This is a genomic window from Streptomyces sp. SAI-170 (assembly GCF_049739565.1).
Lineage (GTDB): Bacteria > Actinomycetota > Actinomycetes > Streptomycetales > Streptomycetaceae > Streptomyces.
The window spans coordinates 6,141,630-6,199,300 of the sequence record NZ_JBMGQD010000001.1; the positions used below are offsets into that span (position 1 = coordinate 6,141,630).

Genomic DNA, 57,671 nt, shown 5'->3' on the forward strand with positions numbered 1-57,671 from the left:
CGACGGCGACCGCGACGGGGTGCGCGAGGAGGCCCTCGCCGTCAACGCCGGCCTGGCGGCCGACCCGGCACAGCCCGCCGCCACGCGGATGTCCGCCGCGCTGCAACTGGCCACCGTCGCCGAGGACAACGGTGACGCGCGGCGCGCACTGGAGGCCGCCCGCCTGGCCGTCGAACTGCTCCCACTGCTCGCCTGGCGCGGCGTGGACCGCTCCGACCAGGAGGAACTCCTCGGCGACATGGCCCCGACCGGCTCCTTCGCAGCCCAGATCGCGCTGGCCGCGGGCGAGCCCGAGTCCGCCCTGGAACTGCTGGAGGCCGGCCGCGGGGTGCTCGCCGCCCAGGCCCTCGAACTGCGCGGTGAAACCCGCGAGCTGGCCGCCGCGCATCCCGTCCTCGCCGCCCGGCTCGACGCCCTGCGCCAGAACCTGGACGCGGCCGCCGCCGACGGTCTGTCCGGCGAACAGGCCGACCGCCGCCACCGGCTGGCCCGCGAATGGCAGGAGACCCTCGACGCGATCCGCGTCCGCGACGGCTTCCGCGACTTCCTGCGCCCGCCGCGGGCCGACCGTCTGCTGCGGGCCGGCGCCGAGGGCCCGGTCGTCGTCGTCACCGTCGGCCCCGAGCAGCAGGGCGGCCACGCCCTCCTGATCGACGGCCCCGGCCTCAAGGTCTGCCCGCTGCCCGGCCTCACCGACGCCGAGGCCCGCGAACGCAGCGAGACACTGTTCCAGGCAGCCGCGGCGGCCTCCCGCTCCGGCCTCGCCCGCGCCTTCGCCGAACGAGCCGTGACCGACGTCCTCGACTGGCTGTGGCAGACGGTGGCGGGCCCGGTCCTCGACGCCCTGGACCTCCCCCAGGACGGCGAGTGCCCGCCCCGGGTGTGGTGGTGCCCGACCCGCTCCCTGGCCTTCCTGCCGCTGCACGCGGCGGGCGAGGTGCCCGACCGGGTGGTCTCGTCGTACACCCCGAGCGTGGCGGCGCTGCTGCGGTCGCGGGAAGCCGCCTCGAGTCCCGCGGCGGACCCGCTGATCGTCGCCGTGCCCGAGCTGGCCGGCCAGACCCCGCTGCCGGGCGCCCTCCGGGAGGCCGGCCTCGCGCACACCGCGGTCGGCGGCACGCTGCTCAGCGGCGAGGAGGCCAAGGCGGACAGGGTTCGCGACGCACTCGCCCGGCACCCCTGGGTCCACTTCGCCTGCCACGGCGTCCAGGACCCGGCGCGGCCCTCGAACGGACGCCTGTTGCTGCCGGGCGGCGCGCTGACCGTCCTCGACGTGGCCCGGCTCGACCTGCCCGGCGCCGAGTTCGCCTACCTGTCGGCCTGCGAGACGGCCGTCGGCGGCACGACCCTGCCCGACGAGGCGCTGCACCTGGCCGGCTCCCTCCAACTCGCCGGGTTCTCCCAGGTGATCGGCACGCTGTGGCGGGCCGACGACGAGTCCTCGGCGGAGATCGCGCAGGGGGTGTACCGGACGCTGGGGGAGCCGCGGGAGGGCAGGCCCCCCGCCGCCCGAGCCCTGCACCAAGCAGTGAGGGCCCTGCGCGAACGCCACCCCGACCGCCCGCTGAGCTGGGCCGCACATGTCCATTCGGGCGCATGACAGCGGGGCCGGGATCTACGATCGTCCGCGTGGATTTACCAGAGGACGACGACCTTCACGCCCAGTTCTGCCGGGAGTTGGCCACGCTGCGGCTGATGAGCTTCGGCCCGCGCCGGGCCGCCCTGGAACAGGCGGTACGACGACTGCGCGAGGGCGCGGACATCGACGAGGTGCTGGCCGGGCTCGACGTCACGGTCACCGCCCCGCTGCGCGCCCGGCAGGGCGAGACCCCCACCGCGGTCGGCGCGCCCGGACCACCGGTCCGCGGCGCCTACCTCTGCCCGGTCGGCGCCTGCCGGCGCGTCGAGCGGCGCCGGGCCGGCGAGGGCCCGCCCGAGTGCCTGGTGCACGAACGGGTCCTGAGTTTCGTCCCGGACGCGTGAGCCGATGACGGGCTTCCTCGCCGAACTGGGCCGCAGACTGGCCGACCGCTGGTTCACCCTGCTGGTCCTGCCGGGGCTGGCCTACCTCCTGGTCGCCGCGGCGGCCCTCCGCCTCGGCCAGTCGGACTGGCACGACTGGCGAGACCTGTGGAACGGCTTCACGGCCCTCACCGAGGGCACCTCTGCGGCGGACCGGGACGCCCTGGCGGCCCGCACGGCCCTGCTGATCCTGGCAGCCGTCCCGGCCTCCGCCGCCCTGGGCGCCCTGGCCCAGTCCCTCGCAGCCCCGGTCGAACGCCTCCTCACCGGCGACTGGCCCTGGAAAGCCCTGGCCACCCGCCGGACGACCCGCAGGGCAGAGGCCTGGCACACGGCGAACGAGGCCTACGAACACGACGAGGACCCGGCACACGCCGCCCGCCGCAACGCGCTCTCCCTGATCCCTCCGCAACACCCCACCTGGCTGGGCGACCGCCTCCACACCCCCACCGTCCGCCTCTCCCAGGAGTACGGCATCGACCTGGCCGTCATCTGGCCCCGCCTCTGGCTCCTCCTCCCGACCCCGACGAGAGACACCCTCACGGCGGCCCGCTCCCGCCTGGACACGGCGTTCACCCTGGGCGGCTGGGCCCTGCTGTACGCCGTACTGGCGGTGGGGTGGTGGCCATCAGTCCTGATAGCAGCGGCGATGGCCATGGTGTCCCACCGCAGAGCGTCACTGGCCGCAGAGGCATACGCAGAGCTGGTCGAATCGGCCGTAGACCTACACCTGGACCGCCTTTTGACCCGCCTGGCGGAACCCCGCCCTTCACCACAACAGGGCCGAGCTCTCACAGAACGCTTAAGGAGAGGTAGTTAAGGGGCGCGGGGAACTGCGCGACAAGCCACAGACGGCCCGCACGCCATATATTCACAGAAACCACCCCAGAACGGCGGAGGTCCCGTTGGAGATCCTGGCATTCGGCGTGCAGACAGACGAAAAGCCCCTCCTCGAACACGCCTTCCACGGCCACCACGACCTCCGCTGTGTGGACGTCTTCCTGACGGAGGACACCGCTCCCATCGCCGCCGGCTACGAGGTCATCTCCACCAGCGTCAACGCCGACCTGGGCCCGCGCGTACTACAGACCCTCGCCGCAGGGGGCACGCGGATGATCGCCCAACGCTCCACCGGCTTCAACAACATCGACCTGGCCGTGGCCGAACGCCTGGGCCTGACCATCTCCAGGGTCTCCTACTACTCGCCCTACGCCGTGGCCGAGTTCGCCTGGACCCTCGCCATGGCCGTGAACCGGCGCGTCGTACGCGCCTCCACCCGCACCCGCGACTTCGACTTCCGCCTCGACGGCCTGATGGGCCGCGACATGCACGGCCGCACCGCCGGAGTCCTCGGCACCGGCAAGATCGGCGAGGCCTTCGCGAGGATCGCGCACGGCTTCGGCATGCGCCTGCTCGGCTGGGACGTCGCCGAGAACCCGGAGTGCATGCAGCTCGGCATGCGCTACGTCTCCAAGGACCAGCTTCTCGCCGAGTCCGACCTGGTCACCCTGCATGTGCCGCTGATGCCGGAGACCCGGCACCTGATCGACGAGACCGCGCTGAAGGCGATGAAGGACGACGCGATCCTGGTCAACTCCAGCCGCGGCGGCCTGATCGACACGGCCGCACTGGTCACCGAGCTGCGCGCGGGGCGGTTCACGGGGGTCGGCCTGGACGTGTACGAGGCCGAGGCGGGCCTGTTCTTCCTCGACAAGTCCCTCTCGGCCGTCGAGGACGACACCCTGGCCCGCCTCGTCACGTTCCCGAACGTGCTGGTCACGTCCCATCAGGCGTACTACACCGTGGACGCCGTCGGCCAGATCGTCGACGCCACGGTGAAGAACGTCCTCGACTACAAGGCCGGCCGCCGCTCGGAGAACGTGCTGGTGCCGCGCAGCTGACCGACCAGCTCCCGCACGATCACCGCGCCGTTCAGTGTGAGCACCGACTCGGGGTGGAACTGGACCCCGGCGAAGCCGGGACCGCGCAGCGCGTGCACCTCGCCGTTCGCCGCCCGGCCGACCTCGATGCCGTGCGCGGCCAGCTCCTCGGCCGCCGCGTCGTCGCAGCTCGCCACGAAGCTGTTGTAGAAGCCGACGGTCTCCGGCCGCCCGAACAGGTCGACCGTCGTCTGCGCGCCCTGGTAGGGCACGTCCTTCCGTACGATGTCCAGCCCCAGCTCGGCCGCGATCAGCTCGTGCCCGAGGCAGACGCCGAGGACGCCGTGCCGGTGCTCCCGGACGACCCGCGAGGTCAGCTCGCGCAGGAACCGCATCTTCGGGTCGGCCAGGTCCGACGGGTCACCCGGACCCGGCCCGAGCACGAGTGGCCCCTCGTGCGCGAGGACCGTCTCGGCGAGGCCGGGCTCGTCGTAGCGGCGCACGCTCACCTCCAGGCCGCTGGACCGGAGCACATGCGCGAGCATCGCCGTGAAGGTGTCCTCCCCGTCCACCACCAGGGCGTGCCCGGTCAGCGCCGCGGCCTTGTCCACGGGCCCCTGCATCCGCAGCCAGAACGGGGCGAGCCCCGCCCGGCGCCCGTCCAGCGCGGCCCGTACCCGCGGGTCGTCCGCCAGCCGGGGCCGTACGGATTCCGTGCGCGGCCTGCCCGGACGTACCCCCAGGGCCGCCAGCACACCGGCCGCCTTCGCATGCGTCTCGGCGACCTCGCTCGCCGGGTCCGAGCCGCGGACGAGCGTGGCGCCGACGGGGACGCGCAGCCGGCCGTCGGCCAGGACGTCGGCGGTGCGGATGAGGATGGGGGAGTCCAGCGTCTGCACCCCGTTGGCGTCCCGGCCGAGCAGCGCGAGCGCGCCCGCGTAGTAGCCACGCCCACCGACCTCGTGCCGCTCGATCACGCGGCAGGCGTTCTGCACGGGAGAGCCGGTGACGGTCGCGGCGAACATGGTCTCCTTCAGCACCTCCCGCGCGTCCAGCGTGGACTTGCCGCGCAGCTCGTACTCGGTGTGCGCGAGGTGGGCCATCTCCTTCAGCCGGGGACCGATCACCACCCCGCCCATGTCGCCGACCGTGCACATCATCTTGAGCTCCTCGTCGACGACCATCGACAGCTCCTCGATCTCCTTGCCGTCGGCGAGGAAGTCCAGCAGATGCTCGGGCGTCGGGCCCTCGGCCGGGTAGCGGTACGTGCCGCTGATCGGGTTCATCACGACCGTGCCGCCGGACATCCGCACATGCACCTCGGGGCTCGCGCCCACCAGCGTGCGCTCCCCGGTGTGCACGACGAACGTCCAGTAGGCGCCCCGCTCGCCCTCCAGCAGCCGCCGGAACAGGGCCAGCGCGTCGGCCCGGCCGAAGCCGGGGATGTGCCCCTCGTACGTCCGCCGGATCACGAAGTTCGCGCCCTCGCCGCTGCCGATCTCGTCGCGCAGCACGCGCCCGACGATCTCGGCGTACTCCTCGTCCGCCACGTCGAAGGCGCCGCCCTCGACCCGCACGTCGTGCGCGGGGAGCCCGTCCAGGGCCTGCGCCAGGGGCAGGGTGTGGGACTCCTCCGGGGTGAGGACCGTGAGCGGCGTGCCGTCGTCGCGGACGTCGAAGCCGCGCTCGCGGATCTGCCGGAAGGGAATCAGGGCCAGGCCCTCGTCGGGGAGGTCGGCGAGACGGTCGTACGACGTCACCGGGCCGATCAGCAGCTCGACCGTGTCGTGGTCATGGCCCGGAGTGCGGCGCCGGAGCAGGGCGAAGGGACGGGAGTCGTGCAGGAGCTGTGCGAGATCCATGAGTTCCTCTTCCGGGCTTGAGCGGTGAGGAGGAACGACCCCGGGAAACACGGAAGGCCGCCCCTCGGGCGGCCTTCGCGAAGTCTTGCGTACGCGCAGTCAGTGGGCCGCCGGACGAGCGGGCCACCACCAGTTCTGGGTCGAATGCGCGAACATGTCAGGCACCCTACCCCATGTCCGAGGGGTGTACCCCGTGTCTCAATTGCTGGGCATGGGGTAGGACGCCCGACACGACCCCGTAGTGTTGAGGGCGTGACCGTGAACGCTAAGACCAGCGCAAGCGCTGGCAACACCTGGCGAGACCTGCCCGCGGCGCAGCAGCCCGAGTACCCCGACACCGAGGCTCTGCGCGCAGTGATCGCGGACCTCGAGTCGTATCCGCCGCTCGTCTTCGCGGGCGAGTGCGACCAGCTGCGCGCCCGGATGGCGGCCGTCGCCAAGGGAGAGGCGTTCCTCCTCCAGGGTGGCGACTGCGCCGAGGCCTTCGACGCGGTGTCCGCCGACCAGATCCGCAACAAGCTGAAGACGCTGCTCCAGATGGGTGCCGTCCTCACCTACGCGGCCTCCGTGCCCGTGGTGAAGGTCGGCCGGATCGCCGGCCAGTACTCCAAGCCGCGCTCCAAGCCCACCGAGACCCGTGACGGCGTCACCCTCCCGGTGTACCGGGGCGACTCCGTCAACGGCTTCGACTTCACCGAGGCCTCCCGCATCCCGGACCCGGAGCGGCTGAAGCGGATGTACCACGCGTCCGCCTCCACGCTGAACCTGGTGCGCGCCTTCACCACCGGCGGTTACGCCGACCTGCGCCAGGTGCACGCCTGGAACCAGGACTTCGTGAAGTCGTCGCCGTCGGGCCAGCGCTACGAGCAGCTCGCCCGCGAGATCGACCAGGCGCTGAACTTCATGCACGCCTGCGGGGCCGACCCGGAGGAGTTCAAGACCGTCGAGTTCTATTCCTCGCACGAGGCGCTGCTGCTCGACTACGAGTCGGCCCTCACCCGAGTGGACTCGCGCACGGGGCACCTGTACGACGTCTCCGCGCACATGGTGTGGATCGGTGAGCGCACCCGGCAGCTGGACCACGCGCACATCGAGTTCGCCTCGAAGATCCGCAACCCGATCGGCATCAAGCTCGGCCCGACGACGACGGCCGAGGAGGCGCTGCAGTACATCGACCGCCTCGACCCCGACCGGGAGCCGGGCCGGCTGACCTTCATCGTCCGCATGGGCGCCGACAAGGTCCGCGACAAGCTCCCCGAGCTGATCGAGAAGGTCACTGCCTCCGGTGCCACGGTCGCCTGGGTGACCGACCCGATGCACGGCAACACCTTCGAGGCGGCCTCGGGCCACAAGACCCGCCGCTTCGACGACGTGCTCGACGAGGTCAAGGGCTTCTTCGAGGTCCACAAGGCGCTGGGCACCCACCCGGGCGGCATCCACGTGGAGCTCACCGGCGACGACGTCACCGAGTGCGTGGGCGGCGGCGACGAGATCTTCGTCGACGACCTGCACCAGCGCTACGAGACGGCCTGCGACCCGCGGCTGAACCGCAGCCAGTCGCTGGACCTGGCGTTCCTCGTGGCGGAGATGTACAGGGACCAGTGACGGGCCTGCCTGTTACCCCGGCATAAGTGGGGCGCGGATCACATACGATCCGCGCCCCACTGCTCTTTTGCGGTTCCTGTGGGATGGGTAAGGTTAGGTTAGCCTCACCGATCAAGGGGATGGCGCTACGGAACCCGGCGGGAGGTGAACCGCGTGTACGTCTGCTCTTGCTTCGGCGTCACCGAGCAGCAGGTCAAGCAGCACGCGGAGAACGGCGCCTGCACGCCGCGCCAGATAGCCTCGGCCTGCAAGGCCGGCACGGACTGCGGGTCGTGCGTCCGCCGTATTCAGGCCCTCCTGGGCCGGGGCGCGTGCCCTCGTCGTGAGCTCGCCGACCAGGGCAAGCCGGTCCTCGCCGGGCTGGAAGAAGCCGCTTAGGTCCGGGCCCGGATCAGCTGGGCCGCTCGGCCCCGGATCAGCTGGGCTGCTCGATCTGCTGGGCGATGTAGAGCGCCTCACCGATCTTGTCGATCAGCTCCAGCTGGGTGTCCAGGTAGTCGATGTGGTGCTCCTCGTCCTCGAGGATCGACTCGAAGAGGTTCGCGGACGTGATGTCGCCCTTGGAGCGCATCACCTCGATGCCCCGCTTGAGGCGGTCGATCGCCTCCACCTCGACCTGCCGGTCGGCCTGGAACATCTCGGTGACCGTCTGGCCGACCCGCACATGGAACAGGCGCTGGTAGTTGGGCAGGCCGTCCAGCATCAGGATGCGCTCGGTGATCTTGTCCGCGTGCTTCATCTCGTCGATGGATTCTTCACGCGTGTACTTGGCGAGCTTGGTCCAGCCCTTGTTGTCCTGGATCCGGTAGTGCAGCCAGTACTGGTTGATCGCCGTCAGCTCGCCGGTCAGCTGCTCGTTGAGGAATTCGAGGACCTCGGGGTCGCCCTGCATCGCAGAGGCTCCTTCCGCACGGGGGGAACTGGCAGATAGCGCCGCATGATTGCACCGCCCGAGGAAGATCGTCCAGTAAGTGCGTACTTAGTAAGTAAGTGCATGCTTAGCGCCAGTTGTCCGATTCCGAACCTGCGTGGTCATGTGCACCGTGCCGGGTCTGTCAGGATGGAGCCATGGGTCATCCGGTGGAGCGCGAATGGGGAGAAGCAGCACCGACCGAGCTCCCGCCGGGGCAGCGACTGCAGCGGGGCTGGCCGGTCACGCACTACGGTCCCGTGCCCAAGTTCCGGCCCGAGCGCTGGGAGTTCAGGGTCTTCGGGGCCACCGCCGACGGTGAGAAGCGCTGCTGGACCCACGAGGAGTTCACGGCCCTGCCGTACACCACCGTCGTCGCCGATCTGCACTGCGTGACGAAGTTCAGCATGCTCGGCGCGGAGTGGGGCGGTATCCCCGCCCGGACCGTCCTGGAGATCGCTCCGCCCGCCGACGACGTCACCCATGTGATGGTGTGGGCGGAGTACGGATTCAGCTCGAACCTGCGCCTGACCGACTTCGCCTCGGAGCGCACCCTCTTCGCCACCCACAAGGACGGCGAACTGCTCACGGCCGAACACGGCTTCCCGCTGCGCCTGATCGTCCCGCACCTGTACGCCTGGAAGGGGCCCAAGTGGGTCCGGGGCGTGGAGTACATGACCGCCGACCGTCGCGGCTTCTGGGAGGAGCGCGGCTATCACAACATCGGCGACCCCTGGAAGGAACAGCGCTACTCCTACCAGGAAGAGCCCGGGGACGGCCCCGAGCTCTGAGTCCTGATCGCCTTGTGGGTCAGTGGTGGTACTGGTGCACCACCGCGTGGCCCTTGCCGCGGCCGATCATCCACTTGTTGACCGGCGTGGTGATGAAGAACGCCGCCACGAGGGCGATGGCCAGCACCCACCAGAACTTCGCGTCGTCCAGGTGGGCGTCCATGGCGCCCGGCCACAGGGCGATCACGCCGTTGTCGATCAGCTCCATCACGGCGATCGAGAGGGTGTCGGCGGCCAGCGCGACCCGGATCGCGGCCTTGAGGTCGACGCCCGCCTTCAGGACGCCCCGCAGGGTGAGCGAGTAGCCGAAGAAGAAGGCCAGCACGATCGCCAGGACCATCGTCGGCATGTTGCCCCAGCCGAGCGCGGTGCCGATGATCATGCCGAGCACTTCGCCGATGGCGCAGCCGGTGAGGCAGTGCAGGGTCGCCTGCGCGGCCATCGCCCAGCTGGCGCCGCCGGTGTGGTGGTCGTGGTGGGCGTGCCCCTGATGACCGGCGTGGCTCGTGTGGTCGTGGCCCTGGTGGCCTTCGTGACCCTCGTGCTGCTCGTGGTGCTCGTGCGCGGTGTGTGCGTCGTGCTGCATGTCTGCCCCCATAGCCGGACTGCGGTTCCTGCGCGCTCAGTAGGAACCGTATACCCCCTAGGGGTATTCCCGCCAGGGTTTTAGGGGAGTGGATCTATCCGTCGCGGAGCTTCTTCAGCCGCTCCACGTCGTCGGCGTGCCCCTCCTTGCCGCCCGGAGTCTCGATGATCAGCGGTACGCCCTCGGTCGCCGGGTGCGTCATGAGGTCACGGAACGGGTCCTCACCGATGTGACCGGCGCCGATGTTCGCGTGCCGGTCCTTGTGCGCGCCCACCACGTCCTGGGAGTCATTGGCGTGGATCAGCTTCAGCCGGCCCTCCCCGACGGTGTCCACCAGCAGGTCCAGGGTCTGGTGCGTGCCGCTCGGCCCGGTCAGGTCGTGCCCGGCGGCGAAGATGTGGCAGGTGTCCAGGCACACGCCCAGCTTCGGGTGGGCGTCCAGCGCCTCGAAGTACGGCCCGAAGTCCCAGGTCCGCGCGCACAGCGAGGAGCCCTGGCCGGCGGTCGACTCCAGCAGCAGATACGGGTCGTCGTCGTGGGTCAGCTCGTCGAGCAGCGGCAGCAGATGCTCGCGGACCTGCTTCAGCGCCACCGCCCGGTCCCGGCCGCCGGTCGCGCTGCCCGTGTGCACGACCACCCCGAGCGCACCGATCTCCCGGCCCCTCCTGAGCGAGTGCCGCAGCGACACGACCGACTTCTCGACGGTCGCCTCCGTGTGGGACCCGAAGTTGATCAGGTACGGCGCGTGCACATACGCCGGGATCGACTCGGCCGCGCACGCCGCCCGGAACGCCTCGTCCTCCCGCGGGTTCCCGGCCGGAGTCGCCCACCCGCGCGGGTTGGCGACGAAGACCTGCACGGTCTCGGCCTTCAGATCACGGGCGTAGGTCAGCCCTACGCTGCTCAGACCTCCGGCGACGGGCACATGGCTGCCGACGGGATTGCGGGACGGGCCGGGGAGGGGGCGTTCAACACTCACCCGTTCAGGGTGTCATGCCGTACGGCCTGCCCTTGCCGGCCGGTGCCCGCCCCTCCCGTCCCTGCCTCGGCTCAGCGGATCTCGATGGTGATGGTCGAGCCCTTGGGGGCGGTGTCGCCGCCTTCCACGGACTGGCTCTTCACCGTGTCGCCGAACAGACCGAGGATGCCGCGGTCCTCGTCGACCTCGAAGCCGGCGCCCTCCAGCTTGTCGTGGGCGTCGTCCACGCTGTCGCCGACCACGTCCGGGACCTCGACCATGACCGGGCCCTTGGACAGGGTCAGCGTCACGGTGTCGCCCTCGGCGGCCTGACCGCCCGAGTCCGGGGACTGCAGGGCGACCTGCCCCTTGTCGTACTCGGAGTGGATCTGCGCCGAGGCGACCTTGACCTTCAGGCCCGCCTCCAGGAGCTGCGCGCGGGCGTCCTCGAGGTCGTCGCCGAGGACGTCGGGGATGTCCACCGGGCTGCCCTTGCTGACGACCAGGGCGATGGCGGAGCCCGCGTGGCGCTCGACGCCGCCCTCCGGGTCGGTGCGCAGCACCGCGCCCCTCGGCACCTCGTCGCTGAACTCGCGCGTGACCATGCCCGGCTCCAGGCCCTCACGCTTCAGGGCCCGTCTCGCCTCGTCCAGCGGCTCGCCGCGCAGCGCGGGCACCCGGACGACCTCCGGGCCCCGGGAGACGGTGAGGGTCACCGAGTCGTTGTCCCGGATACGGGCGCCCGGCGCCGGGTCGGTGCCGATCACCAGGCCGCGCTTGACGGTGTCGCTGTAGGCCCGCTTGACCTCGCCGACCTCCAGACCCGCGTCGGACAGCCGGTCGCGGGCCTGCTCCTCGGTCTTCTCCAGCACCAGCGGCACCTTGGTGAACTGGCCGGAGTTGATGTACCAGACGCCCGCGCCGAGGCCCAGCACCAGCAGCACCGCCGCGACGATCGACACCACCCCGCGCCGCGGCAGCGACCGGCGGCGCGGCGGCAGCGGAGCCGGGGAGGCCAGCCGGCTGGTGTGCCGGTCCTCGTCCTCGTTGACCGGCAGCGGCCGCGGCACGGTCAGCGAGGGCGGGATCACGCTCGTACGGTCCTCGGCGTTGTCGTGGTCCGCGGCGGTCGCCTGCGGCGGCACCGCGTCCAGCTGCGCGTCGGTCAGCCCGGCGCGCGCCTCGCGGACCTGCGCGAGCAGCGCCACCGCGTCGTACGGCCGGATCTCCGGGGTGCGCGCGGTCGCCGAGGCGACCAGCTCGTCCAGCGCGTACGCCATACCGGGCACCTCGGCCGACGGCGGCGGGACGTCCTCGTGGACGTGCTTGTAGAGGATCTGCGCGGGGGAGTCCCCGAAGTGCGGCTTGCCGCCGGTGAGCATCTCGAACAGCATCACCCCGCACGCGTACACGTCCACGCGCGGGTCTGCGGCGCCCCGCTCGATCTGCTCGGGCGCGAGATAGGCGGCCGTGCCGAGGACCGAGCCGGTGGTGCTCGTCACCGTGTCCACCGAGCGCACGAGCCCGAAGTCGGCGACCTTCACCCGGCCGTCGTCCCCTATCAGGACGTTCTCCGGCTTCATGTCGCGGTGCACGAACCCGGCCCGGTGCGCGGCGCCCAGCGCGGCCAGCACCGGCTCCAGGATGTCCAGTGCGGCCCGCGGCTGCAGCGCCCCGCGCTCGCGCACCACGTCCCGCAGGGTGCAGCCGGCGATGTACTCCATCGCCAGATACACGTACGACCCGTCCGTGCCCTGGTCGAAGACCTGCACCACATTCGGGTGCGCGAGGCGCGCCACGGACTTCGCCTCGCGGATGAACCGCTCGACGAACGCCCCGTCGGCTGCCAGCGCCTGGTGCATCACCTTCAGCGCGAGCACGCGGTCCAGGCGGGTGTCCACGGCCCGGTAGACCGTGGCCATCCCGCCGACCGCGATCCGCGCCTCGACGCGATAACGCCCGTCGAGCACCTGCCCGACCAGTGGGTCCTGAAGGGTCGTGTCCACGCAGGTGAGTCTACGAGCCACGACTGACACCCCGACCACGTCCGCCCGGATCGAGGACGGACTGCAGCCGACCTGTGACGCACGCGGCCGACAACGCCCCGCGCCGCTGGACAGACCTCAGAAGGCCGGCCGCTCGGGGTCCAGCCGCGCGACGCCCTCCACGGGGGACGAGGCCTCGGCGAAGTGCCGCTTGGGAATGCGCCCGGCCCGGTACGCCAACCGCCCCGCCTCCACGGCACTCCGCATGGCGGAAGCCATCAGCACCGGCTCCTGCGCCCGCGTCACCGCTGAGGCGAGCATCACACCGGCACACCCCAGCTCCATGGCGAGCGCCGCATCCGACGCCGTACCGGCACCCGCGTCCAGAATCACCGGCACACGCGCGTGCTCGCAGATCAGCTGGAAGTTGTGCGGGTTGCGGATGCCGAGCCCCGAGCCGATCGGCGACCCCAGCGGCATGATCGCCGCGCAGCCGGCGTCCTCCAGCTTCCGGGCGAGGACCGGGTCGTCATTGGTGTACGGCAGGACGGTGAAGCCGTCCTCCACCAGCGTCTCGGCCGCGTCCAGCAGCTCGATCGGGTCCGGCAGCAGGGTGCGCTCGTCGGCGATGACCTCCAGCTTGACCAGGTCGGTGCCGAGCGCCTCGCGGGCCAGCCGGGCCGTCAGCACGGCCTCCCCGGCGGTGAAACAGCCCGCGGTGTTGGGCAGCACCCGGATGCCGAGCTTGTCGAGCACCGACAGCACCGAGCCGTGCACCGAGGGGTCCACGCGCCGCATGGCGACCGTCGTCAGCTCCGTCCCGGACGCCACCAGCGCCCGCTCCAGCACCTCCAGGCTGGGCGCGCCCCCGGTCCCCATGATCAGCCGGGAGCTGAACGTCGTACCACCGAGGACGAACGGATCGTCGGCCATGGGTCAGCCTCCCTGTACGGCGGTGAGGACTTCGACGCGGTCGCCCTCGGCGAGCGCGGTGGAGGGCCACTGCGTGCGCGGCACGACGGTCTCGTTGAGCGCGGCCGCCACTCCGGAGGGCGCCGCGGTGAGGGACTTCACGAGCGTGTCGAGAGCCGTCCCCGGCTCGATCTGCCGACGCTCGCCGTTGACGGAGATGGTGACCGAGAGGTTCATACGGGCTGCTCCGTGAGTGCGGTGGTGAAGCGACGGGGCGTGAAGGGGCGGGCCTCGTCGGGGAGTTCACCGGTGGTCAGGACATGCGCCATGGCGTCGCCGGTGACCGGGGTCAGCAGTACGCCGTTGCGGTAGTGGCCGGTGGCCAGCAGCAGGCCGTCCAGCTCGGTCGGGCCGAGCAGCGGCGCGTTGTCGGGGGAGCCGGGGCGCAGACCCGCGCGGGTCTCCGTCAGCGGCAGTTCCGTGATGCCGGGGACCAGTTCATGGGCGTCGCGCAGCAGCTCGTACACGCCGCCCGCGGTGACCGTGGTGTCCCAGCCGAGTTCCTCGCTGGTGGCCCCGACGACCAGCTCGCCGTTCTCGCGCGGCACGAGATAGACATGGCTGCCGCGCACCACCGCGCGGACGGTGCGGTTGAGGAAGGGCGCGTACCGCTGCGGCACGGTCAGCCGCAGCACCTGCCCCTTCACCGGCCGCACCGGCGGCAGTACGTCGTCCGGGACGCCGGCCAGCCGCGCGCTGAGGCTGCCCGCCGCGAGGACGACCTGCCCGGCCTCCAGCAGGGCGCCCGCGCGCGTGACGACGCCCGCGGCCCGCTCCCGTACGACGGTGAGCCTCTCGGCCCAGTCGCGGTGGACGACCACGCCCGCCCGCTCGCAGGCCGTCACCAGGGCGGCCGCGAGGCGTCGCGGGTCGATCTGGTGGTCGCCGTCCACCCGCAGCCCGCCGCGCACGCCCGGCGCCAGCATCGGCTCCAGGCGCCGGCACTCCCGCCCGGACAGCCACTGCGAGTCCAGCCCCGACTGCTGCTGGAGCGCGTGCAGTTCGCGCAGGTGCGCGCGGTCGTCGGCGTCCAGCGCGACGGCCAGCGTGCCGCACTGCCGGTAGCCGAGGTCGTGCCCGGTGAGGTCGGTCAGCTCGGCGGCGAACTCCGGGTAGCGGCGCGCCGAGGCGAGGTTCAGGCCGAGCAGGGTCTGCTCGCCGAAGTGCAGTTCGGTGACGGCGGCCAGCATCCCGGCCGCCACCTGCGCGGCTCCGCCGCCCGGCTCGGGGTCCACGACAGCCGTGGCGAGACCGCGTTGCGCGGCCCGCCACGCCGTCACCAGACCGATGATGCCGCCCCCTACGACGAGGACGTCTGACGTACGCGACATGGGCGTCCAGCCCCTCCCTTCGCCGGCATGACCCGGATCAGGTTCGTACGGTCGGAGGCCGGCCAGCCTCCCTCTCAGCCCGGTGCGTCCGGGCTCCCGCGAGTGCTTTACGTTTGCCCCACCCTAACCGCAGCCGCCTCGCCCTCGTAAGGGAGCCTTCTGCCGTGCCCCGTTCGCTCGACGGTCTCGTCCTCGCCCCGGTCGCCGACCAAGCCCCAGGTCAGGTGGGCACCCGCACCCGGTTCACGTACCACGAGAAGGACGGCGAGATCTGGGCCGAGTACGCGGGCGGCGATGTCGTGCGCGGCTGTCTGGTGGGAACCCGGGACGCAGACCGGCTGGACTTTCGGTATGTCCAGCTGGGGCCCGACGGCACCACGTCCTCGGGGCATTGCGTGTCCCGGGTCGTGGAACTGCCCGACGGCCGGGTCCGCCTGGAGGAGACCTGGGAGTGGGAGTCGCGGCCGGGCAGCGGGACGAGCGTTGTGGAGGAGGTCACGGCACCGGGCCCCTGACTGACGAGTTGTCAGGTGTCTATGGTGATCAGGTGAGCGAGCAGACGCAGGAGCGGGAAGTGTCGGGAGTAGCCATGCCGCAGCGTGTCGTCGTCGTGGGCGCGGGCATGGCCGGCGTGCAGACCGCGGTCGCCCTGCGCGAACAGGGCTTCAAGGGCACCGTGACCCTGATCGGCGCCGAACCCCACCAGCCCTACGACCGGCCCCCGCTGTCCAAGGCCGTCCTCCTCGGCACCGCCGAGGGCTCCGCCTTCGACGTCGACTTCGAGGCGCTCGACATCGGGCTGCACCTCGGCCGCGAGGCCCTCGGCCTGCGCCCCGCCGACCACGAGCTGGACACGGAGCAGGGCCCGGTGCCGTACGACGCCCTGGTCCTGGCCACCGGCGCCGAACCGGTCCGGCTGCCCGGCGCCGAGGGCGTGCCCGGCGTGCATCTGCTGCGCACCCTGGACGACGCCGAGCGGCTGCGGCCGGTCCTTCGGCGCCAGCACGACATCGTGGTCGTCGGCGCGGGCTGGATCGGCGCCGAGTTCGCCACCGCCGCGCGCGAGGCGGGGTGCGCGGTGACCGTCGTGGAGGCCGCCGACCGGCCGCTCGCCGGGGCGCTGCCCGCCGAGGTCGCCGCCCCGATGACCTCCTGGTACGCCGAGGCCGGCGCCTCTTTGCGCACCCACGCGCGCGTGGCCCGCGTCGAGCCCGGCGAGGTCGTCCTGGACGACGGCACCCGGCTGCCCGCGGGCGCGGTCGTCGTCGGCATCGGCGCCCGCCCCGCCACCGCGTGGCTCGCCGGCTCCGGGGTCGAGCTGGGCGCGCACGGCGAGGTCGTCGCCGACGCCCACCTGCGCACCTCCGCGCCGGACGTCTACGCGGTCGGCGACTGCGCGTCCTTCCCCTCCGGCCGCTACGGCGAGCGGCTGCTGATCCACCACTGGGACAACGCCCTGCAGGGCCCGCGCACGGTCGCCGCGAACATCGTCGGCGCCTCGACCGGCGAGGCCCCGGTGGTCCACGACCCGGTGCCGTACTTCTGGTCCGAGCAGTTCGGCCGTTTCGTCCAGTACGCCGGCCACCACACCTCGGCCGACATCCTTCTGTGGCGCGGCGACCCGTCCGGTCCGGCGTGGTCGGTCTGCTGGCTGCGCGAGGGCCGCCTGGTCGCCCTTCTGGCGGTGGGCCGGCCGAGGGACCTGGCCCAGGGGAGGAAGCTGATCGAGTCGGGCGCACGAATGTCCCCCGAGCTGCTGGCGGACCCGGCGCGCCCTTTGAAGGCGGCTGCGCTGTGACGCCCTCAGGGGCGGGGGGAACTGCGCGATCAACCACGACGAAGGCCGCGGCCGCGGTACGGCGGATGCAGCCGCGGTCGATCGCGGCGCCCCCACCCGGGTGGCCTCGACTTCCGACTGTCAGTGCCGGATGGCAGGCTTGTCCTTGTGACCGAGATTGACGCAAAGATCGATGCTCTCGTCCCCGCCTGGCTCACCCTCCCCGACATCGCAGAAATGCTCGGTGTCGAGGTGACGCGTGTGCGGCAGCTGGTCAAGGAGGGCCAGCTCATCGCCGTACGCCGTGGTGAGAACCGCGCACTGCACGTCCCCGCCGCCTTCATCGACGGGGACAAGGTCGTCAAGGGCCTCACCGGCACCCTGACGCTCCTGCGGGACGACGGCTTCACCGACGAAGAGATGCTGGAGTGGCTCTTCACCCCCGACGACAGCCTGCCCGGCACACCCGCGCAGGCGCTCAGCGAGAATCGCGGCACGGAGGTGAAGCGCCGCGCCCAGGCGCTCGCCGTCTGACCTGATCAGCACTCCGGAGGTACGGGCCGGGGCCACGCCCCGGCCCGTACAGCCACCGACAACGGGGGGACATCCACCCATGCCCGCGACCGCACGCGCCCAGCTCGCCGACGCCCGGCTCTACCTCTGCACGGACGCCCGCAGGCGCCAGGGCGACCTGCCCGAGTTCCTGGACGCGGTCCTCTCGTCCGGCGTCGACATCGTGCAGCTGCGCGACAAGGGCATGGAGGCCGGTGAGGAGCTGGAGCACCTGAAGGTCTTCGCCGACGCCTGCGCCCGGCACGGCAAGCTCCTCGCGGTCAACGACCGCGCGGACGTCGCGCACGCCGCCGGGGCCGATGTCCTGCACCTGGGCCAGGGCGACCTGCCGGTGCCCGCGGCCCGCGCGATCCTCGGCGAGGACGTCCTGATCGGCCGCTCCACGCATGCCGAGGAAGAGGCCGCCGCGGCCGCCGTCCAGGAAGGCGTGGACTACTTCTGCACCGGCCCCTGCTGGCCCACCCCCACCAAGCCCGGCCGCTACGCCCCCGGCCTCGACCTGGTCCGTTACACGGCGGGCCTCGGCACCGACCGCCCGTGGTTCGCCATCGGCGGCATCGACCTCGGCAACCTCGACGAGGTGCTTGAGGCGGGCGCCCGCCGGGTGGTGGTCGTGCGGGCCGTCACCGAGGCCGACGACCCCGCGGCGGCGACGGCGGAACTGGCCAAGCGTCTGCGGTCCGCCTGAGGGCCGTGCGGAGCTGTGGGCCGCATGGCGAGACGCCAGGGGGTCCCGATCAGGTCATTTCGGGCGCCACGTGTCCACTCCGTGGACAGTAGACGGACAATTCGGGCAAATTTCCTTCATTCGGTTGGGGGACCGCCGACCCCTGGATAACCTGCGGGTATGGCCCTAGGAACCGCATCCACCAGGACTGATCGCGCACGCACCGTGCGCGACATCCTCGCCGGCGGCAAGACGACGTACTCCTTCGAGTTCTCGGCGCCGAAGACCCCCAAGGGCGAGAAGAACCTGTGGAGCGCGCTCCGCCGGGTCGAGGCGGTCTCCCCGGACTTCGTCTCCGTCACCTACGGTGCCGGCGGCTCCACCCGCGCGGGCACCGTCAAGGAGACCCAGCAGATCGTCGTCGACACGACGCTCACCCCGGTCGCCCACCTCACCGCCGTCAACCACTCCATCGCCGAACTGCGCAACATCATCGGCCAGTACGCCGACGCCGGTATCCGCAACATGCTCGCCGTGCGCGGCGACCCGCCCGGCGACCCGATGGGCGAGTGGGTGCCCCACCCCAAGGGCCTGACCTACGCCGCCGAACTCGTCCGGCTCATCAAGGAGTCGGGCGACTTCTGCGTCGGCGTCGCGGCCTTCCCGGAGATGCACCCGCGCTCCGCCGACTGGGACACCGACGTCGAGCACTTCGTCGACAAGTGCCGGGCCGGTGCCGACTACGCCATCACGCAGATGTTCTTCCAGCCGGAGTCCTATCTGCGGCTGCGCGACCGCGTGGCGGCGGCGGGCTGCGAGACCCCGGTGATCCCGGAGGTCATGCCCGTCACCAGCGTCCGGATGCTGGAACGGCTGCCCCAGCTCAGCAACGCCCACATCCCGTCCGAGCTGAAAGAGCGCATCCTCGCAGCCAAAGACAATCCCGCCGCTGTACGCTCCATCGGTATCGACTTCGCCACCGAGTTCTGTGCGCGGCTGCTGGCCGAGGGTGTCCCCGGACTGCACTTCATCACGCTCAACAACTCCACGGCGACCCTGGAAATCTACGAGAACCTGGGCCTGCACCACCCCCCGCAGGCCTAGACCTGCCGCACCGGTATACGACACACTGCGTAGCGGTCACTGGGAGAGGGGCGTACATGGGCTGGGCGGTCCTCTACATCGCGTTCGGCGTCGTCGCACTGTGGCTGCTGGGCGAGGTGCTGCTGCAGTACAAGGCACGGCTGCGCTGGCGGCTGCTCGCTTTCGCGGGATTCCTGGGCGTCGTCGCCGGTGTGCTGATCTCCTCGGTCGTCGTGATCGGCCTGGGCGCCATCGCGTTCGCGGTCGGCCAGGTCTACGTCACGATGTCCTTCCGCCGCGGCTTCGCGGCGGGCTGGGCGGTCAAGCGGCCGGACTCCGCCGGCGGCGGCTCCCGCCGCGGCCGCGGCGAACGCCGTGACCCGACCCTGGAGGTCTCCGGCCTGGAGGCCGCCGACGCGGACGGCCCTGTCACGGACGGCTACGACCGCCCCGGCTCGGCCTACGGCCAGGACGACGACTACGACCGCGACGACGTCTTCACCCCCGCCCGCGCCCACGACCCCGGCGCGGCCGAGAGCAGCGCCGTCTACGAGCCCCAGCCGCTCCCCGAGGACACCGGCTCCTACGGCGTGTACGGCGACACCGGCTACACCCCGGCCCCGCAGACGCAGGACCAGTACGCGGCCACCGCCCAGAGCGCCGACCAGACCTACGGCTACGACGCCTACTCCGGCTACGGCCAGCAGGGCTACGGCTACGACACCGGCGGCCAGCAGCAGTACGCCGCCTACTCCGACCCGTACATCGGCACGCAGACCTACGACGGCGCGTCCTACGACACCAGCTACGGCGGCCAGCAGCAGTTCGGCCAGCAGGCCTACGGCCAGGACCAGTACGGCACCGACGGTTACGGCCAGACCCCGCCCGGCGGCGTCTGGGTGCCGCAGCAGCGCACCGACGAGCAGTACGGGGAGCTGCCGCAGGAGCAGCCGTATCCGTACCAGGGCGACGGCCACGGCCAGGACCAGGGCACCGGGTACGACGAGCAGCACTACCGCTACTGAGCCCCGCTGCTCACTGCGAGCCGCGGAACTCCGGCCCCTCCACGATCAGCCCGGCCACCAGGGCGCCGGACATGCCCGCGTGGGGCAGGCCCCCACCGGGATGGGACCAGCCGCCGACGCGGTAGAGGCCGGGCAGCCGCGTGATGTTCGCCGGGCGCAGGAAACGGCCCTCCCCGGCGGCGAGCGCGGGTGCGGGAACCGAACCGCAGCCCGTCTCCGCCGCGGTGTGCGCGGGGGTGCGCGCCTCATGCCACAGCATCCGCTCCCGCAGCCCGGGTATCGCCGACCCGGCCCCGTCGAGCAGCAGGTCCGTGTAGCGCCGGACCGTGTCCTCCTGATCCCACCCGGCTTCGGCCGGCACCACCGCGGAGACCACCACGGCCTCGTGCCCGTCGTCCGGGACGAGAGCGGGGTCGTCGGGGCGCAGCACGGTCACGGTGGGACGTGGTGGCTCGTCCCCACCGGGAGAGGCGAGGAAGTCCAGCTCCGCCTCGCGGTCCGGCGCGTGGACGACGGTGCGGTGCGCCACCCCCGGCTCGCGCCCGCCGCGCAGCGCCAGCAGAAGGGTGAACCGGCCCGGGGCGGCGGAGGCGGAACCGGCATCAGGGCGCACATCGCCGTCCGTGTCCAGCGGATGCCCCGTCAGGGCGCTCAGCCGGACCGGGTCGACGTCCGCCACGACATGGTCCGCCTCGGCCACGGTGCCGTCGGCCAGCTCCACCCCGGCCGCCCGGCCGTCCTTCTCCACGATGCCCGTGACCTCGGCGCCGAAGACGAACTCGACCCTGCGCCGCACACACCGCTCGTACACCGCGCGGGCCAGCTCCCCGAGCCCGCCGCGCACGTACCAGGTGCCGAAGGCGTGCTCCATGTACGGCAGCACGGCCGCGCTCGCCGGAGCGGTCCGGGGGTCGAGGCCGTGGGCGAGGACCTGGGTCTCCAGGAGGTCGGCCAGGCGCTCGTCGCGCAGCTCCCAGGCGCCGATCTCACGCAGCGTGCCCGCCCGGCGTGTGCGCAGCAGCCGCTTGTGCGGGACGGACGGATACGGCTCGCGCTCCGCCAGCACCGACCAGTTCGGCCACAGCGGCTCCTCCAGCAGCGGCCGCCGCGTACGGTCCCAGGCCTCCCGGGCCCGGACCAGGAAGTCGCCCCAGCGGGCGCCCGCACCCGCGCCGAGGGCCTCGTCGAGCGCGGAGACCACGCCCGCGCGGGACGCGTTCGGCAACGGCACGGTGGTGCCGTCCGGGAAGACATGGCAGGACGACGGGTCGATCTGGACCAGCTCGACGCAGGACTCCAGGGGCTCCTTGCCCGTCTTGATGAACAGGTCGCGCCAGACCGCGGGCAGGGGCAGCAGCCCCGGCCCGGTGTCGAAGCGGAAGCCGTCCCGCTCGAAGCGGCGCACCGCTCCGCCGTACGTGTCCGTCCGCTCGTACACCGCCACCCGGTGGCCCGCGACGGCCAGCCGGGCGGCGGCCGCCATCGCGCCCATCCCGGCGCCGATCACCGCAATCCGTGCCATGCCTGCGACTTTATCGGCCACCACTGACAATCCGGCCTCGGGGCCGTCCGGCACCGGGGGCGGGCACCCAGGCGTGAGTACCCGTACCTAGGCGCCGAGATGAGTACGCGCGCGGATGGGGCGGGACCTGCCCGGACGAGAGAGTGGAGGCACGGAAAGGGGCAGGGCGCCGGCACCGCCGACACGGGGCGGCGGAACGGCGCCGCCCTGGACCGCTCCTTCCGCCGACCCGGTCGGCGGGAGCGAGGCACGGGGGAACCCGGGGGACGACCGAACGGGGGCCCGACGGGGGAAACACGGGGGAGCACAGGGAACGGGGGAGTACGGGGGGAGCGCCGGTTCGAGACTGGCCCGCGGGGGACGCGGCCAGTCCGGACCGGCGCTTTCCTGTGTCGAAGAAGGCCGCCCCGCGTGTTCAGCCACGCCCGCTGACCCGCCCCTGGAGCAGCCGGGACAGCGCCGCGTGCACGTCGTCCAGAGAGCGCTCCGGCTGGAACGCCTGCCAGTCCAGCGCGGCCACCAGCACCATGCCGACCAGCGCGGCGGCGCTCAGCTGGATGTCGATCTCCTCGCTCAGCTCGCCGTTCGCCACGCCTTGGCGCAGCACGCCCTCGACGACGGCCACGGCCTGCTGCCGGACCACCATCAGGGTGGACTGCCAGGCCCGGTTGGTGCGCCACAGCTCGGCGACGTACAGCTGGGTGAAGGCGGGGTAGCGCTCGATGAAGACGAGACCCGCGCGGATCATCGCGTCGAGGGCGTCCACCGCGCCGCCGCCCTCCCGCGCGGTCCGCTCGGCGGCCTCCCGCAGCGAGGCGGTGAGGAGTCCCACGCCGTGCCTCAGCAGCTCCTCGAAGAGGACGGACTTGCTCGCGAAGTTGTAGTAGACGGTGCCCTTCGCGACCCCGGCACGCTCGGCGATCTCGTCCACGGTGGTGGCGGAGAAGCCCTGCTCGGCGATGAGGGTGACGGCTGCCTCGTAGAGCTTCTGCCGGGTGGCCTCGCGGCGGGTGCTGGCGCCCGACGCGGCGCTGCTGCTTTCCATGGTCATGATTGTCCCGCGTTCGCTCACAGGCTCAGCTCCGGATGCAGCCGGTCCAGCGTCCACACCTGCTTGCGGCGCGCCGACAGGGCGGTCAGCGCGAGCGCCCCGGCCGTGAAGGCCGCCAGCACGGCGCACGCCTGCCACACCGGGCCCAGTCCGCCGCCGGTGACAAGGCGCCGCAGCGCCTGGACGACGTAGCTCATGGGCAGGTACGGGTGGATCGCGTTGAAGAATCCGGGGCTGGTCTGCACCGGGTAGGTGCCGCCCGCGGAGGTCAGCTGGAGCATCAGCACGGCGAGGACCAGGATGCGGCCGGCCGCGCCGAAGCGGGCGTTGAGCCACTGCACGATCGCCGCGAAGCAGGCCGTGACCAGGCACAGGAACGCCACCGTCCCGGCCGCCCGGACCGGCTGCAGGCCGACCGCCCAGTGCAGCACCGCCATCAGGGCGGCCGTCTGGAGCACGCCGATCGCGACGACCGGCAGCCAGCCCGCCAGCGCGATCCGCCACGCGGAGGCGCCCGCGGCCAGGGCCCGCCGGTTGAGCGGCGCGATCAGCATGTAGGCGACCATCGCGCCGACCCACAGCGACAGCGGGATGAAGTACGGGGCGAACCCGGTGCCGTAGTTGGGCGCCTTGTGCAGGGCCTGGTTGGCGAGCTGCACGGGGTCGGCCATCACGGCGGTACGGCGGTCGCGCTCGTCCTCGTCGTAGTCGGGGATGCGCTCGGCGCCGTCGTGCAGGCCGTCGGCGAGCTTCCCCGAGCCGTCGACCAGCTTGAACAGGCCGCCGTTGAGGTCGGTCGCGCCCGTCCGCAGCTTGCCGACACCCTCGTCCAGGTCCACCGCGCCGGTGCTGGCGGTGCCCAGCCCGGAGTGCAGCTTCTTGGCACCGGCGGCTACCTTCCCGGCCCCCGCGTTCAGCTTGTTGATCTTGCTGACGGCGTCGTCCAGGTCCTCCGACAGGTGCGGGGCCCGGTCGGCTAGCGCCTGGGCCTGCTTCTGCAGGGTCGCCAGATGCTGGTCGAGCTTCTTCAGCGCGCCGTCCTGGTCGGCGGCCAGCGTCTCCAGGTCCCCGGCGAGGGCAGCGACCTCGGCGGCCGCGTCCTTCGCCAGCTTCAGATCAGGACAGGCCGGATCGGGCGCCGCCGTGGGCAGGACGTCGGTGAGGGAGGGGGAGGGGGCGGCCGTGGGGCTCTCGCAGCGCGCGCGGTGGACGCCGGCCAGCCGGTCGGCGGCGTCCCGGGCGTTCTGCGCCGCCGTGGGGGCCCGCTCCACCAGGTCGTCCAGGTTGTCGCGCACGGCCCCGGCGGCATCGGCCACGAACTGGGCCGTCTCCCCGATGCTCTTCTCGTTCTTCCGCAGGAAGGGGCCCACCTCGTCCGCGAACCCGTTCACCCGGTCGGCCAGCGCCTGCGTGCCCTCGGCGACCTGCGCGGAGCCGTCCTCCAGGTCGCCCGCGCCCGTGTCGAGCTTCTTGACGCCCTTGGACAGCGCGCCGCTGCCGCTCTTGGCCTCCTTCAGGCCGTCCGCGAGCGCCTTGGAGCCCTTCTCCGCCTTGCCGATGCCGCCCTTGAGCCGGTCAGCCCCTCCGGCGGCCTTCTCGGTCGCGCCGTGGATGTCGGAGAAGGAGATGAAGATCTTGTCCAGGAACGACCGCGAGGTCTTCGTGGACGCCGCCGTGCGCACCTCACTGAACACCGTCCGGGAGATCTGGCCGACGATGTAGTTGTTCGCGTCGTTCGTGCGCACCTGAAGCGCGCCGGTCTCCGGGGAGTCGCCCGCACTGGAGGCGACGCGCTCGCTGAAGTCGGCCGGCATGGTCAGCGACAGGTAGTACGTCCCGTCCTCCACGCCCGCGCGTGCCTCCTCGGCGCTCACCTCCTTCCAGTCGAAGACCTCGCTCTCGCGCAGCCCCTCGGTGATGTCGTCACCCGCGCGGACGCGCTTCCCGTCGGCGGTCGCGCCCTTGTCGTCGTTGACCAGCGCCACCGGGATGCGGTCCAGGCGGCTGTACGGGTCCCAGAAGGACCACAGGTACAGCGCGCCGTACAGCAGCGGCAGCAGCAGAAGCGCGACAAGGGCCGCGCGCGGGAGCTTGCCGCGGCCGAAGCGCCGCAGCTCAAGAGCGGCCAGTTTCGGCGAGCGCATCGGCCGCCTCCTTCGCTTCGTCGTCGCTGTCTTCGGACTCGGTGTCCTCGTCCCCGGTGTTCTCCGGCGTGGCCTCGGTGGTCGTGTCCGCCGGGGCGCCCCCCGGAGCCGCCCCGGTGGACACGACCACCGCCCCCTCGGGAGCCTCGCTGCACACGGCCAGCACGGTCGTGCCCGCCGCGGCCAGCGAGCCGAGCAGGGACCACACCTCGGCCCGCTCCGCGTCCGACAGCTTCAGGTCCGTGTCGTCGACGCCCAACAGCCGCGGCCGGCCGATCAGCGCCAGCGCGAGCGACAGCCGCAGCGCCTCCAGCCGTTCCAGATCGCGTACGGCGGTCCGGGAGCCCTTGGGAAGGGCCGCGCGGTCGAGACCGGCGGCGGTCAGCGCCCTGTCGACCCGCAGCCTCTGCTCGGCGAGGCGTTCCCGGCGCGGCCGCAGCAGGGTGCGTACGGAGCCGGTGAACCGCCGCTGGAGCAGCGCGCGCTCGTGCAGGTGCTCGCCGACGGTCAGCGCGGGGTCGAGGTCGGTGACCCCGGGGACGTGCGCGAGGGCGCTGACGCGGCGCACGGCCGCCATCCGCTTCGGCAGGTCCAGGCCGCCGACGACCGCGGTGCCCTCCGTGGGCTTCATCCGGCCCGTCAGCGCGAGCAGCAGAGACGTGCGGCCCGAGCCGGACGGCCCCTCGATCGCGATCAGTGCACCGGGCGGCGCGTCGACGCCGATCCCGCGGAACGCCCATCCGCGGGGGCCTTCGAGCCCGAAGTCCCGGGCGACGACAGCGAGACCGCCGTCGCCCGCGTCCTTCCCGTCGCCCGTGTCCTTGCCTTCCCCCATGCCCTCCCCTTGCCGCGCCCCGTCCCCGTCGCGCCCGGGCGCCCTACTTTTGAACTGACTGGTCAGTGCAAAAACTAGCCCGAACCTTCGATCGAAGCAAAAGCCCAGGTCAGACCGGATTGTCAGTGGCATAGCCCACGATGGGCACATACGGCAGCCCGTATGCGGACGTGCCGTCACACAGACGACAGGAGGTTCGTCATGGCCAGCTACCCCGCAGCCGCCGCCCGTCGGCGCCGCGCCACCGGCCCTGCCCCCTCACTGACCGGCCCGGCGAGCGACGTGCACCCCGTGCTGCGCCGGTCCTCGGCCCCGCCCGCCGCCCTCGATCTGCTCGCCCAGGCCCGCGCCGGACTCGACGAGGCGGCCGTCCTGGAGACCCCCAACGAGCGGTACGCCACCGCGCACCTCGCAGCGCTGCGCACCGCCGCCGCCGTCCTCGCCGCCCGCGGCAGGCCCGAACCGACCTCCAGGCGCCGGGCCCGGATACGGAGCGCCTGGGAAGTGCTCCCCGAGATCGCGCCCGAGCTCACCGAGTGGAGCGCCCTGTTCGCCTCCGGGGCCGCCCGCCGCGCTCGGGCAGAGGCCGGCATCCAGGGCGCGGCCAGCCGCCGCGACGCCGACGACCTCATACGCGACGTGGCGATGTTCGTCCGCATCGTCGAGCGCCTGCTGCTCCTGCAGCCGGTGCTGCCCCAGCCCCGGGCCGACACGGACCCTCCCGCGGGCGCCCCGGACATGCCGGACGCGGGGTGAGGGAGGCGGGCGACCCTGGGGGAGAGGGTTGTCCGGCGGGGGCCGGAACCGCGATGACCTGCCGCGCCGTCCGAGGCAATAGGGTGGAGGCGCCTGATGTTCTCCCTCCCCGTCACCCGGGGCGCCGGGAGGACGACCGTTCGCTCCGCCGTGCAAGAGGCGGTGCCACGCCGAGGAGTCAACTGCCGTGTCGGACCCGATGCGCCCCCGCGCTTCTCTCCGTACCGCCGTGGTCTGGGAGGTCCTGCGGGACGCCCTGGACCGCCGGGTCAAGGCCACGGGCCGGGAGTCGCTGGACGTCCTCGACACCGGGGGCGGCAGCGGCAACTTCGCGGTGCCCGCCGCCCGCCTCGGCCACCGCGTCACCGTCGTCGACCCGAGCCCCAACGCCCTCTTCGCGCTGGAGCGCCGCGCCGCCGAGGCCGGGGTCGCCGACCGGGTGAAGGGCGTGCAGGGCGACGCGCACGGCCTGTTCGACGTGGTCGAGCGCGGCGGCTACGACGTCGTGCTGTGCCACGGCGTCCTGGAGTACGTCGACGACCCGGCCGAGGGCGTCCGCAACGCCGTCGCCGCGCTGCGCTCCGAGGGCGTCCTCAGCGTGCTCGCCGCCGGACTCGGCGGTGCCGTGCTCGCCCGGGCCCTGGCCGGCCACTTCAAGGAGGCCAAGCAGGCCCTGGAGGACCCGGACGGCCGCTGGGGGCAGGGCGACCCTGTGCCGCGCCGGTTCACCGTCGAGCAGCTCACCGACCTCGTCGCGGGAGCCGGCCTCACCGTCGGCGCCGTGCACGGCGTGCGCGTCTTCGCCGACCTGGTGCCCGGCGTCCTCGTGGACACCGAGCCCGGCGCGCTGGAGGCACTGCTCAAGCTGGAGGAGGCCGCGGCCGAACTCCCGGCCTTCCACGCGGTGGCGACCCAGCTGCATGTGCTCGGTGAGACCGCAGGGGCTCACGAGGCCTGAGTGCCTGCTGTGACAGGGCCCTGATCAGCGAGGCGGGCTCCGCATGGAGTCCGCCACAGGCCACCCGATCGGGCGGTTCCCGCCGTATGATCGAGGGAGACCGCTCCGGCATGACGGGTCGGCCGCCGGGGAATGGAAGCCTCAGCGAGCCGGTTCGCCCATGGCGGAGCCGGTTGGCCAATTGGCGCAGAGGGGCGGGTTTCACGGGGGCGATTCCCTGCCTATCCTGAAGGGACCCCCCGGGTCGCCCCGGCGACTGCACGATGAGGAGGACTCCGTGCCGCTCTCGGAGCACGAGCAGCGCATGCTCGAGCAGATGGAGCGAGCGCTGTACGCCGAAGATCCCAAGTTCGCGACAGCGCTTGAGGGAAGCGGGCTGCGTACGTACACCCGGCGACGGGTCTACCAGGCGGTCGCGGGCTTCCTCGTAGGTATCGCGCTCCTCATGGCCGGAATGGTCGCCAAGCAGGTGTGGCTCAGCGTGGTGGGCTTCCTCGTCATGCTGGGCTGTGCGGTACTCGCGGTGACCGGCTGGCGCAAGGCTCCCAGGCCCGGCGAACAGCATGCGGCCGGCCCGGAAGGGCGCCGACAGGGACACCAGCGGCGTTCCGTGATGGACCGCATCGAGCAGCGCTGGCAGCGGCGCCGCGACGAGCAGGGCCACTGAGCCGCACCCTCGCTCCTCGGACACAGACACAGACGTGCGTGAGGGGGTTGCCGCCCGGGCGGCAACCCCCTCACGCATGCCCGCGCTCACGCATGCCCGCGCTCACGCATGCCCGCGCTCACGCATGCCCGCGGCGCCCGCCCGGGCGCATCTGGCGAAGAGCCGGCCCCGGCACGGATGACCGTGCCGGGGCCGAACGCTCACGCCGTCCGTCTCAGCCGCTGCGCTGTCCCGACGGCCTGCGGACCAGGGCCGTCAGGCGCGCCGCCAGCCGCTCCCGGAACGCCGTCCAGCGGTCGCTGAGGTCCCACACCGCCCGGACGGCCGAACGCGGCGCGATCACCGCGCGCACTCGGGTCGACCGGCTGACCCGCGACCGCAGCGCGACCCGTAGCCCGCGCACCTCGTCGGCGAGCCCGGACACGGCCTGCGGCCGCGGCGCGAACAGCACCTGCTCCACCGCGCCCGCCACTCGGTGCACGCCCTGCGCCGCGGACTCGTCCAGCTGCCCGAGCCGCACGATCCGCTCGGCCGCCTTGCGCGGGGTGAGCGCGTCGTCCGGCGCGATGCCGTAGTCCCAGGCGGTGTCCGTGAGCTCACGCCACACCGCCAGCACATGACCCGCGGCCGCCTCGGCCGTCGGCCGCGCGGGCAGTTGCCCGGTCGGCAGCACCGTCACATCGACGCCGTCGCCGGACGGCCCCGGCGCGGCCGCGGTGTGCCGGGCCGAGGCCAGCCGCACCACACGCCGTCTGAGCCGGTACAGCATCGGCGCCAGCGGCACCACGAGCAGCGCGACCCCCAGCAACACCCAGGCGGTGATCTGGTACCAGGGCGGACCGTCGCCGTCCGACGTGCCCGGGTCCAGCGGCAGCGCGCCCGCGCAGGCCTCCAGCCGCTTGTCCTCCGCCGAGCAGCTCGAGCTCTGCGACGGCTCCGCGGAGGGCGCCGCGTTGCTCGGCCGGGCGTTCTCCGGCAGCTCAGGGTCACTGTTGTCGGGGGAGTCCGGGACGGTGTACGGCGGGGTCGACCCACGGGTCGGGGTCGGCTCGAAGCGGGTCCAGCCCACTCCCTCGAAGTACAGCTCCGGCCAGGCGTGCGCGTCGCGCAGGCCCACCGTCACCGTCCGGTCGGCCTGCGGGGTGCCCGGCGCGAAACCGACGGCCACGCGGGCCGGGATGCCCAGCGAGCGGGCCATCGTCGCCATGGCGAAGGAGTAGTGGACGCAGAAGCCCCGCTTGTCGCGCAGGAAGCGGGCGAGGGCCTGCCGGTCGTCGCCGACCTCCACCTCCGTGTCGTACTGGAAGCCGCCGGTCAGGGCGAAGTACTCCTGGAGCGCGACCGCCTGCTCGTAGGGGTTCCTCGCGTCCGCGGTGACCTCGCGGGCCGTGGTCGCCACCACCGACGGCAGCGAGTCGGGCAGCTCGGTGTACTGCCGCTCGATCGAGGCGGGCGGCTGCGGGGCCTCGGCCAGCTGGCGGGCCGTCGGACGCACCTCCAGGCTGCGCACCTCGTACGTCTTGCCGCGGGTGGTCTCCCGGCGGTCGCCGACCACCGTCATGCCGATCGGCTCGTACCGCCAGCGCCCGTCGATGTCGACGCCGCTCGGCGGATACGGCATCGGCAGCCAGTCCTGCGCGTACCAGTCGGCGGCGGCGATCCGGGTGCGCACCTCGGTGCGCGGGATGTCCGCGCGCAGACCGGTGGGTGCGGGGAACTCGTCGGGCACGTCGACGATGCGCCGCTTGGCGGGGCGCCAGGTGGTGCCGTCGAAGTCGTCCAGGGACACGATCCGCAGGTACATGCTGGACACGTCCTCGGAGTCGGTGCGCAGCACCAGCACCGTGCGGTCCTCGTCCACGTTCAGGCTGTCGCGCAGCGACACCAGCGGGTTGACCGCGGAGATCGTGCCGCCGCCTCCGCCGCCGGAGCCCACGCCCGTACCGACCCCGTCCAGCAGGCCGCCGTTCATCGCGGGCAGGGCCAGCGGCACCACCAGGGCGATGCCCAGCGCCACCGCGCCGATCCGCCGCCCGGTGCGCACCGGCGCCACGGCGTCGCCGGCGCCGGTGAGGGCGCCCGGGGAGCGTGGGCCGCCGGAGAAGACCCGGCCCCACTGGGAGAGCCGGTCGCGGCCCTCGGCCAGCAGCAGCATCAGATAGCCCGCCGCGGCGAGCAGGAACCACACCCAGCCGCCGGCTCCGTCCGCGAGGCCCGCCGCCACCGAGTACAGCGCGAGCAGCGGCAGTCCCGCCGGGGCCGCGCTGCGGAAGGTCACCGCCAGGGCGTCCACCATCAGCCCGATCACCAGGACACCGCCGACGAGCATCAGCTGGATGCCGTCCGACATAGGCGCCGGGATCGCGTACCGCTCGACGTCCTGTGTGCCCTGCTCCAGCAGATCGGCGAAGTGCTGGAACGCCTGCGGCCCCGGGACGAACCCGGCGAGCGCCTGCTCGCGGGCGAAGGACAGCGTGAGCAGCAGCAGCGACGCCAGTGCCTGGGCCGCCACGGTCAGCGTCCGCGCGAGCGGGACCCTGCGCATGGCCGCGCCCACGCCGGACTGCACCGCGAGCAGCAGGGCCGCGTGCATCAGCCAGGCGGGTGTGTCGACCAGGGGCAGAAGGGCGCAGGATGCCAGGAGAGTGGCTGCCAGGGCGCACAGTGCCATACGGGCCCGTCCGCTCATGAGCGCACCTCCCCGTGGGTGAGTCGCGTCGTCAGCGGCTGCGGGTCGGGATGGGTCGATCGCGCAGTTCCCCGCGCCCCTGGGTCGGCCATCCCCAGGCCACCTGAGCGTTCTCGGTCGGCCTGGCGCCACAGGTCGCCCAGTGCTATGCCGCGGGGTACGGCGATGGCTGTCCAGCCGGACTCGCGCAGCAGGCGCAGGCGCTCTTCGGTGCGGTTGCCCGCGGCCGGGACGTCGTACGGCTCGCGTGTCCAGGTGTCGCTGTCCAGCACGAAGGCGAGGGCGCCGCCGCTGCGGCGGCTCATCTTGGCGGCGACGGCGGCCTGCGCCTCGTCGAGGTCGCCGAAGAACGCCACCAGCAGGCCCTCGTTGCCACCCCGCAGCACGTCGTAGGCGTGGGACAGGCCGGTGCCGTCGGAGTGGTCGATCACCGCGAGGGTGTCCATCATCAGCCCGGCGGCGTCCGCCGACTCCTGGCTGGTGCCCGCGAAGCCGTCGGCGCCCTCGCCCGGCACCGAGCTGCCGGTGTCGGTCAGCAGGCGTACCGAGAAGCCCCGTTCCAGCATGTGCACCAGCACCGACGCCGTGCCCGACACCGCCCACTCGAACGCGGAGTCGGGGCCCGCGCCGCGGAAGGCGAGCGCGCGGGTGTCGAGCAGCACCGTGCAGCGGGAGCGCTGCGGCTGTTCCTCGCGGCGCACCATCAGCTCGCCGTAGCGGGCGGTGGAACGCCAGTGGACGCGGCGCAGGTCGTCGCCGTAGCGGTAGCCGCGCGGGATGACGTCGTCCTCGCCGGCCAGCGCCAGCGAGCGCTGCCGTCCGTCGCCGTACCCGCTGGCCTCACCGGTCAGCCGCACCGGCGGCAGCGCCTCCACGCGCGGGATGACCGTGAGAGTGTCGTACGTCGAGAAGGAGCGGGTCAGTTCGCACATGCCGAACGGGTCGGTGAGGCGCAGCTGGAGCGGGCCCAGCGGATAGCGGCCGCGCAGGTCGGAGCGGACCCGGTAGGACACCTCGCGGCGGCCGCCCGCCTCGACCCGGTCCAGGACGAAACGCGGGCGCGGGCCGAGGACGTAGGGCACCCGGTCCTGGAGCATCAGCACGCCGGTGGGCAGCCGCGAGACGTTGTCCATGCGCAGATGCACGCGGGCCTCGGAGCCCGCGGGCACGCGCGCGGGGGAGAGCCTGCGGCTGCCGGCCACCCGGTAGCGGGTGCGGTACAGGACGGTCGCGCACACCAGCGGCAGCACCGCCAGCAGCAGCCCGACGCGCAGCAGGTCGCTCTGGCCGAGCACGTAGGCGCATACGGCGGCCGCGACACCGGCGGCCAGGAAGGAACGCCCACGTGTGGTCAGACCGGCCAGCGCCGTGCGCACCGCGCCCTTGCCGCCGCTCTCCGCCTCGGCCTGGATCGCCCCCCTCGGCGCGGCGTCGCTCATCACAGCCTCCGCGGCGGCTGCTGGCCGAAGCCCTGGGCGCCGCGGCCGAGCCCGAAGGTGTTCTGCTGCGGCGCGGCCGGCACCGGGGTGTGCTGAAGGATCTCCTGTACGACCTGCTCGGCCGTACGGCGGTTGAGCTGGGCCTGTGCGGTGGGCAGCAGACGGTGGGCCAGGACGGCGACGGCGAGGGCCTGGATGTCGTCCGGCAGCGCGTACTCCCGGCCGCTCAGAGCGGCGGACGCCTTCGCCGCGCGCAGCAGATGCAGCGTGGCGCGCGGCGAGGCGCCGAGTCTGAGGTCGGGGTGGGTGCGGGTCGCGGCGACCAGGTCGACGGCGTAGCGCCGGACGGTGTCCGCGACATGGACGCCGCGGACGGCCTCGATCAGCTTCACGATCTCGTGCGCGTGGGCGACCGGCTGGAGGTCGTCCAGCGGGCTCACCCCGCCGTGCACGTCGAGCATCTGCAGCTCGGCCTCGGGGCTGGGGTAGCCGATGGAGACCCGGGCCATGAAACGGTCGCGCTGGGCCTCGGGCAGCGGGTAGGTGCCCTCCATCTCGACCGGGTTCTGGGTGGCCACCACCATGAACGGGCTCGGCAGTTCGTACGTCTGCCCGTCGATGGTGACCTGGCGCTCCTCCATCGACTCCAGGAGCGCCGACTGCGTCTTGGGCGAGGCGCGGTTGATCTCGTCGCCGATGACGATCTGCGCGAAGATCGCGCCCGGCTTGAACTCGAAGTCCCGGCGCTGCTGGTCCCAGATGGAGACACCGGTGATGTCCGAGGGCAGCAGGTCGGGCGTGAACTGGATGCGCCGCACCGAGCAGTCGATGGACCGGGCCAGTGTCTTGGCCAGCATCGTCTTGCCCACGCCGGGGACATCCTCGATCAGCAGATGCCCCTCGGCGAGCAGCACGGTCAGCGAAAGCCGGACGACCTCGGGCTTGCCCTCGATCACCTCTTCCACCGAGCGGCGCACCCGATCCACGGTGGCGGTCAGATCAGTGAGGCTCGCTCGATCGTCATAGGTCGTCACCCGGCCCTCCTCGGCCCGTTCCATTGCCCGGGCCGACGCTCCGCGACGCGAAACCGGCCCCACCCGAAACACGGACGGCGCGCGGGAAAAGTTCCGCGTGACGTCACAACGGCATTCTTGTTGCCGTTACCGGTTCGTGTCACTCGCCTGTGGACAACTGGCCGCGATATGTCGGTTCTTACGGTCTTTTGTGACCGGAAGAACCTGGAATCAGCGAAGAACGAGCCCGCCGGGTCCGCCTCACTCCGTGGGGTCGATCTCCCGCAGCAGACCGGTCTTCACGTCGAAGACGAAGCCGCGCACGTCGTCGGTGTGCAGCAGGAACGGCGAGGTGCGCACCTTCTGCATCGACTGGCGCACGTCCTGGTCGACGTCACGGAACGCCTCCACCGCCCACGCGGGACGCTGCCCGACCTCCATCTCCAGGTCGTGCCGGAACTCCTCGGTGAGGGTCTCCAGGCCGCACCCGGTGTGGTGGATCAGCACCACGCTGCGGGTGCCGAGCGCGCGCTGGCTGATGGTGAGCGAGCGGATCACGTCGTCGGTGACCACGCCGCCGGCGTTGCGAATCGTGTGACAGTCGCCGAGCTGCAGTCCGAGCGCGGCGTGCAGGTCCAGGCGGGCGTCCATGCAGGCCACGACGGCGACCTGGAGGACGGGGCGGGCGTCCATTCCGGGGTCGGTGAAGGCGGCGGCGTACTGCTCGTTCGCCTCGACCAGGCGGTCGGTGACCGAGCCGACGCGGGTTATGGAGCCCTCGGAGCCGGTGGGGAGCGATGCAGAAGTCGTCATGCTGAAGACGTTACTGGTCACCTCAGGTGGAGGCCTGTTGTGAGAGCGGACAAAGAACGCCATTGAGTTCTTGTTGTGAGGCAATGCACAGCCGGCGCGTGAACCGGTGCTCAGGGCCCCGCCGCCACGCGCGGGCCGGTTGATTGACCGCAACACAGGGTGGACTAAAGTGACGCGAAGCGGGAGGCGAGGTTCTCCCTGCTTTTTTCCGTCACGAGAGGGCGGGGACCCGGCGGTGCGTACGGCCCCGCCGGACCTGAGAGGGCCCCCTTGAGCAACAGTCGACATGTCCCGGTGATGCTCCAGCGCTGCCTGGACCTGTTGGCCCCCGCCCTGCAAGAACCCGGAGCGGTGGTCGTCGACTGCACCCTCGGTCTCGGCGGCCACAGCGAAGCGCTCCTGACGCGGTTCCCCGAGGCCCGGCTCGTCGCGCTCGACCGCGACAAGGAGGCCCTGCGGCTGTCCGGCGAGCGCCTCGCGCCGTACGGGGAGCGGGCGACGCTGGTGCACGCGGTCTACGACGAGCTGCCCGAGGTGCTCCGGCGGCTCGGCATCCCGCGCGTGCAGGGCGTCCTGTTCGACCTCGGGGTCTCCTCCATGCAACTCGACGAGGCCGACCGCGGCTTCGCCTACGCGCAGGACGCGCCGCTCGACATGCGCATGGACCAGACGACCGGCATCAGCGCCGCCGAGGTCCTCAACACCTACCCCGCCGGTGAGCTCGTACGGATCCTTCGGGCGTACGGCGAGGAGAAGCAGGCCAAACGGATCGTGGCGGCCGTCGTGCGCGAGCGCGAGAAGGAGCCCTTCAGCAACAGCGCGCGACTGGTGGAGGTGATCCGGGACGCGCTGCCGCAGGCAGCCAAGCGCACCGGCGGCAACCCCGCCAAGCGGACCTTCCAGGCGCTGCGCATCGAGGTCAACGGCGAGCTGTCCGTCCTGGAGCGGGCGATCCCGGCCGCGGTGAAGGCGATCGCGGTGGGCGGGCGCGTCGCCGTGCTGTCGTACCACTCGCTGGAGGACCGGCTGGTCAAGCAGGTCTTCGCTGCCGGTGCCGCCAACACCGCCCCGCCCGGACTGCCCGTCGTGCCCGAGCGCTACCAGCCCCGGCTCAAGCTGCTCACGCGCGGTGCCGAACTTCCCACCGAGGAAGAGGTCGCCGAGAACAAGCGGGCGGCCCCGGCGCGGCTGCGCGGCGCGGAGCGCATCAGGGAGGACGTGGAGTGAGTCGGGCGAAGGGGCGGGCGCCTGGGTTGGAAAATCCAACTCACCATTCCAACTCGCGACGCACTGACGCACGGGAGGCCCGGTGAGCAGGAAACCCGAGCTGAAGGGCCGGGCCGTCCGGCTCGCACGGCTGCTGCCGGCCGGGCCCGGGCAGGCCGCCCGCACCCCCTTCGTCCTGCTGGTGGTGCTGCTGCTGGGCGGCGGCCTCATCGGCCTGCTCGTACTGAACTCCGCGCTCAGTGAGGGCTCCTTCCGGCTGGACGACCTCAAGAAGGCCACCAAGGACTTCACCGACCAGGAGCAGGCCCTCCAGCGCGACATCGACGCCTACTCCGCCCCCGACGCCCTCCAGCGCCGCGCCCGCGAGCTGGGCATGGTCCCCGGCGGCGACCCGGCCTTCCTGGACCCCGACGGCAAGGTCAAGGGCGTCCCGTCCCCGGCCCCCACCCCCGAGGACGCCTTCACCACCCCCCTCGTCCTGGCCCCGGAGGCGATGCCCACCACGCCCCCGTCCCCATCCGCGTCCTCCACGCCCGAGACTCCCGACAGGTGAGCCCGGTGACCGAGAACAACGCGCGACTTTCTCCTGTGGCGCACCCCCGCTCCGGTGCCCGGACACCCGAGCGGCTTCCCGCCGCCCGGCTGGACCTCGTCGTCCGCACTGCGGTGCGCATGCGCACGGGTGCCCCGACTCCCGAGCCGACCCCCGCCGCCCGCCCCGGCCCGTCCCGCACCCCCCGAAGCGCCTCCGGCCTCACGGCCCGGGGCCCCGGGCAGGTGACTGCTGCGACGGAGAAGCGACCCTCGGGGCGTGACGCCTTCGGCCTCGCTGCCCCGCGCTGCTGCCCGGGGCGTGGCGGCGATGGCCTGGCCCTGCGTCGCGGGCGTGAGGCCTTCGGCTTCGCAGCTACGCACTGTCCGGGGCGTGACCCCCACGGCCTCGCTGCCCCGCGCTCCCGCCCGGGGTGTGGCCGCGATGGCCTGGCCCTGCGTCGCGGGCGTGACGCTTTCGGCCTCGCAGCTCCGCGCTGCTGTCCGGCGCGTGACCCCTATGCCCTCGCAGCCCGGCGCTGCCGCCCAGGGCATGACCCCCGCGCCCTCACAGCCCCGCCCCGCCACCCAGGGCGTGACCCCGATGGCCTGGCCCCGCCCCGCGGGCGTGGCCGTGTGGCCCCACCCCCCTCCGCAAGCCACGCCCTCCGCGCTCCCCACGGCCGCGGAGGCCCGGGCGACACCCCCCTCCCGACCTCGACCCCCGGCAGGTGACGGACGTGACCGACAGGGAACCGCCGCGGCGGCGTGTGCCCGGGCCCGCGCGGCCCGCCCGACCTGCGGGACGCAGGCCGTCGGGGGCCGGGGCCCAGCGGCCCGTGCGGCGTCCGGCAGTGTCGCGGCCCGCTGGGCCCCGGCCGCTCAGGCTCGGCAGTCCGCGGCCCCGGCTGCGGATGGTCGGGCTGGCGTTGACGCTGGTCATGGCCGCGTTCGTCGTACGGCTGCTCCAGGTGCAGGCCGTGGACGCGAGCACGTACGCGGCGAAAGCCGAACAGAACCGGTACGTCGGGCAGGTGCTCGCCGCCGAGCGCGGGGAGATCACCGACCGCACCGGCGTCGCGCTCGCGACCAGCGTGGACGCGTACGACATCACCGCCGACCCGACCCTGTTCAACCGCAAGGCGCTCAGGATCGACGACGGCCCCGAGCAGGCGGCCGCGCTGCTCGCGCCGATCCTCGGGCAGGAGCAGGAGGACCTGGTCGAGAAGCTGCGGCCCGCGAACAAGGAGCTGCGCTACGCCCTGCTCGCCCACCGGCAGACCCCGCTGGTCTGGCAGCAGATCAAGGACCTGAAGTCGGCGCTGGCCACGAAGGCCGAGACCGACCCGGCCACCGTCAACGTCCTGGCCGGAGTCCTGGCCGTGCCCAGCAGCAAGCGGGTCTACCCGAACGGCGACCTCGCCGCCGGGATACTGGGCTGGGTCAACGCCGAGGGCAAGGGCGGCGGCGGCATCGAGCAGCAGCTGGACGAGCAACTCGCCGGCAAGGACGGCAAGATCCGCTACGCCCAGTCCGGCGGCCGCCAGGTGCCCACGGCCGGCTCCACCGAGACCCCGGCCGTGCCCGGCTCCGACATCGAGCTGACCATCGACCGCGACATCCAGTGGGCGGCGCAGAACGCCATCAGCGAGCAGGTGAAGAAGTCCAAGGCCGACCGCGGCTATGTCATCGTCCAGGACACCCGCACCGGCGAGATCCTCGCCATGGCCAACGCGCCCGGCTTCGACCCCAACGACCTCACCAAGGCGAACCCGAACGCGCTGGCCAACGCGGCCCTCCTCGACGCCTACGAGCCCGGCTCCACCGCGAAGATCATCTCCATGGCCGCCGTACTGGAGGAGGGCGTCGCCACCCCCGAGACGCATGTGATCGTGCCGAACCGGCTGCACCGCGGCGACCGTCTCTTCAAGGACGACATCGACCATCCGACCTGGTACCTCACGCTCAACGGCGTGCTCGCCAAGTCCAGCAACATCGGCACCATCCTCGCCACCGGCCAGCTCGGCAAGACCCAGCCCGCGGCCAACAAGGTCCTCTACTCGTATCTGCGCAAGTTCGGCCTCGGCAGCTACACCGGGCTCGACTTCCCCGGCGAGACCAAGGGCATCCTGGCCCCGCCCGAGAAGTGGTCCACGTCGCAGCAGTACACGATTCCTTTCGGCCAGGGCGTCTCCCTCAACGCCGTGCAGGCCGCCTCCGTCTACTCGACCATCGCCAACGGCGGCGTCCGTATCGAGCCGACGCTGGTGCGCGGCACCAAGGGCCCCGACGGACGCTTCACGCCCGCCCCGGAACCCGCCAAGAGCAGGGTGGTCAGCGCCAAGACGGCGAAGACGCTCGCCCGGATGCTGGAGTCGGTCGTGGACGACGAGGAGGGCACCGGCAACAAGGCGCGCATCCCCGGCTACCGCGTCGCGGGCAAGACCGGTACGGCCAACCGCGTGGATCCGGCCACCGGCAAGTACCGCGGCTACACCTCCTCCTTCGCCGGGTTCGCGCCCGCCGACAAGCCCCGCGTCACCGTCTACTGCGCCATCCAGAACGCCACCGAGGGCAACTACTTCGGCGGCCAGATCTGCGGCCCGATCTACAAGCAGGTCATGGAGTTCGCCCTGAAGACCCTCCAGATCCCGCCCACCGGAGCGCCCCCCGCCCGACTGCCCGTCTCCTACACACCCTGACCCGACCTGATCAGCACTTGACAGCCAGGAACCAGCTCGTGACAACGATCACCCCCGATCCCGGGAACCAGAGCACCCCCCGCACCTCACTTCGCCCCGGAGCGGGTGAGCCCGGTACGCTCACCGCCGTGCCACACGCTGATCAGTCCCGAACCACCCAGAAGGGCGCTCCCGTGACCTACCCGGGACCGCCGCGACCGGCCCAGGTGCCCGCCACACCCCTCGCGGAGCTCGCCGGCCGACTGGGTGCCTCCGCACCCGAGGGCGCCGCCGACGTCACGGGCATCACCCACGACTCGCGCGCCGTCCGCCCCGGCGACCTGTACGCCGCCCTGCCCGGGGCCCGGGCACACGGCGCCGACTTCGTCGCGCAGGCGGCCGGCCTCGGCGCCGCGGCCGTGCTGACCGACCCGTCCGGCGCCGAGCGCGCCGCCGCGACGGGCCTGCCGGTGCTGGTGGTGGACGACCCGCGGGCCCGGATGGGCGAGCTGGCCGCCGAGATCTACGGCCGCCCCGGCGAGGACCTGCTCCAGATCGGCATCACCGGCACCTCCGGCAAGACGACCACCGCCTATCTCGTCGAGGGCGGACTGAAGACGGTCCGGGCCACCGGCCTGATCGGCACGGTCGAGATGCGCATCGGCGACGAGCGCATCAAGTCCGAGCGCACCACCCCCGAAGCCACCGACCTCCAGGCCCTGTTCGCGGTCATGCGCGAGCGCGGCGTCGACGCGGTCGCCATGGAGGTCTCCAGCCACGCCCTGGTGCTCGGCCGGGTCGACGGCTGTGTCTTCGACATCGCCGTGTTCACCAACCTCAGCCCGGAGCACATGGAGTTCCACTCCGACATGGAGGACTACTTCCGGGCCAAGGCACAGCTGTTCACGCCGAAACGCAGCAAACGCGGCGTCGTCAACCTCGACGACGAGTACGGCCGCAGGCTCGCCACGGAGGCGACCGTTCCGGTTGTTACCTACTCCGCCGAGGGCCACCCCGACGCCGACTGGCGCGCCGAGGGCGTCGAAGTCGGCCCGATGGACTCCACGTTCACCGTGGTCGGCCCGAACGGCGAGCGCCTTTCCGCCAGGTCGCCGCTGCCCGGCACCTTCAACGTGGCCAACACCCTTGCCGCGATCGTCGCCCTGGCCGCCGCGGGCCTCGACCCGCAGACCGCCGCCGACGGCGTCGCCGCCGTGCCGGGCGTGCCCGGCCGCCTGGAGCGGGTGGACGCCGGACAGGGCTACCTCGCGGTCGTCGACTACGCCCACAAGACCGACGCCGTCGAGTCGGTGCTCAAGGCGCTGCGCAAGGTCACCAAGGGCCGGCTGCACGTCGTCCTCGGCTGCGGCGGCGACCGTGACACCACCAAGCGCGCCCCGATGGGCGCCGCCGCGGCCCGGTTCTCCGACACGGCCGTACTGACCTCCGACAACCCCCGCTCCGAGGACCCCCTCGCGATCCTCGCGACCATGCTCCAGGGCGCGGCGTCCGTGCCGGCGCACGAGCGCGGCGAGGTGCTCCTCTTCGAGGACCGCGCGGCCGCGATCGCCGCCGCCGTCCAGCGCGCGCACCCCGGGGACACCGTGCTCGTCGCGGGCAAGGGCCACGAGCAGGGCCAGGACATCGCCGGCGTGGTCCGTCCCTTCGACGACCGCCAGGTGCTTCGCGAAGCTATCCAGAAGACCCAGGGATGAACTTGTGATCGCCCTCTCTCTCGCCGAGATCGCAGAAGTCGTCGGCGGGCAGACGCACGACATACCGGATCCGGCCGTCCAGGTCACGGGGCCGGTCGTCCGGGACTCCCGTGAGGTGGTGCCCGGCAGCCTGTTCGTCGCCTTCGTCGGCGAACGCGTCGACGGCCATGACTTCGCGGCCGCCGTCGTCGAGGCGGGCGCGGCCGCCGTACTGGCCTCCCGGCCGGTCGGGGTGCCCGCGATCGTCGTCGACGACGTGCAGGCCGCCCTCGGCGCCCTCGCCCGTCACGTCGTACGACGGCTCGGTGCGACCCTCGTGGCCCTCACCGGCTCCGCGGGCAAGACCAGCACCAAGGACCTGATCGCCCAGGTGCTCCAGCACAAGGCGCCGACCGTGTGGACGCCGGGCTCGCTCAACAACGAGATCGGGCTGCCGCTGACGGCGCTGTCCGCCACCGAGGAGACCAGGTTCCTCGTGCTGGAGATGGGCGCCCGCGGCATCGGCCACATCCGCTACCTCGCCGGCCTCACCCCGCCGAGGATCGGCCTGGTGCTGAACGTCGGCACCGCCCACATCGGCGAGTTCGGCGGCCGCGAGCAGATCGCCCAGGCCAAGGGCGAACTCGTCGAGGCACTCCCCTCCGAGGCGGAGGGCGGCACGGCCGTCCTCAACGCCGACGACCCGCTCGTGCGCGCCATGGCCTCCCGTACGAAGGCGAAGGTGCTCCTCTTCGGCGAGAGCGACGAAGCGGACGTACGCGCCGAGAACGTACGACTCACGGACACCGGGCAGCCCTCCTTCACCCTTCACACACCCTCCGGGTGCAGCGATGTGACCATGCGCCTGTACGGTGAGCACCACGTGTCGAACGCGCTCGCCGCGGCCGCCGTCGCCCATGAGCTGGGCATGTCCGCGGAAGAGATCGCCACCGCGCTCTCCGCGGCGGGCACCCTCTCCCGCTGGCGGATGGAGGTCACCGAGCGCCCGGACGGCGTGACGGTCGTCAACGACGCCTACAACGCGAACCCCGAGTCCATGAAGGCCGCTCTGCGTGCGCTGGCGGCGATGGGCAAGGGGCGCCGTACGTGGGCGGTGCTCGGCAAGATGGCCGAGCTCGGGGACGAGGCGCTCGCCGAGCACGACGCGGTCGGACGGCTCGCCGTCCGGCTCAACGTCAGCAAGCTCGTCGCGGTCGGGGGCAGGGAAGCCGCCTGGCTGCAACTGGGCGCATATAACGAGGGTTCGTGGGGTGAGGAGTCGGTGCACGTGTCCGACGCACAGGCGGCGGTCGACCTGTTGCGCAGCGAGCTGCGCCCGGGGGACGTCGTGCTCGTGAAGGCGTCCCGTTCGGTCGGCCTCGAGAGCGTTGCCCAGGCGCTGCTCGAGACCGGTGCCGAGGGTGAGGTTTCCGCCCGATGATGAATCAGGTCCTGTTCGCAGGAGTCATTGGCCTCTTCCTGACGCTGATCGGCACCCCGCTGCTGATCAAGCTGCTGGCCCGCAAGGGCTACGGGCAGTACATCCGTGACGACGGCCCGCGCGAGCACGCCAGCAAGCGCGGTACGCCGACCATGGGCGGTATCGCCTTCATCCTGGCGACGGTCGCCGCCTACTTCCTCAGCAAGGTGATCAGCGGCGAGCCGCCGAGGTACTCGGGCGTGCTGGTGCTGGGCCTGATGGTCGGCATGGGCGTGGTCGGCTTCCTGGACGACTACATCAAGATCGTCAAGCGGCGTTCGCTGGGTCTGCGGGCCAAGGCGAAGATGGCCGGCCAGCTGATCGTCGGCATCGGCTTCGCGGTGCTTTCGCTCCAGTTCGCGGACAACCGCGGCAACACGCCGGCATCGACCAAGCTGTCGTTCATCACGGACTTCGGCTGGACGATCGGCCCGGTGCTGTTCGTCGTCTGGGCGCTGTTCATGATCCTCGCCATGTCGAACGGCGTGAACCTGACGGACGGTCTGGACGGCCTGGCCACCGGCGCCTCCGTGCTCGTTTTCGGTGCCTATACGTTCATCGGTGTGTGGCAGTTCCAGGAGTCGTGCGCGAACGCTCAGACGCTCACGAACCCGGGCGCCTGCTACGAAGTGCGCGACCCGCTCGATCTCGCGGTGGTCGCCTCGGCGCTGATGGGTGCCTGCCTCGGCTTCCTGTGGTGGAACACCTCGCCGGCCAAGATCTTCATGGGCGACACCGGTTCGCTGGCGCTCGGCGGTGTGCTCGCCGGTCTCGCGATCTGCTCGCGCACCGAGCTTCTGATCGCGATCCTTGGTGGTTTGTTCGTTCTGATCACCATGTCGGTGGTCATCCAGGTCGGCTCCTTCCGCCTGACCGGGAAGCGCGTCTTCAGGATGGCGCCGCTCCAGCACCACTTCGAACTCAAGGGCTGGTCCGAGGTCCTTGTGGTGGTCCGTTTCTGGATCATCCAGGGCATCTGTGTGATCGTCGGACTGGGCCTCTTCTATGCGGGATGGGCAGCGGACAAGTGACCGACTGGCAGGGGAAGAACGTCACCGTCGCCGGGCTCGGCGTCTCCGGCGTCCCGGCGGCCAAGGTGCTGCACGGGCTCGGCGCGAGGGTCACCGTCGTCAACGACGGCGACGACGAGCGGGCCCGCGCCCAGGCCGCCGAACTCCAGGCGCTGGGCGTCACCGTGCGGCTCGGCGACGGGGCGACCCTGCCCGAGGGCACCGAACTGATCGTCACCGCGCCCGGCTGGCAGCCGGACAAGACCCTGTTCCGCGCCGCTCACGAGGCCGGTGTCGAGATCTGGGGCGACGTCGAACTGGCCTGGCGGCTGCGCGGGCCCGACGCGGCGCCCTGGCTCTGCGTCACCGGCACCAACGGCAAGACGACCACCACGCAGATGCTGGCGTCGATCCTGAAGGCCGCCGGGCTGCGCACCGCCGCCGTCGGCAACATCGGCGTCTCGCTGCTCGACGCGGTCCTCGGCGAGGAGCAGTACGACGTCCTCGCGGTGGAGCTGTCGAGCTACCAGCTGCACTGGGCGCCGTCCCTGCGCGCCCACTCCGCCGCCGTCCTCAACCTCGCGCCGGACCACCTGGACTGGCACGGCTCGATGGAGGCATACGCGCGCGACAAGGGCCGGATCTACGAGGGCAACCAGGTCGCCTGCGTCTACAACGTGGCCGACAAAGCCACCGAGGACCTGGTGCGCGAGGCCGACGTCGAGGAGGGCTGCCGCGCCATCGGCTTCACCCTCGGCACCCCCGGTCCCTCCCAACTCGGCGTGGTGGACGGCATCCTGGTCGACCGCGCCTTCGTGGAGAACCGGCAGAAGAACGCCCAGGAGCTCGCCGAGGTCTCCGACGTGAACCCGCCCGTCCCGCACAACATCGCCAACGCCCTTGCCGCGGCGGCCCTCGCGCGCGCCTTCGGGGTGCCCGCCGGTGCCGTACGGGACGGTCTGCGGGCCTTCACCCCGGACGCCCACCGCATCGCGCACGTGGCCGACGTGGACGGCGTGGCGTACGTGGACGACTCCAAGGCGACCAACACGCACGCCGCGGAAGCCTCGTTGGCGGCGTACCCGTCGATCGTGTGGATCGCGGGCGGCCTCGCCAAGGGCGCGACCTTCGACGAGCTCGTCGCCAAGTCGGCGCAGCGGCTGCGGGGCGTCGTCCTGATCGGTGCCGATCGGGCCCTGATCCGCGAGGCGCTGACGCGACACGCCCCGGAGGTACCCGTCGTCGACCTCGACCGGACCGACACTGGGGCGATGCTTGGGGCCGTCCAGGAGGCCCAGCGGCTCGCGCGGCCCGGCGACACCGTGCTCCTCGCCCCCGCCTGCGCCTCCATGGACATGTTCACCAACTACAACAAGCGCGGTGACGCGTTCGCGGAGGCGGTTCGCGAACTCGGCTCCTGACCGACGCAGCGGAGGCGCTGATGCCCAGTAGCCGTACCGGCCGCCGGCCCGCCCCCCGGGCCGCCTCGCGGCCCCCCGCCCCCCGTCCCCCGCGCGAGAATCCGGTCCTACGGCTCTACACGCGCGCGCGCAAGGCGTGGGACCGGCCGCTGACGGCGTACTACCTGATCCTCGGCGGGAGCCTGCTGATCATCGTGCTGGGTCTGGTGATGGTCTACTCGGCCTCCCAGATCAAGGCGCTGCAGATGGGCCTCACGGGCTCCTGGTTCTTCCGCAAGCAGCTGCTGGCCGCCGTGATCGGGGGCGGGCTGCTGCTCGTCGCCTCGCGCATGCCGGTGAAGCTGCACCGGGCGCTGGCCTACCCGATCCTCGCGGGCGCGGTCTTCCTGATGGCGCTGGTGCAGGTGCCGGGGATAGGGATGTCGGTCAACGGCAACCAGAACTGGATCTCCGTCGGCGGCCCCTTCCAGCTCCAGCCCAGCGAGTTCGGCAAGCTCGCGCTGGTGCTGTGGGGCGCCGACCTGCTGGCCCGCAAGCAGGACAGGAAGCTGCTGAACCAGTGGAAGCACATGCTGGTGCCGCTGGTGCCGGCCGCGTTCATGCTGCTCGGGCTGATCATGCTCGGCGGCGACATGGGCACGGCGATCATCCTGACGGCGATCCTGTTCGGCCTGCTGTGGCTGGCCGGGGCGCCCACCCGGCTGTTCGCCGGAGTGCTGTCGGTGGCCGCCGTGATCGGCGTGATCCTGATCAAGACCAGCCCCAACCGCATGGCCCGTCTGCAGTGCCTGGGCGCCACCGACCCCGGACAGGGTGACGCGTGCTGGCAGGCCGTGCACGGCATCTATGCCCTCGCCTCCGGTGGAATCTTCGGATCCGGACTCGGCGCGAGTGTGGAAAAATGGGGTCAACTCCCCGAAGCGCACACGGACTTCATCTTCGCCGTCACCGGTGAGGAACTGGGTCTGGCGGGGACGCTGTCGGTGCTCGCCCTGTTCGCCGCTCTAGGCTATGCGGGTATCCGCGTGGCCGGACGCACGGAGGACCCCTTCGTGAGGTACGCCGCGGGAGGTGTGACCACCTGGATCACGGCTCAGGCCGTGATCAACATGGGTGCGGTGCTCGGGCTGCTGCCGATCGCCGGTGTCCCCCTCCCGCTGTTCTCCTACGGGGGTTCCGCCCTGCTGCCGACCATGTTCGCCATCGGGCTGCTGATCGCCTTCGCGCGTGACGAGCCCGCTGCGCGGGCGGCGCTTGCGATGCGGCAACCCCGCTTTGGTAGAAAGCGGGGGGCTGGGGGTACTGCGGCTGGTCGGAGTCCCCGGAGATGGAACACGATGCGACGGCGCACCTCGGCGGTGCGCTCGTCCGGAGAGCGGTGAATTTCGGTGCATGTCGTACTCGCCGGCGGGGGCACCGCGGGCCACATCGAGCCCGCGCTCGCCCTCGCGGACGCCCTGCGCAGGCAGGACCCGACCGTGGGCATCACGGCCCTGGGCACGGAGCGCGGGCTGGAGACCAGGCTGGTCCCCGAGCGCGGCTACGAGCTGGCGCTGATCCCGGCCGTGCCGCTGCCCCGCAAGCCGACCCCCGAGCTGATCACCGTCCCGGGCCGGCTGCGCGGCACGATCAAGGCCGCCGAGCAGATCCTGGAGCGCACCAAGGCGGACTGCGTCGTCGGCTTCGGCGGCTATGTGGCGCTGCCCGGCTATCTGGCCGCCAAGCGGCTCGGTGTGCCGATCGTCATCCATGAGGCGAACGCCCGGCCGGGTCTGGCCAACAAGATCGGCTCGCGGTACGCCGCCCAGGTCGCCGTCTCCACCCCGGACAGCAAGCTGCGCGGCGCCCGCTACATCGGCATCCCGCTGCGCCGCTCCATCGCCACCCTGGACCGGGCCGCCATGCGCCCCGAGGCCCGGGCCGCCTTCGGGCTCGACCCGAACCTGCCGACCCTGCTGGTCACCGGCGGCTCCCAGGGCGCGCGCCGGCTGAACGAGGTCGTGCAGCAGGTCGCGCCGTGGCTGCAGCAGGCCGGTATCCAGATCCTGCACGCGGTCGGACCGAAGAACGAACTGCCGCAGGTGCAGCAGATGCCGGGAATGCCCCCCTATGTCCCGGTAAGTTACCTGGACCGGATGGACCTCGCGTACGCCGCGGCCGACATGATGCTCTGCCGCGCGGGCGCGATGACCGTCGCCGAGCTCTCCGCCGTCGGACTCCCGGCCGCCTATGTCCCGCTGCCCATCGGCAACGGCGAACAGCGGCTGAACGCCCAGCCGGTGGTCAAGGCCGGCGGCGGTCTGCTGGTCGACGACGCGGAGCTCACTCCCGAGTGGGTGCAGCAGAACGTGCTGCCCGTCCTCGCCGACCCGCACCGGCTGTACCAGATGTCCCGCGCCGCCGGTGAGTTCGGCCGGCGCGACGCCGACGAGCTGCTCGTCGGCATGGTGTACGAGGCGATCGCCGCCGGCCGTGCACATCGATAGGAACCGTATTTCTGTGTAGGCGGAAGGCAGGGAGCGTGGCCGGTACGACCACCGCCGAGCGCGGTGAACGCCAGCAGGAGTCGTCCGGCCCGCCCCCCGCGCGGCGGTTCGCCAGGCGCCGCCTCCGTCTTCTCCTCGCCGGCGCCGCCCTCGTGCTCCTCTCGGCGGGCGGCGTCTGGCTGTTGTACGGCTCGCAGTGGCTGCGCGTGGAACGCGTCGGCGTCTCGGGCACCACGGTGCTGACGCCCGCTCAGGTGCGCGAGGCGGCCGACGTGCCCGTGGGGGATCCGCTCGTCTCGGTCGACACCGAGCGGATCGAGTCGCGACTGCGCCGGAAACTGCCCCGGATCGACTCGGTCGACGTGAGCCGTTCCTGGCCGCACGGAATTGTCCTGAAAGTGGTTGAACGTACCCCTGTGCTCTTGGTGGAAAAGGGCGGAAAGTTCATCGAAGTGGACGATGAAGGCGTCCGTTTCGCCACGGTTTCCGAGGCTCCTAAAGGCGTTCCGGCACTGGAATTGAGCGTTTCCCGGTCCAGTTCGGCCGCCGCCAGCCTGCGCCGCTTCGGCGAGGGCCGGCTGACGCGTGAGGCGGTCCGGGTGGCGGGCGCGCTTCCGGCCGCGGTCGCCCGGGACACCCGGGCGGTCAAGGTGCGCTCCTACGATGCCATCTCGCTGGAGTTCGGCGACGGCCGGACCGTCGCCTGGGGCAGCTCGGAGAAGGGGAACGCGAAGGCCCGTACCCTCGCCGCTCTCATGAAAGCCGCCCCCGGTGCACGGCACTTCGACGTGAGCGTTCCCACGGCCCCCTCGTCATCGGGGAGTTGACGCACATCCGCGCAGGCCAGCACCCTGGTTGGGCAGCGCTACGGCTGATCACATAGGGTGAAAAGAAAAACGGGAGGTTCGGCGTGTTCGTTGAACGCGCGCCACTTGTCGACTTAGTGTCTCGTTCAGAAGACTCCAAGGAACAGACATACTGGTAACCCTAAACTTGAGCTTTAGGGTTCGGGTCGGCGAAACGGACCGTCCCATTCGGCATCAGTCGTCTGATCGCGGGACGCGGCGCGTCCCGGTGATCCGTCGACACGTAACTCGAGGCGAGAGGCCTTCGACGTGGCAGCACCGCAGAACTACCTCGCAGTCATCAAAGTCATCGGTGTCGGCGGCGGTGGTGTCAATGCCATCAACCGGATGATCGAGGTCGGTCTCAAGGGCGTCGAGTTCATCGCCATCAACACCGACGCGCAAGCTCTGTTGATGAGCGACGCCGACGTCAAGCTCGACGTCGGCCGTGAACTCACCCGCGGACTCGGCGCCGGAGCCAACCCGGCCGTCGGCCGCAAGGCCGCCGAGGACCACCGCGAGGAGATCGAGGAGGTCCTCAAGGGGGCCGACATGGTCTTCGTGACGGCCGGTGAAGGCGGCGGCACCGGCACCGGCGGCGCGCCCGTCGTGGCCAACATCGCACGCTCGCTCGGCGCGCTCACCATCGGCGTGGTCACGCGCCCGTTCACCTTCGAGGGACGGCGCCGCGCGAACCAGGCGGAGGACGGCATCGCCGAGCTCCGCGAAGAGGTCGACACCCTCATCGTCATCCCGAACGACCGGCTGCTGTCCATCTCGGACCGCCAGGTCTCGGTCCTGGACGCCTTCAAGTCCGCGGACCAGGTCCTGCTCTCCGGTGTTCAGGGCATCACCGACCTCATCACCACGCCCGGTCTGATCAACCTCGACTTCGCCGACGTCAAGTCGGTCATGTCCGAGGCCGGTTCGGCCCTCATGGGCATCGGCTCGGCCCGCGGCGACGACCGCGCGGTGGCCGCGGCCGAGATGGCGATCTCCTCCCCGCTGCTGGAAGCCTCCATCGACGGCGCCCGCGGTGTGCTGCTGTCCATCTCCGGCGGCTCCGACCTCGGTCTGTTCGAGATCAACGAGGCCGCCCAGCTGGTCAGCGAGGCCGCCCACCCCGAGGCCAACATCATCTTCGGCGCGGTCATCGACGACGCCCTCGGCGACGAGGTGCGCGTCACGGTCATCGCGGCCGGCTTCGACGGGGGCCAGCCCCCGGCCCGCCGGGACAACGTCCTCGGCTCGGCCTCGGCCAAGCGCGAGGAGCCGGCGCCGGCGCGGCAGCCCGAGTCCCGCCCGAGCTTCGGCTCGCTCGGCAGTGTCACGCCGAAGGAGGAGCCGGAGCCCGCGCCCGAGCCGGTGGCCGACCTCCCGGCCGCCTCGCCGGTGCCGCCGTCGCGCAGCTACACCGACAGTGCGGCCGAGGAGCTGGACGTACCGGACTTCCTCAAGTGATAGGACAGCGCGAGAGCGTGAGCGGCGCGCACTTCGCCTTCACCGACCGGTGGGGCGGGGTGAGCGCCGCTCCGTATGAGGAGCTCAACCTGGGCGGCGCCGTCGGCGACGACCCGGAGGCGGTCCGCACCAACCGGGAGCTGGCCGCCAAGTCGCTGGGCATCGACCCCGCGACGGTGGTCTGGATGAACCAGGTGCACGGCGCGGACGTGGCCGTCGTCGACGGACCCTGGCCGGCCGGTGCCGAGATCCCGCAGGTCGACGCGGTGGTCACCGCCCGGCGCGGACTCGCTCTCGCCGTGCTGACCGCCGACTGCGTGCCGGTGCTGCTGGCCGACCCGGTCGCCGGTGTCGCCGCCGCGGCCCACGCGGGCCGGCCCGGCATGACCGCCGGCGTGGTCCCCGCCGCTGTACGGGCCATGACTGAACTGGGCGCCGACCCCGCCCGGATCGTCGCCCGCACCGGACCGGCGGTGTGCGGCCGGTGCTACGAGGTGCCCGAGGCCATGCGGGCCGAGGTCGCCGCGGTGGAACCGGCGGCGCACGCCGAGACGAGCTGGGGCACACCCGCGGTGGACGTAGCCGCCGGGGTGCACGCGCAGCTCGTCCGGCTCGGGGTCGCCGACCGGGCGCAGTCGCCGGTGTGCACGCTCGAGTCGGGGGATCACTTCTCGTACCGCCGCGACCGCTCCACCGGGCGGCTCGCGAGCTATGTGTGGCTGGACTGATGGGGCATGACGGACCGTAAGGGCGAACTCGCCGCGAACCTGGCGAAGGTGGAGGAGCGCATCGCCGCGGCCTGCCAGGCCGCCGGGCGCGAGCGCGACGAGGTGACGCTGATCGTGGTCACCAAGACCTACCCGGCGAGCGATGTGCGGATCCTGTCGGAACTCGGTGTGCGCCATGTCGCCGAGAACCGTGACCAGGACGCGGCGCCGAAAGCCGCGGAATGTGCGGATCTGCCCCTGAATTGGCACTTCGTCGGCCAGTTGCAGACCAACAAGGTGCGTTCCGTGGCCGGTTACGCGGACTTCGTGCAGTCCGTGGACCGGGCCCGGCTCGTGACGGCGCTGTCCAAGGAGGCCGTGCGGGCGGAGCGCGAACTGGGCTGTCTGATCCAGGTCGCGCTGGACGCGGGGGCGAGCGACCGGGGGGAGCGGGGCGGTGTCGCCCCCGGCGGAATCGAAGAGTTGGCCGACCTCGTCGCCGGCTCGCCCGGGCTGCGGCTCGACGGGCTGATGACTGTCGCTCCGCTGACCGGCGAGTACGCGGGTCGCCAACGGGCGGCGTTCGAGCGGTTGATGGATTTGTCGACTGCCCTGCGCCGAGCCCATCCGGCTGCGAACATGGTCTCGGCAGGGATGAGCGCGGACCTCGAGGAGGCCGTGGCGGCCGGAGCGACACATGTACGCGTCGGCACCGCGGTACTCGGAGTCCGCGCCGGGCTCGGGTAACGTCGCCAGGAAGTCGGACCACAGCAGAAAATATGGTCATTGCCCGCCGAAAGGCGGGCACAACGACCACGTGGATCGCGGGCACTTGGCGGTCGTCAGCGGATCCACCACAGAGCGGAGGACTCAGAGCATGGCCGGCGCGATGCGCAAGATGGCGGTCTACCTCGGCCTCGTGGAGGACGATGGGTACGACGGCCGGGGATTCGATCCCGACGACGACTTCGAGCCCGAACTCGATCCGGAGCCCGAGCGTGACCACCGACGGCACGAGCCGTCGCATCAGCAGCACATCGCACATCAGCCCGAAAGGGACGAAGAAGTGCGAATCGTGCAGGCGCCCGTGCCTCGCGAACCGGTTGCCCGATCCACCGCGTCAGCCGCGGAATCGGGTCGTCCGGCGCGTATCGCGCCCGTGGCGTCCATCACACAAGAACGTCAGTCCCTGGAGAAGAACGCACCGGTGATCATGCCCAAGGTCGTGTCCGAACGAGAGCCTTACCGGATCACCACGCTTCACCCGCGGACCTACAACGAGGCCCGTACCATCGGGGAACACTTCCGTGAGGGCACCCCGGTGATCATGAATCTGACTGAGATGGACGACACAGACGCGAAGCGACTTGTCGACTTTGCGGCAGGTTTGGTGTTTGGTCTTCACGGCAGCATCGAGCGGGTGACGCAGAAGGTGTTCCTGTTGTCGCCTGCTAACGTCGATGTCACGGCGGAGGACAAGGCCCGCATCGCAGAGGGCGGGTTCTTCAACCAGAGCTGAGACGCACCACCGGTAAGAACAGCACGAAACAGGGAACAGGGGAGAGGGAAGCACCAGTCATGAGCGTGGTCTTGCAGGTTCTCTACATCGCGCTGATGGTGTTCCTCATCGTGCTGATCTTCCGACTGGTCATGGACTACGTCTTCCAGTTCGCCCGCTCGTGGCAACCCGGCAAGGCGATGGTGGTCGTTCTGGAGGCCACCTACACTGTCACCGATCCACCGCTCAAGCTTCTGCGGCGGGTGATCCCGCCGTTGCGTCTCGGGGGCGTGGCGCTCGACCTGTCCTTCTTCGTACTGATGATCATCGTCTACATCCTGATCACGCTCGTGCGGAGCGCGATGTGACCGATGTGACAGATACGGTCTTGCCGACTGCCGACGACAACGTTGAGGTGAAGAGATGCCGTTGACCCCCGAGGACGTGCGGAACAAGCAGTTCACGACCGTCCGCCTCCGAGAAGGCTATGACGAGGACGAGGTCGATGCCTTCCTCGATGAGGTCGAAGCCGAACTGACGCGCCTGCTCCGCGAGAACGAGGACCTGCGCGCCAAGCTGGCCGCGGCCACGCGTGCTGCTGCGCAGAACCAGCAGAACATGCGCAAGCCCCCGGAGCAGCAGGACCAGCAGCAGGGTGGCATGCCCCAGCAGGGTGGCATGCCGCAGCAGGGTATGCGAGGCCCCGGCGCTCCGGTGCCGGCCGGCATATCGGGCCCGCCGCAGCAGCAGATGGGCGGCCCCATGGGTGGCCCGCCCCAGCTGCCGAGCGGTGCCCCGCAGCTGCCCGCCGGTCCCGGCGGTCAGGGTCCGCAGGGTCCCGGCCCGATGGGTCAGGGTCCTGGTCCGATGGGCCAGCCCCCCATGCAGCAGCAGATGGGCGGCCCCATGGGCGGTCCGATGGGCGGCCCCATGGGCGGTCCCGGTCAGGGCCCCGGTGGCGACAGCGCCGCGCGTGTCCTCTCGCTGGCCCAGCAGACCGCCGACCAGGCGATCGCCGAGGCCCGCTCCGAGGCCAACAAGATCGTCGGCGAGGCCCGCAGCCGCGCCGAGGGTCTCGAGCGTGACGCCCGTGCCAAGGCCGACGCCCTGGAGCGGGACGCGCAGGAGAAGCACCGCGTCGCCATGGGCTCCCTGGAGTCCGCGCGCGCCACGCTGGAGCGCAAGGTCGAGGATCTGCGCGGCTTCGAGCGCGAGTACCGTACGCGCCTGAAGTCCTACCTGGAGTCGCAGCTGCGCCAGCTGGAGACCCAGGCGGACGACTCCCTCGCCCCGCCGCGCACCCCGGCGACCGCGTCGCTGCCGCCGTCCCCGGCGCCCTCCATGGCCCCGGCCGGCGCGAGCGCCCCGTCGTACGGCGGCAACCAGCCGATGGGTGGTGCCCCGGCTCCGTCCGGCCCGTCCTACGGCGGCCAGCAGCAGATGTCCCCGGCGATGACCCAGCCCATGGCTCCGGTCCGCCCGCAGGGCCCGTCCCCGATGGGTCAGGCGCCGTCGCCGATGCGTGGCTTCCTCATCGACGAGGACGACAACTGACGGCCGGTAGTACGCCGTAGGCGTCGGCAGCGTTCAAAAGGGGCGGGCCCCGGATTCCAGATCCGGGGCCCGCCCCTTTTACGCGTGTTGAGTTCGGTGCCCAGGGGCGCGGGGAACTGCGCGATCAACCACACGCGACGGTCAGCCGGACGACTGCGGACATGCCGACGGCGGCCGCCCGCAGGACAGCCGCCGTCGGCATGTGACTTACGCCTTGCGCAGGCGGAACGTCAGCGACAGCCCCTCGTCGCTGAAGGGCGCCCCGAACGTGTCGTCCGCCTCACCTTCGGAGAAGTCCGTCGCGAGGACCTCGTCCGAGATCAGCCCCGCGTGCTCGGTCAGGGCCGAGGTCACCGCCGGGTCCGTGGACGACCACCGCAGCGCGATCCGGTCGGCCACATCCAGCCCGCTGTTCTTACGGGCCTCCTGGATCAGCCGGATGGCATCCCGCGCGAGGCCGGCCCGCCGCAGCTCCTCCGTGATCTCCAGGTCGAGCGCGACGGTCGCGCCGGAGTCGGAGGCCACCGACCAGCCCTCGCGCGGCGTCTCGGTGATGATCACCTCGTCCGGGGCGAGGGCGATGGTCTCGCCGTCGACCTCCACCGACGCCGTACCCTCACGCAGAGCCAGAGACAGCGCGGCGGCGTCGGCGGCGGCGACCGCCTTCGCCACGTCCTGCACCCGCTTGCCGAACCGCTTGCCCAGCGCACGGAAGTTGGCCTTGGCGGTCGTGTCCACCAGCGACCCGCCCACCTCGGACAGCGAGGCCAGCGACGAGACGTTCAGCTCCTCGGTGATCTGCGTGTGCAGCTCGCGGTCGAGGGTCTCGAAGCCCGCCGCCGCCACCAGGGCACGGGACAGCGGCTGACGCGTCTTGACACCCGACTCCGCGCGCGTGGCCCGCCCCAGTTCCACCAGGCGGCGCACCAGCACCATCTGCTTCGACAGCTCCGGGTCGATGGCGCCCAGGTCGGCCTCCGGCCAGGACGACAGGTGCACCGACTCCGGCGCGCCCGGCGTGACCGGGACGATCAGGTCCTGCCAGACCCGCTCGGTGATGAACGGGGTCAGCGGGGCCATCAGCTTGGTGACCGTCTCGACGACCTCGTGCAGCGTGCGCAGCGCGGCCTTGTCGCCCTGCCAGAAGCGGCGGCGCGAACGGCGGACGTACCAGTTGGACAGGTCGTCGACGAACGCGGACAGCAGCTTGCCGGCGCGCTGGGTGTCGTACGCCTCCAGCGCCTGCGTCACCTGGTCGGTGAGCGCGTGCAGTTCGGACAGCAGCCAGCGGTCGAGCAGCGGACGGTCGGCCGGGGCCGGATCGGCCGCGGACGGCGCCCAGTCGGACGTACGGGCGTACAGGGCCTGGAAGGCGACGGTGTTCCAGTAGGTGAGGAGCGTCTTGCGGACGACCTCCTGGATCGTGCCGTGACCCACGCGACGGGCCGCCCACGGGGAGCCGCCGGCCGCCATGAACCAGCGGACCGCGTCCGCGCCGTGCTGATCCATCAGCGGGATCGGCTGCAGGATGTTGCCCAGGTGCTTGGACATCTTGCGGCCGTCCTCGGCGAGGATGTGGCCGAGGCAGACCACGTTCTCGTACGACGACTTGTCGAAGACCAGCGTGCCGACCGCCATGAGGGTGTAGAACCACCCGCGGGTCTGGTCGATGGCCTCGGAGATGAACTGGGCCGGGTAGCGGCTCTCGAACAGCTCCTTGTTCTTGTACGGGTAGCCCCACTGCGCGAACGGCATCGAGCCCGAGTCGTACCAGGCGTCGATGACCTCCGGCACGCGCGTGGCCGTCTTGGCGCACTGCGGGCAGGCGAAGGTGATGTCGTCGATGTACGGGCGGTGCGGGTCCAGCTCCGACTGGTCGGTGCCGCTCAGCTCGGTGAGCTCCGCGCGGGAGCCGACACAGGTGAGGTGGTCGTCCTCGCAGCGCCAGATGGGCAGCGGGGTGCCCCAGTAGCGGTTGCGGGACAGCGCCCAGTCGATGTTGTTGTTCAGCCAGTCGCCGAAGCGGCCGTGCTTGACGGTGTCCGGGAACCAGTTGGTCCCCTCGTTCTCCTGGATCAGACGGTCCTTGATCGCCGTCGTACGGATGTACCAGGAGGGCTGCGCGTAGTACAGCAGCGCGGTGTGGCAGCGCCAGCAGTGCGGGTAGCTGTGCTCGTACGGCAGGTGCTTGAAGAGCAGGCCGCGCTCGCCCAGGTCCTCGGTGAGCTTCTCGTCGGCCTTCTTGAAGAAGACGCCGCCGACCATCGGGACCTCGGGCGAGAAGGTGCCGTCGGGCAGGACCGGGTTGACGACCGGCAGGCCGTAGGAGCGGCAGACCTTGAGGTCGTCCTCACCGAAGGCGGGGGACTGGTGGACCAGACCCGTGCCGTCCTCGGTGGTGACGTACTCGGCGTTCACCACGAAGTGGGCCGGCTCCGGGAACTCCACCAGCTCGAAGGGGCGCTGGTAGGTCCAGCGCTCCATCTCGGCGCCGGTGAAGGACTGGCCGGTGGTCTCCCAGCCCTCGCCGAGGGCCTTGGCGACCAGCGGCTCGGCGACGACGAGCTTCTCCTCGCCGTTCGTCGCCACGACGTAGGTGACCTCGGGGTGGGCGGCGACGGCCGTGTTGGAGACCAGCGTCCAGGGCGTGGTCGTCCAGACCAGCAGCGCGGCCTCGCCGGCGAGCGGGCCGGAGGTCAGCGGGAAGCGGACGTAGACCGACGGGTCGACGACCGTCTCGTAGCCCTGTGCCAGCTCGTGGTCGGACAGGCCGGTGCCGCAGCGGGGGCACCAGGGGGCGACGCGGTGGTCCTGGACCAGCAGGCCCTTGTTGAAGATCTCCTTCAGCGACCACCAGACCGACTCCACGTACTCGGGGTCCATGGTCCGGTAGGCGTCGTCGAGGTCGACCCAGTAGCCCATGCGGGTCGTCAGCTCGGCGAAGGCGTCGGTGTGGCGGGTCACCGACTCACGGCACTTGGCGTTGAACTCGGCGATGCCGTACGCCTCGATGTCCTGCTTGCCGGAGAAGCCCAGCTCCTTCTCCACCGCCAGCTCCACGGGCAGGCCGTGGCAGTCCCAGCCGGCCTTGCGGGCGACGTGGTAGCCGCGCATGGTGCGGAAGCGGGGGAAGACGTCCTTGAAGACACGCGCCTCGATGTGGTGGGCGCCGGGCATGCCGTTGGCGGTGGGCGGGCCCTCGTAGAACACCCACTCGGGGCGTCCCTCGGACTGCTCCAGGCTCTTGGCGAAGATCTTCTGCTCGCGCCAGAAGTCGAGCACCGCGTGCTCGAGTGCGGGCAGGTCGACCTGGGCGGGTACCTGGCGGTACGTAGGCGATGTCATCAGCGAGCTTCCTCCGGCGGACTTGCTGCCTTCCGTCCGGAGGGACGAGAGCTGCTGCGCCGGTTTCGGCGCGCTCCCGCGGTACCACCCTCCTTGGCCCTCCGGAGCCGGGTGCGGCGCCGGTGAGCCCCCTCATTGGGGTCGCGATGCCGGGTCTACTGGCCTGCGCCTGATCGGCTTCGGCGTTCTTCCGGCGGCTCCGGGGTGATCTTCACGTCGCGCTCGCCCCCGGGCTTCCACCGTCCCCGGGTCGCTCTGGGCTGCGTACGCCGCTACTCGTCCCCATCCACGCTTCTCGCTCCGCCCAGTGTACGGCGCCCCGCCGACAGCGGCCGACCGGATTTCCCGGGTCCGGGGCGCGGCGGCGGGGGCTGTCCGGGATGACCCGAATGGTCACGTGTGACCGTTCGGATTCCTGGACGATCCACCGGTCGGATTACCTGGCGGGGAGCTGGGCACAACGCATGCATGCCGGCCTCGCGGCACGCGCGGGGTGGGCGAATCGGGCGGCGTGCCCCGTTGCCGCGGGACTCAAGTCGATTTATCGTCCCAGCACGATTCGCGAGCAAGATCACAATATGTGAAGGGGCCGCGGCATGGTGGCGAAGAAGACCGCCGAACAGTCGGCGTCCAGCGGGTCCACACATGCCTCCGGCGGCGGTGCGGTTGCCTCCGGCGGTTCGGCCAAGGACGTCGGTGGGAAGAAGAGCACGGCTGCGAAGGACAGCTCGGCTGTGAAGGACAGCACGGTTGCCAAGGACAGCCCGGCTGTGAAGGACAGCACGGTTGACAAGAACAGCTCGGTTGCCAAGAACAGCTCGGCTGTGAAGAAGGCCGCGGCGAAGAAGACCACGGCCAAGAAGGCCGCGTCGAAGAAAGCTGCGGCGAAGAAGGCGCCGCCGCCGGAGAAGCCGGCCTCGGCGAAGGCGTCCGCCAAGAAGGCATCTGCCGACGAGGCGCCTGCCAAGAAGGCGGCTGCCGACAAGGCACCTGCCGCAGACAAGGCCGCGACCAAGAAGGTCGCTGCCAAGAAGGCCCCTGTGAAGAAGGCCATCGCCTCCAAGGCGGGCACCCCCGAGGCCGGTACCTCCGAGGCCGCCGCCCCCAAGGCCACCCCCACGAAGAGCACCTCCACCAAGCACACCTCTAACAAGAGCGCGGCCAAGAAGACCGCGGCGGCGAAGAGCACGGCGAAGAAGGCGGGCGCGGCCGAGGCCGCGGAGCAGACGGGAGCCACGACAGTGGTTGCGAAGAAGACTCCAGGCACGGCCACGGCGGCGAAGACGGCCGTCCCCAAGGCGCGCGGCGTCGCGGTGGAGCCGGGCGAGCTCGCGGTACGTCCCGGTGAGGACCCCTGGACGACGGAGGAGGTCGAGGAGGCCCGCGCGGAGCTGACCGGGGAGATGGAGCGGCTGCGGGCGGAGATCACCTCCTCCGAGCAGTCACTGGTGGGCCTGATGCGGGACTCCGGCGACGGCGCCGGGGACGACCAGGCCGACACCGGCACGAAGAACATCACGCGCGAGCACGAGCTGGCGCTGGCCGCCAACGCGCGCGAGATGCTGATGCAGACCGAGCGCGCCCTGGAGAAACTGGACGCGGGCACGTACGGCCTGTGCGAGAACTGCGGCAACCCCATCGGCAAGGCCCGTATGCAGGCCTTCCCGCGGGCCACACTGTGCGTGGAGTGCAAGCAGAAGCAGGAACGCCGGTACTGAACGCCGTACTGATCGGTCGGGGAGGCGTGCCGTACCCTCGTCCTCAGTCAGGCACCTAGGTTGAGGGACTCACGTGGCAGAGGCGGAGCGCATCATCGG

Annotated in this window: 52 protein-coding genes and 1 riboswitch (2 of these 53 cut by a window edge); of the genes, 34 read left to right on the top strand and 18 right to left on the bottom strand. The window is 71.7% G+C overall.

Annotated elements, in window-relative coordinates; translation table 11 throughout:
• The 4 genes from RKD23_RS27600 to RKD23_RS27615 all read left to right on the top strand — a co-directional run.
• Positions 1-1,600, top strand: the final stretch of a protein-coding gene (locus RKD23_RS27600) for a CHAT domain-containing protein (protein ID WP_424856134.1). It extends 2,078 nt beyond the left edge of the window; the window shows 1,600 of its 3,678 coding nt (coding positions 2,079-3,678); its start codon lies beyond the left edge, outside the window; its stop codon occupies positions 1,598-1,600.
• A gap of 29 nt (positions 1,601-1,629) precedes the next feature.
• Positions 1,630-1,983, top strand: coding sequence for a hypothetical protein (locus RKD23_RS27605; RefSeq protein ID WP_424856135.1), 354 nt, complete (start codon positions 1,630-1,632; stop codon positions 1,981-1,983).
• A 4-nt stretch (positions 1,984-1,987) separates the two neighbouring features.
• Positions 1,988-2,842 carry a hypothetical protein gene (locus RKD23_RS27610; protein WP_424856136.1) on the top strand — a complete coding sequence of 285 codons (855 nt, stop codon included), beginning with the start codon at positions 1,988-1,990 and terminating at the stop codon, positions 2,840-2,842.
• Between the two features lie 85 nt (positions 2,843-2,927).
• Positions 2,928-3,923, top strand: a complete 996-nt coding sequence (locus RKD23_RS27615) for a 2-hydroxyacid dehydrogenase (RefSeq protein ID WP_424856137.1) — start codon at positions 2,928-2,930, stop codon at positions 3,921-3,923.
• Here RKD23_RS27615 and RKD23_RS27620 read toward each other — a convergent pair.
• Both RKD23_RS27620 and RKD23_RS27625 read right to left on the bottom strand, forming a co-directional pair.
• The gene (locus RKD23_RS27620; protein WP_424856138.1) at positions 3,875-5,764 is read right to left on the bottom strand and encodes an anthranilate synthase family protein; all 1,890 of its coding nucleotides are present in this window, start codon (positions 5,762-5,764) and stop codon (positions 3,875-3,877) included. The two genes, RKD23_RS27615 and RKD23_RS27620, sit on opposite strands and share 49 nt — an antisense overlap.
• Before the next feature lie 99 nt (positions 5,765-5,863).
• The gene (locus tag RKD23_RS27625) at positions 5,864-5,920 is read right to left on the bottom strand and encodes a trp operon leader peptide (protein WP_404036358.1); all 57 of its coding nucleotides are present in this window, start codon (positions 5,918-5,920) and stop codon (positions 5,864-5,866) included.
• Between the two features lie 96 nt (positions 5,921-6,016).
• Here RKD23_RS27625 and RKD23_RS27630 point away from each other — a divergent pair, with 96 nt between their 5' ends.
• Complete coding sequence (locus RKD23_RS27630; RefSeq protein WP_424856139.1) at positions 6,017-7,369, top strand: class II 3-deoxy-7-phosphoheptulonate synthase; 1,353 nt, start codon at positions 6,017-6,019, stop codon at positions 7,367-7,369.
• 153 nt (positions 7,370-7,522) lie between these two features.
• A complete protein-coding gene (locus RKD23_RS27635; protein ID WP_404034451.1) occupies positions 7,523-7,747 on the top strand; it encodes a (2Fe-2S)-binding protein in 225 nt (74 codons plus the stop codon).
• Between the two features lie 37 nt (positions 7,748-7,784).
• Here RKD23_RS27635 and bfr read toward each other — a convergent pair whose 3' ends face one another.
• Entirely contained in the window at positions 7,785-8,261 is a 477-nt protein-coding gene (gene bfr / locus RKD23_RS27640; protein ID WP_020272982.1) for a bacterioferritin, read from the bottom strand.
• A 176-nt stretch (positions 8,262-8,437) separates the two neighbouring features.
• Here bfr and RKD23_RS27645 point away from each other — a divergent pair, with 176 nt between their 5' ends.
• Positions 8,438-9,070: a sulfite oxidase-like oxidoreductase gene (locus RKD23_RS27645; protein ID WP_424856140.1), complete on the top strand. Its 633-nt coding sequence runs from the start codon at positions 8,438-8,440 to the stop codon at positions 9,068-9,070.
• Between the two features lie 19 nt (positions 9,071-9,089).
• On the opposite strand, the gene RKD23_RS27650 is transcribed toward RKD23_RS27645, so the two are convergent.
• From RKD23_RS27650 to thiO, 6 genes are all read right to left on the bottom strand, one after another.
• A complete protein-coding gene (locus RKD23_RS27650; protein ID WP_424856141.1) occupies positions 9,090-9,656 on the bottom strand; it encodes a DUF4396 domain-containing protein in 567 nt (188 codons plus the stop codon).
• A gap of 94 nt (positions 9,657-9,750) precedes the next feature.
• Positions 9,751-10,635: a deoxyribonuclease IV gene (locus tag RKD23_RS27655; protein ID WP_424856142.1), complete on the bottom strand. Its 885-nt coding sequence runs from the start codon at positions 10,633-10,635 to the stop codon at positions 9,751-9,753.
• A 71-nt stretch (positions 10,636-10,706) separates the two neighbouring features.
• The gene (gene pknB, locus RKD23_RS27660; protein WP_424856143.1) at positions 10,707-12,620 is read right to left on the bottom strand and encodes a Stk1 family PASTA domain-containing Ser/Thr kinase; all 1,914 of its coding nucleotides are present in this window, start codon (positions 12,618-12,620) and stop codon (positions 10,707-10,709) included.
• 117 nt (positions 12,621-12,737) lie between these two features.
• Positions 12,738-13,532: a thiazole synthase gene (locus RKD23_RS27665; RefSeq protein WP_404034440.1), complete on the bottom strand. Its 795-nt coding sequence runs from the start codon at positions 13,530-13,532 to the stop codon at positions 12,738-12,740.
• Positions 13,533-13,535: 3 nt separating this feature from the next.
• Positions 13,536-13,748 carry a sulfur carrier protein ThiS gene (gene thiS / locus RKD23_RS27670; protein WP_404034438.1) on the bottom strand — a complete coding sequence of 71 codons (213 nt, stop codon included), beginning with the start codon at positions 13,746-13,748 and terminating at the stop codon, positions 13,536-13,538.
• On the bottom strand, positions 13,745-14,902 hold the full coding sequence (thiO, locus tag RKD23_RS27675) for a glycine oxidase ThiO (protein WP_424856144.1): 1,158 nt from the start codon (positions 14,900-14,902) through the stop codon (positions 13,745-13,747). The genes thiS and thiO overlap by 4 nt, the downstream gene beginning before the upstream one ends.
• A riboswitch (TPP riboswitch) is annotated at positions 14,900-15,012 on the bottom strand. Its footprint overlaps the gene before it by 3 nt.
• A 54-nt stretch (positions 15,013-15,066) precedes the next feature.
• On the opposite strand from thiO, the gene RKD23_RS27680 reads away from it, so the two are divergent.
• The 6 genes from RKD23_RS27680 (at position 15,067) to RKD23_RS27705 (ending at position 20,027) form a co-directional block, all read left to right on the top strand.
• Positions 15,067-15,417 carry a hypothetical protein gene (locus tag RKD23_RS27680; RefSeq protein WP_424856145.1) on the top strand — a complete coding sequence of 117 codons (351 nt, stop codon included), beginning with the start codon at positions 15,067-15,069 and terminating at the stop codon, positions 15,415-15,417.
• Positions 15,418-15,449: 32 nt separating this feature from the next.
• Positions 15,450-16,700 carry an NAD(P)/FAD-dependent oxidoreductase gene (locus tag RKD23_RS27685; protein ID WP_424856146.1) on the top strand — a complete coding sequence of 417 codons (1,251 nt, stop codon included), beginning with the start codon at positions 15,450-15,452 and terminating at the stop codon, positions 16,698-16,700.
• 147 nt (positions 16,701-16,847) lie between these two features.
• Positions 16,848-17,213 (top strand): Rv2175c family DNA-binding protein, encoded by a 366-nt coding sequence (locus tag RKD23_RS27690; protein WP_399640164.1) that lies wholly within the window; start codon positions 16,848-16,850, stop codon positions 17,211-17,213.
• 79 nt (positions 17,214-17,292) lie between these two features.
• Positions 17,293-17,940 carry a thiamine phosphate synthase gene (thiE, locus tag RKD23_RS27695; protein ID WP_424856147.1) on the top strand — a complete coding sequence of 216 codons (648 nt, stop codon included), beginning with the start codon at positions 17,293-17,295 and terminating at the stop codon, positions 17,938-17,940.
• 159 nt (positions 17,941-18,099) lie between these two features.
• Positions 18,100-19,023: a methylenetetrahydrofolate reductase [NAD(P)H] gene (gene metF / locus RKD23_RS27700; RefSeq protein WP_424856148.1), complete on the top strand. Its 924-nt coding sequence runs from the start codon at positions 18,100-18,102 to the stop codon at positions 19,021-19,023.
• Between the two features lie 56 nt (positions 19,024-19,079).
• Positions 19,080-20,027, top strand: a complete 948-nt coding sequence (locus RKD23_RS27705) for a hypothetical protein (protein ID WP_424856149.1) — start codon at positions 19,080-19,082, stop codon at positions 20,025-20,027.
• 10 nt (positions 20,028-20,037) lie between these two features.
• On the opposite strand, the gene RKD23_RS27710 is transcribed toward RKD23_RS27705, so the two are convergent.
• The 4 genes from RKD23_RS27710 to RKD23_RS27725 all read right to left on the bottom strand — a co-directional run bounded on the left by RKD23_RS27710 (position 20,038) and on the right by RKD23_RS27725 (position 25,579).
• The gene (locus tag RKD23_RS27710; RefSeq protein WP_424856150.1) at positions 20,038-21,549 is read right to left on the bottom strand and encodes a phytoene desaturase family protein; all 1,512 of its coding nucleotides are present in this window, start codon (positions 21,547-21,549) and stop codon (positions 20,038-20,040) included.
• 415 nt (positions 21,550-21,964) lie between these two features.
• Entirely contained in the window at positions 21,965-22,594 is a 630-nt protein-coding gene (locus RKD23_RS27715) for a TetR/AcrR family transcriptional regulator (RefSeq protein ID WP_424856151.1), read from the bottom strand.
• Positions 22,595-22,617: 23 nt separating this feature from the next.
• Positions 22,618-24,744 (bottom strand): YhgE/Pip family protein, encoded by a 2,127-nt coding sequence (locus RKD23_RS27720; protein ID WP_424856152.1) that lies wholly within the window; start codon positions 24,742-24,744, stop codon positions 22,618-22,620.
• Complete coding sequence (locus RKD23_RS27725; protein WP_424856153.1) at positions 24,716-25,579, bottom strand: ATP-binding cassette domain-containing protein; 864 nt, start codon at positions 25,577-25,579, stop codon at positions 24,716-24,718. The genes RKD23_RS27720 and RKD23_RS27725 overlap by 29 nt, the downstream gene beginning before the upstream one ends.
• 201 nt (positions 25,580-25,780) lie before the next feature.
• Here RKD23_RS27725 and RKD23_RS27730 point away from each other — a divergent pair, with 201 nt between their 5' ends.
• From RKD23_RS27730 to RKD23_RS27740, 3 genes are all read left to right on the top strand, one after another.
• Entirely contained in the window at positions 25,781-26,335 is a 555-nt protein-coding gene (locus tag RKD23_RS27730; protein WP_424856154.1) for an SAV_6107 family HEPN domain-containing protein, read from the top strand.
• A gap of 187 nt (positions 26,336-26,522) precedes the next feature.
• Positions 26,523-27,293, top strand: coding sequence for a class I SAM-dependent methyltransferase (locus tag RKD23_RS27735; RefSeq protein WP_424856155.1), 771 nt, complete (start codon positions 26,523-26,525; stop codon positions 27,291-27,293).
• A gap of 277 nt (positions 27,294-27,570) precedes the next feature.
• Positions 27,571-27,960 (top strand): DUF3040 domain-containing protein, encoded by a 390-nt coding sequence (locus RKD23_RS27740; protein WP_404034410.1) that lies wholly within the window; start codon positions 27,571-27,573, stop codon positions 27,958-27,960.
• 214 nt (positions 27,961-28,174) lie between these two features.
• On the opposite strand, the gene RKD23_RS27745 is transcribed toward RKD23_RS27740, so the two are convergent.
• From RKD23_RS27745 to RKD23_RS27760, 4 genes are all read right to left on the bottom strand, one after another.
• The gene (locus RKD23_RS27745; RefSeq protein ID WP_424856156.1) at positions 28,175-30,649 is read right to left on the bottom strand and encodes a transglutaminaseTgpA domain-containing protein; all 2,475 of its coding nucleotides are present in this window, start codon (positions 30,647-30,649) and stop codon (positions 28,175-28,177) included.
• Positions 30,646-32,088, bottom strand: coding sequence for a DUF58 domain-containing protein (locus RKD23_RS27750; RefSeq protein WP_424856157.1), 1,443 nt, complete (start codon positions 32,086-32,088; stop codon positions 30,646-30,648). Before RKD23_RS27750 ends, RKD23_RS27745 begins: the two co-directional genes overlap by 4 nt.
• Entirely contained in the window at positions 32,088-33,122 is a 1,035-nt protein-coding gene (locus RKD23_RS27755) for an AAA family ATPase (RefSeq protein ID WP_424856158.1), read from the bottom strand. The genes RKD23_RS27750 and RKD23_RS27755 overlap by 1 nt, the downstream gene beginning before the upstream one ends.
• Positions 33,123-33,362: 240 nt before the next feature.
• Positions 33,363-33,914, bottom strand: coding sequence for a beta-class carbonic anhydrase (locus tag RKD23_RS27760; protein ID WP_424856159.1), 552 nt, complete (start codon positions 33,912-33,914; stop codon positions 33,363-33,365).
• A 270-nt stretch (positions 33,915-34,184) separates the two neighbouring features.
• On the opposite strand from RKD23_RS27760, the gene rsmH reads away from it, so the two are divergent.
• From rsmH to RKD23_RS27840, 16 genes are all read left to right on the top strand, one after another.
• Entirely contained in the window at positions 34,185-35,141 is a 957-nt protein-coding gene (gene rsmH, locus RKD23_RS27765; protein ID WP_424856160.1) for a 16S rRNA (cytosine(1402)-N(4))-methyltransferase RsmH, read from the top strand.
• Between the two features lie 82 nt (positions 35,142-35,223).
• Entirely contained in the window at positions 35,224-35,694 is a 471-nt protein-coding gene (locus tag RKD23_RS27770; RefSeq protein ID WP_424856161.1) for a hypothetical protein, read from the top strand.
• 718 nt (positions 35,695-36,412) lie between these two features.
• Positions 36,413-38,374, top strand: a complete 1,962-nt coding sequence (locus tag RKD23_RS27775; RefSeq protein ID WP_424856162.1) for a peptidoglycan D,D-transpeptidase FtsI family protein — start codon at positions 36,413-36,415, stop codon at positions 38,372-38,374.
• Between the two features lie 38 nt (positions 38,375-38,412).
• Positions 38,413-40,068, top strand: a complete 1,656-nt coding sequence (locus RKD23_RS27780) for a UDP-N-acetylmuramoyl-L-alanyl-D-glutamate--2,6-diaminopimelate ligase (protein ID WP_424856163.1) — start codon at positions 38,413-38,415, stop codon at positions 40,066-40,068.
• A 4-nt stretch (positions 40,069-40,072) separates the two neighbouring features.
• Complete coding sequence (locus RKD23_RS27785; RefSeq protein WP_424856164.1) at positions 40,073-41,488, top strand: UDP-N-acetylmuramoyl-tripeptide--D-alanyl-D-alanine ligase; 1,416 nt, start codon at positions 40,073-40,075, stop codon at positions 41,486-41,488.
• The gene (gene mraY / locus RKD23_RS27790) at positions 41,488-42,558 is read left to right on the top strand and encodes a phospho-N-acetylmuramoyl-pentapeptide-transferase (RefSeq protein ID WP_404036355.1); all 1,071 of its coding nucleotides are present in this window, start codon (positions 41,488-41,490) and stop codon (positions 42,556-42,558) included. The genes RKD23_RS27785 and mraY overlap by 1 nt, the downstream gene beginning before the upstream one ends.
• Positions 42,540-43,958: a UDP-N-acetylmuramoyl-L-alanine--D-glutamate ligase gene (murD, locus tag RKD23_RS27795; RefSeq protein WP_424856165.1), complete on the top strand. Its 1,419-nt coding sequence runs from the start codon at positions 42,540-42,542 to the stop codon at positions 43,956-43,958. Before mraY ends, murD begins: the two co-directional genes overlap by 19 nt.
• Before the next feature lie 20 nt (positions 43,959-43,978).
• Positions 43,979-45,340, top strand: a complete 1,362-nt coding sequence (gene ftsW / locus RKD23_RS27800) for a putative lipid II flippase FtsW (RefSeq protein WP_424856166.1) — start codon at positions 43,979-43,981, stop codon at positions 45,338-45,340.
• A gap of 6 nt (positions 45,341-45,346) precedes the next feature.
• Complete coding sequence (murG, locus tag RKD23_RS27805; RefSeq protein ID WP_404034386.1) at positions 45,347-46,444, top strand: undecaprenyldiphospho-muramoylpentapeptide beta-N-acetylglucosaminyltransferase; 1,098 nt, start codon at positions 45,347-45,349, stop codon at positions 46,442-46,444.
• Positions 46,445-46,479: 35 nt separating this feature from the next.
• Positions 46,480-47,271 (top strand): cell division protein FtsQ/DivIB, encoded by a 792-nt coding sequence (locus tag RKD23_RS27810; protein WP_424856167.1) that lies wholly within the window; start codon positions 46,480-46,482, stop codon positions 47,269-47,271.
• A gap of 288 nt (positions 47,272-47,559) precedes the next feature.
• Positions 47,560-48,750: a cell division protein FtsZ gene (ftsZ, locus tag RKD23_RS27815; RefSeq protein ID WP_424856168.1), complete on the top strand. Its 1,191-nt coding sequence runs from the start codon at positions 47,560-47,562 to the stop codon at positions 48,748-48,750.
• Positions 48,747-49,478: a peptidoglycan editing factor PgeF gene (gene pgeF / locus RKD23_RS27820; protein WP_424856169.1), complete on the top strand. Its 732-nt coding sequence runs from the start codon at positions 48,747-48,749 to the stop codon at positions 49,476-49,478. Before ftsZ ends, pgeF begins: the two co-directional genes overlap by 4 nt.
• A gap of 6 nt (positions 49,479-49,484) precedes the next feature.
• Positions 49,485-50,204 carry a YggS family pyridoxal phosphate-dependent enzyme gene (locus RKD23_RS27825; RefSeq protein ID WP_424856170.1) on the top strand — a complete coding sequence of 240 codons (720 nt, stop codon included), beginning with the start codon at positions 49,485-49,487 and terminating at the stop codon, positions 50,202-50,204.
• Between the two features lie 130 nt (positions 50,205-50,334).
• The gene (locus RKD23_RS27830) at positions 50,335-50,976 is read left to right on the top strand and encodes a cell division protein SepF (RefSeq protein WP_424856171.1); all 642 of its coding nucleotides are present in this window, start codon (positions 50,335-50,337) and stop codon (positions 50,974-50,976) included.
• Between the two features lie 59 nt (positions 50,977-51,035).
• Positions 51,036-51,323 carry a YggT family protein gene (locus RKD23_RS27835; RefSeq protein WP_004001943.1) on the top strand — a complete coding sequence of 96 codons (288 nt, stop codon included), beginning with the start codon at positions 51,036-51,038 and terminating at the stop codon, positions 51,321-51,323.
• 55 nt (positions 51,324-51,378) lie between these two features.
• On the top strand, positions 51,379-52,509 hold the full coding sequence (locus RKD23_RS27840) for a DivIVA domain-containing protein (RefSeq protein ID WP_424856172.1): 1,131 nt from the start codon (positions 51,379-51,381) through the stop codon (positions 52,507-52,509).
• A gap of 207 nt (positions 52,510-52,716) precedes the next feature.
• On the opposite strand, the gene ileS is transcribed toward RKD23_RS27840, so the two are convergent.
• Positions 52,717-55,854, bottom strand: a complete 3,138-nt coding sequence (gene ileS / locus RKD23_RS27845; RefSeq protein WP_424856173.1) for an isoleucine--tRNA ligase — start codon at positions 55,852-55,854, stop codon at positions 52,717-52,719.
• Positions 55,855-56,450: 596 nt separating this feature from the next.
• Between ileS and RKD23_RS27850 the strand changes: the two genes are divergently transcribed.
• Together RKD23_RS27850 and lspA are read left to right on the top strand one after the other, a co-directional pair.
• Positions 56,451-57,572 carry a TraR/DksA family transcriptional regulator gene (locus tag RKD23_RS27850; RefSeq protein WP_424856174.1) on the top strand — a complete coding sequence of 374 codons (1,122 nt, stop codon included), beginning with the start codon at positions 56,451-56,453 and terminating at the stop codon, positions 57,570-57,572.
• A gap of 73 nt (positions 57,573-57,645) precedes the next feature.
• Positions 57,646-57,671, top strand: partial view of a signal peptidase II gene (lspA, locus tag RKD23_RS27855; protein WP_424856175.1) — the 5' portion only. 649 nt of this gene lie beyond the right edge of the window; only the first 26 of its 675 coding nucleotides appear in the window; its start codon is at positions 57,646-57,648; the stop codon falls past the right edge of the window.

Coding starts and splice junctions, on each gene's coding strand:
- RKD23_RS27610 (WP_424856136.1), top strand. CDS start 1,988: ATGACGGGCTTCCTCGCCGAACTGGGCCGCAGACTGGCCGACCGCTGG.
- metF (WP_424856148.1), top strand. CDS start 18,100: ATGGCCCTAGGAACCGCATCCACCAGGACTGATCGCGCACGCACCGTG.
- RKD23_RS27825 (WP_424856170.1), top strand. CDS start 49,485: ATGACGGACCGTAAGGGCGAACTCGCCGCGAACCTGGCGAAGGTGGAG.
- thiO (WP_424856144.1), bottom strand. CDS start 14,902: ATGTCGCGTACGTCAGACGTCCTCGTCGTAGGGGGCGGCATCATCGGT.
- thiE (WP_424856147.1), top strand. CDS start 17,293: ATGCCCGCGACCGCACGCGCCCAGCTCGCCGACGCCCGGCTCTACCTC.
- RKD23_RS27750 (WP_424856157.1), bottom strand. CDS start 32,088: ATGAGCGACGCCGCGCCGAGGGGGGCGATCCAGGCCGAGGCGGAGAGC.
- RKD23_RS27720 (WP_424856152.1), bottom strand. CDS start 24,744: ATGCGCTCGCCGAAACTGGCCGCTCTTGAGCTGCGGCGCTTCGGCCGC.
- RKD23_RS27725 (WP_424856153.1), bottom strand. CDS start 25,579: ATGGGGGAAGGCAAGGACACGGGCGACGGGAAGGACGCGGGCGACGGC.
- RKD23_RS27840 (WP_424856172.1), top strand. CDS start 51,379: ATGCCGTTGACCCCCGAGGACGTGCGGAACAAGCAGTTCACGACCGTC.
- RKD23_RS27710 (WP_424856150.1), bottom strand. CDS start 21,549: ATGGCACGGATTGCGGTGATCGGCGCCGGGATGGGCGCGATGGCGGCC.
- RKD23_RS27830 (WP_424856171.1), top strand. CDS start 50,335: ATGGCCGGCGCGATGCGCAAGATGGCGGTCTACCTCGGCCTCGTGGAG.
- RKD23_RS27850 (WP_424856174.1), top strand. CDS start 56,451: ATGGTGGCGAAGAAGACCGCCGAACAGTCGGCGTCCAGCGGGTCCACA.
- bfr (WP_020272982.1), bottom strand. CDS start 8,261: ATGCAGGGCGACCCCGAGGTCCTCGAATTCCTCAACGAGCAGCTGACC.
- murD (WP_424856165.1), top strand. CDS start 42,540: ATGGGCAGCGGACAAGTGACCGACTGGCAGGGGAAGAACGTCACCGTC.
- RKD23_RS27705 (WP_424856149.1), top strand. CDS start 19,080: ATGGGCTGGGCGGTCCTCTACATCGCGTTCGGCGTCGTCGCACTGTGG.
- RKD23_RS27620 (WP_424856138.1), bottom strand. CDS start 5,764: ATGGATCTCGCACAGCTCCTGCACGACTCCCGTCCCTTCGCCCTGCTC.
- RKD23_RS27715 (WP_424856151.1), bottom strand. CDS start 22,594: ATGGAAAGCAGCAGCGCCGCGTCGGGCGCCAGCACCCGCCGCGAGGCC.
- RKD23_RS27665 (WP_404034440.1), bottom strand. CDS start 13,532: ATGGCCGACGATCCGTTCGTCCTCGGTGGTACGACGTTCAGCTCCCGG.
- RKD23_RS27835 (WP_004001943.1), top strand. CDS start 51,036: ATGAGCGTGGTCTTGCAGGTTCTCTACATCGCGCTGATGGTGTTCCTC.
- RKD23_RS27650 (WP_424856141.1), bottom strand. CDS start 9,656: ATGCAGCACGACGCACACACCGCGCACGAGCACCACGAGCAGCACGAG.
- RKD23_RS27730 (WP_424856154.1), top strand. CDS start 25,781: ATGGCCAGCTACCCCGCAGCCGCCGCCCGTCGGCGCCGCGCCACCGGC.
- mraY (WP_404036355.1), top strand. CDS start 41,488: ATGAATCAGGTCCTGTTCGCAGGAGTCATTGGCCTCTTCCTGACGCTG.
- RKD23_RS27760 (WP_424856159.1), bottom strand. CDS start 33,914: ATGACGACTTCTGCATCGCTCCCCACCGGCTCCGAGGGCTCCATAACC.
- RKD23_RS27745 (WP_424856156.1), bottom strand. CDS start 30,649: ATGAGCGGACGGGCCCGTATGGCACTGTGCGCCCTGGCAGCCACTCTC.
- ftsW (WP_424856166.1), top strand. CDS start 43,979: ATGCCCAGTAGCCGTACCGGCCGCCGGCCCGCCCCCCGGGCCGCCTCG.
- RKD23_RS27645 (WP_424856140.1), top strand. CDS start 8,438: ATGGGTCATCCGGTGGAGCGCGAATGGGGAGAAGCAGCACCGACCGAG.
- ileS (WP_424856173.1), bottom strand. CDS start 55,854: ATGACATCGCCTACGTACCGCCAGGTACCCGCCCAGGTCGACCTGCCC.
- thiS (WP_404034438.1), bottom strand. CDS start 13,748: ATGAACCTCTCGGTCACCATCTCCGTCAACGGCGAGCGTCGGCAGATC.